A 57,671-nucleotide genomic window follows, 5' to 3' on the forward strand; every position below is an offset into this window, starting at 1 on the left:
ACAAACTATAGTAATGGCCCTTTAGAAGGAACTAATAATAAAATAAAGGTTATTAAACGAGTGGCTTATGGCTATCGAAACTTTGCAAATCTACGTGACCGCATCTATTTAGTTCAAGGCCTAATTTTTGAAGACGTTAAAGACAACAAAAAGAAGCTCCAGCTAAGCAAAGCTGCTTAACTGGAGACACTGTACTCTATTCAATTTGACCCTCACCAACACTATTTGACGAAGAGCCAAAGAATTCCAATCCCTAAATCAGCTTCTACTTTTACCTTAATCTTCATCCTCATCAAGAGCGTCATCATCTTCTAATGCTTCTTTACCAATGAACGCTTGCAGCATCCAAATGTTCTTGTCTAAGTCATTTTTAAAAGCAATCAATGTATCTTCTAAAGCATCGTCACCCTCGTCTTGAGCTAAACGAATCGCGCGAATAGTTAGGTCACGAGTGCTTCTGAAGTCCTCGATAATATTTTCAACCATGTCTTCTGCTTTAGCGTATTTATTAACTGCATCTTCCGAAAGCATCGAATATTTTTCAAATTCAACCGTTGTCGAAGCAGGTTTATGCCCAGAAGTAATTAGACGCTCCGCAAGTTTGTCGAACCATTTTTCATTTTCGTTATACAACTCTTCAAATTTTTCATGCAACGTAAAGAAATTGGCTCCTTTTACATACCAGTGATATTGGTGCAGTTTCACATGTAATGTATGCATGTTGCCTAAAAGATGATCCGCAATGGCCGCTGCATTAATTTTCGTATGATGAACATGTTCCTTGTGTTCTTGTTCTTCTTGCCATCTTTCTTGGGGTGTTCTTTCTTGAGTAGCTTTATTTTCAGTCATGATTTATTCCTCCTATAATTTTGGTTTGTTTAAAATAGCTTTCTTTGATTCCTCCTTTTTCTTTACTGAATTTAGTATAGGATAGATTTCCGTTAAAAAAATTGACGCTCATCAAGAAAAGTATTTCTTAATAGACGCCAGGCTTCTCTATTAAATTCAACTGAAATAATCAAAGGAATGAAGTCGTTCCCTCCAAACAAAAATTTCATTAAAGTAGGGCCTAAAAAAAGAATAGCAACTATACTTTGTCAAGAGACCTGACTGCTATTTTTTTGCTTGTTATTCTTCAATTACCAAATGTCTTGCCTTGCAGTATATTTAATGCTCTTTCTCACTAGTGTTGCATGCAACACTAGTGAGAAAGAGCATTAATAAGATTAACCTAGAAGAATAACTTTACTTTATTTATGTCATACCATAAATAAAAATTGAAAAGAATTTTTTTATTTATTTTTAGTAGATCGATTAATAGGAGTTTTAGCTTGGGAGCGTCAATAATTTTGTGTAAATGGTTCTTCCCTACTGTAGATTGTTTCTAATTCTCCATCGGTTGACTCAGCATTTGTTCGAGCTCGCCTTCAGCCTGTTGGAAACCTTTATGACTGCGACCTAGGAATTTTTGGTTGTGAGTATCAAAAGACGAGACTAAGAAACGTTCCATCGACTCTTCATTTTGGAACTGTTCCTTGCGGTGGCTGTATTTCTTGATTTGCTTATTAAAGGATTCAATCAAGTTCGTAGAGTAAATAGTCTTGCGTATGGCTAATGGGAAATCATAGAAAGTGAGCAGGTAATCGTTCGAAAGGATCGATTCCACCATTTTTGGATAGCTGGTTTTCCATTTTTCCGCAAAAGCACCACGTGCTTCCAATGCCGCCTTTTTAGATGACGCTTGATACACCATTTTAAAATCATCACAGACTTCCTTACGATCATCGACACGCACTTTGTGACTGATATTACGGGAAACGTGCACACAGCAATGTTGAAAACGGGCTTTGGGGTAGAACCGCTGCACGGCCCCTGCCATCCGTGATGAAAAGGAGGACGTTTTTCACGTCACGTTCCTGGAGGTCTATTAAAATCTCTTCCCAAATCGTGATAGATTCAGTTGGTGCAATCGCATAGCTCAACACTTCCTTTGAACCGTCCGGGCGAATGCCAACTGCGATATGAATGGCTTCCTTGGCGACGGTTTTCCGCTTTAAAGGGATATAGGTTGCGTCCATATAAATAGCGGCATAACGGTCATGAAGCTCACGTTCCTTAAATGAAGTGACTTCTTCCGTAAATGATTTAGTCATATTGGACATGGTTTGGGGCGTGTAGTGATGCCCATACATTTTCTCAATCAAGTCTGCGATTCCCGACATGGTAATACCTTTTCGGAAGAGGTGAATGACGGTCTCCTCTAACGTATCATTCGTCCGTCTATAAGCAGGAACAGTCTGTTGCTTGAACTCGCCGTTGCGGTCGCGCGGAATCTGGAGATGAAGTTCCCCGTACTCGGTCTTGACCGTACGGTCATAGGAGCCGTTACGAGAATTACCCGTGTTAAAACCAATGCGATCGTACTTTTCGTAATCGAGGAAAGCCGTTAACTCCGTTTTGAGAAGCGTATTGACAGCTTTTTCCAAATGGACACGGAATAATTCATTCAAATCGCCTTTGTTCGCTAGAGTCTTTAGAATTTCTGTAGTAAAATCGTTCATATGGAAGTCCTCTTTTCTGTGAATGTGTTGTGGTAACTCTATTCTACAGAAGGGACTTCCTTTTTTCTATTTACACAAAATATTTTACACTCTCTTCCGAAATAATATGCTATTTTTATTACCTTTCTTTTATTACCTTTTCTTTATTACTTTTATATTAATCTCTTATTGATGATGATGAATGCAATAAAAAAAAGCCTCTAGTGAGGGGAAGTGCAACTACTTTTTGATACAAAATAAAAAGAGCAACTCAATTTAATCTTGCTAGCGATGATTTTTTCGTATTTTCTATTAGAAAACATTTCATCCCGCTCAATTGAAGTCCTTGATGAACTAGACAACAGATTTATCTCATATTCAGACATTCTTGAGAATAAAAAAGTAGATAAAATAGTAGATACACGGACTCAGTCATCGAAAAAGAATTTTCCAAGCCCAGATTAACAATCTCTCGTCTTAATTCAAATAGAATTTCAAAATCTGAAATCGTCTCTTCGGGTTGTCTCTTAAAAAAAGGTTAATATCATCAAATCTTTTCGTTAAAGTATCCAAGGATAGAAAAAACACGTTCAACCCTCGAATGATTGGTTTGAACGTGTTTTAAAATTAACATATTCCTTTAAAAACTAATAATTTTCTTATACTTAATTATCGTCCTATTACTGTAAAGAACGATAATTTTTATTTAAATACACCCAAATTGAAAACTACTTGATCATCATTATCTAGTTTAGTTTCACCTGCACCTTTTTCACCCATTTTTCCATTGATAGTGAATGTCCAATATTTATTTTGGCTCTCATCTTGCGCATGACCATCAATTGAAGTAATAAAGCCGTCCTTTTCTTTTACTTCAAAGTTAGCCTTTAAAATTGCCAGTAATGATTCTCCTGATTTGTAAGTGACTTTTTTTTTAGTGATCTCTTTATCGCTATCAGTCAATTCTATCAGCACGCTTGATTTAGCAACCTCGCTTATTGCTTGAGTGGATGCTTTTGAAGAGGCTTGATCATTTTGATTTGATTGGCACCCTGTCATAATGAATAATCCGATAAAAACGGTTAATAATGTTGCTAATTTTTTCAAGTTTAAAATCCTCTCTTAATGGAATACCTTCCCTGCTCGTTCATAAAATGGTTCCTTGGTAGCATAAACATGATTTACATAACGTGCAAGTACAAAAAATAAATCTGATAAGCGATTCATAATTTTGTATGCATGTAAATTGATAGGTTCATCTGAAACAATCAATCGTGTGATTTCACGTTCTGCCCGACGAATAACTGTTCGTGTAATTTGCATATCGCATGCCACCGGGTGTCCTCCAGGTAAGATAAATTTTTCAATGACTGGAACTTTTGCTTGATAAAAATCAATCAGCGTTTCAATCTTAGTTACTTCTTCTTTCCCTACAATCATTTCTTTAATCCCAATGGGTGTAGCCAAGTCTGTTCCAATATCAAAAAGTAAAATTTGTAATGCGACTAGTTCTTTTTTCAACAGCTCAAACTTTTTATCATCCAACTCTGAAATAATTTTACCAACCCAAGAATTTACTTCATCCATGCTACCGTAAGCACAAACGCGAGCGTCAGATTTTTTTATTCTTTTTCCACCAATAATACTAGTGTTTCCTTTATCGCCGCTTTTAGTATAAATTTTCATCGAATAGCTCCTTTTACAAGCCACATTTTAGTTGTACTTTACAGTTAGTACACGTACTGCAACCACCAATTTCTTCAATTCTACCCTCATGGCAAATCGGACATATTTCTTCTGCTTCTGATGATTCTAATGAGTCAAGAGTAATTTGATTATTTACCACCCCTACTACAGGTTCTTCAAATACATTGTCATCTGCTTCAAGTGTCAACACTTGCGAATCTCGGCTACCATCCACATAGACGGTTCCACCTTTAGCCCCACCTTGATACAGATCTTCATAGATCGCGGCTACTTGTTTCACTTGATACCCCTTAGGTGCATTGACTGTTTTTGAGATAGAGCTGTCTACCCAACGTTGGATCGTACATTGAACACTCACATGAGCTTCTGGTGAAAGCTCCATGGCAGATACAAAGAATGGGGGTAGATTATCCGCAGCTGTTTCTGGATTTTTTTCTAAATATTCGCTAACTATTTCAGCATTAACTTCAATGAATTTTCCTAAACGACCACTTCTGAAATAAGAAAAAGAGAAATATGGTTCTAGTCCGGTTGAAACACCAGCCATAGTACCCGTTGACCCTGTTGGTGCGACTGTTAGTAAATGAGAATTACGAATGCCGTATTTTAGAATCGCTTGTCGGATTGATTCCGGCATCTTCTTCATATAGCCCGATTCAATAAAACGTTGACGAAGTGCTGTTGTTTCCTCGACTGTTTTGCCTATTAAAAATGGGAAGCTTCCTTTTTCTTTTGCTAGTTCGACGGACGTTTGATAAGCCGTAACAGCAATTTTTTCAAATACTTGATCTACTAAACGGTTTCCATCTTCAGATCCATAGACTTTTTCACAATAAATCAATAAATCTGCCAATCCCATGACCCCAAGTCCAACACGTCGTTCACCTTTAGCTTGCTGCTCATTTTTTTCAAAAAAGTAAGGCGTCGCATCAATTACATTGTCCTGAAAACGAACACTAGCTCGTACGACATCAGCTAATTTTTCAAAGTCGACAACTTTCGTTTCTTTATCAACCATATTGGCTAAATTAATTGCTGCTAGATTGCATACCGCATAAGGCGTCAACGGCTGTTCCCCACATGGATTGGTTGCAACTACCTTTTGTCCGTAGGCTTGAGCATTGGTCATCTCATTAGCATTATCGATAAAAAATATTCCCGGTTCTGCTGAATACGTTGCACAATAAGTAATCAAATCCCACAATTCGCGAGCCTTGATCGTTTGATGGATTTTTACTTTACGCCCTGTTTCAGCCCATTCTCTGACATCTCCAATTTCCATCCAATGTTGATCATAATCAGCCATTTCACTAGCGTCATAGTCTTCGATTGCTGGAAAGCGTAACTCATAAGTTTGGTCGGTTTCGACAGCTTCCATAAATTCTTTTGTTAAACAGACGGAGATATTGGCTCCGGTCAAGAAATCAGGGTCTTTCACACTGTACGTACCACCCGCTTTTAATTTCTGTTGAGCCGTTTTTAAAAATTTATCCTCCATATCATTCGTCGGATGATCGACCAAATACTCTAACCATTCCTTTTCATTTGCTATTAGTGGTTCAAAAGTCAGTTTTTCACTAGCTAATTGACGTACTATCGGACTTTGGCTAGTGTGGATCAAATTTTGTAAAATGGCCGGATTCTGAATCTTAGAGATAATGAATTCAAAAATATCTGGATGCCAATCATTCAACATGATCATTTGTGCTCCCCGACGACTCCCGCCTTGTTCAACTAAATTTGTCAAATTAGCTAAATCATTGAGCCACGAAACTGAACCTGATGATTTCCCATTCACCCCATGGACGATCGCTGATTTTGGCCGTAGCGTTGAACCGTTCGTTCCTACACCACCACCACGGCTCATAATCTCCATCACTTCTTGACGATGTTTTGCCAGGCCCCCACGAGAGTCATGGATGAATGGCATAACGTAGCAATTGAAGTATGTTACTTCTGAATTCGTTCCTGCACCATAAAGTACACGTCCAGCAGGAATGAGATTTTGTTCTGTCAAATGCTGATAAAACTCGGTAAAAAACTGAGCTTTTTTTTCTCCTTCAATATCAGAGATTCCTCTAGCAACACGAGCTGCAATTTGTTCAAAATAAAGTTCAAGCGGTTTCTCAACCTCATTTATATTTCGAATCACTCGTCCCGAAGCAATTTCTTCTGGATTAGTTAACGAGCTTTGAAATTCTTCCTCAATTCGAATTATCAACTGTTCCTTATTGATCTCTTCAATTTTTCCGATCCCTCTTGCTGGATATTGTGGATCAGCATGGGTTGTTAAAATAACCAAATCCCCGACTGTCAAAGTTTTTCCGCTCATATCTTTAAATGCATAGCGATCAAGCATGATTAATCTTGAAATCCCATCAAATGTTTGAGTCATTTCTGCAGTTATCTTAGCGACTTCTTTATAAGAAGAGATATCTTGATTTAGTTTTTCTATATATTTTTTAGGATAATTCATTAAATACTACCACCTTTATCATCAACAAACACAACATATTGTGCCCTCCAATGATTATCGCACTATATAAAGTGTAATTCAATCTTGTAATTAATTTTTATTCTGATACAATGAGAACTATTATCAATTAAAACAAGGGAGTTTTCCTAGTGTTACCAACCTCTAATTCACGCTTTCCAATCAGAAGGATTACCACCCTCGCTTTATTTAGTGCCGCCTGTATTGTTGGTAGAATCCTTTTTACTTGGATACCGAATGTACAACCAATGACAGCCATTCTACTTTTACTCGCTTTTTATGGAAGTTATACAGATGCTTTAATCGTTACTTTAGTAAGCTTATTAGGCACGAACCTTTATTTAGGAATGGGTAGTTGGACAATCAGCCAACTGATCGCCTTCAGTAGTATCGTTACGGTTTTTCATTTTTTATCTAACTGTGCCCTGATTAAGCATCACATCTCTATCCAAGCAATCATTGCATTTTTATGTGGCCTTCTTTACGGATTGATCGTATCGAGAGTTGAAGTCTTTATATATCAACTACCTTCTTTTTGGGCCTATTATTTTCAAGGATTATTTTTTGATATCCTCCATGGAACAGGTAATTTAATCTTTTATCTTGTATTAGTTCCTGTGTTTAAACGAATTTTATTACCTGCTATTAATAGTTCGAAAAATAAATTAAATAGTTAGATGAGTATCTAAATCACAATATCTCTTATTAAATTAAACCTATAATTCAAATAGGAAGCCTTGCGTATTATTTAAGATGGTTCTGTTGCAAAGTTAAAAAATTAATAAAGAGTTTCCAATTAATTTTTGATTTTATGCTTAGATACTTATTAATGTATTCATCTCATGAATCACTGAAAAGCCAAAGAGACTTTTGTCTCTTTGGCTAATTTTATATAAAGCGTGTATAGTTTCAATTCCTTTAATTGTTGAGGAAGCAGTCCTTATGGACTGATATAATTTGTGCCTTTTCTTGATGGATCGATGATCCTGTTCAATGATATTATTCAAGTATTTATTTGTTCGGTGTTCAGTCTTAGAAAATAATCCTTCAGAATGCAATTGATTAAACGCACTACTTAGTGAAGGGGCTTTATCAGTGACAAGAACTTTAGGTTCTCCAAATTGTTTGATCAATCGTTTAAAGAAAGCATAAGCTGCTTGTTTATCACGCTTTTTTCGTAACCAAATATCTAATGTTATCCCCGAAGAATCAATGGATCGATACAAATAGTGCCACTTTCCTTTTACCTTAATATAAGTTTCATCGGTTCTGTTGCAAAGTTTTAAATAAAGAATAAAATCCCTTACGGTATCTATGATTTAAGCTGGGATTCCCAATAATACCTTGATTTCAGTACAGACCGAAAACCCGAAGAGAGTGCCTTCTTTTCGGGTTTTCTTATATAATCCTCGAATGGCTTCCATGCCTTTAATCGTGGTAGAGGCAGTGCGTAAACTTCGATAGAATTTATTGCGTCTCTTTACTGGACGATGGTCTTGTTCAATCAAATTATTCAGGTATTTAATGGTACGATGTTCTGTCCCTTGATAAAAGCCGCCGTATTCTTTTAGTTTCTTAAAGGCACTTGTAATAGAGGGGGCTTTATCTGTGACTACAACCTTCGGTTCATCAAACTGCTTCACTAACCGCTTAAGAAAAGCATAGGCTGCTTGTGTGTCCCGTTTTTTACGTAACCAAATATCCAAGGTTAAACCATCTGCATCGATGGCTTGATACAAATAATGCCATTTTCCTTTAATTTTGATGTACGTTTCATCCATTTTCCATGAATAAAAGGATTTTTTATTTTTCTTTTTCCAAATTTGATAGAGTAGTTTGCCATATTCTTGCACCCAACGATAAATCGTCGTATGAGAAACGTTAATGCCACGATCATATAAGATTTCTTGAACTTCACGATAGCTAAGGTTATAACGAAGATAGTAGCCCACGGCTACAATAATCATATCCTGCTGAAATTGCTTTCCTTTAAAATGATTCATCGTCATTCCTCCTGCTATCTTTTTCTAATATTCTACCTTATTTGATAGTAGATTTAAAACTTTGCAACAGAACCGGATCAGTAATAAATAATGTACCTAATGCAATAACCGCACTTTCAAGCTTAAACTTTGTATTTTTGATAAATTTTTTCATTTTATACACCTCTTGTTTTTATTTTATCGCAAAGGAATATTCCTTTGTAATGATTGATTTTCTTTTGGTTTTGTTTGCTTAATCAATTTGTCTAGGTTTCGTTTTTTCTGTGGTTGGTTACCGCTCAACAAACGATTAATTGATTTTGCAAATTGGAACATTTTTACAGTCACTTCATTTTTTTTAGGTTCATTTTTTTCCAATTCTTGGGATTGATCTTTATTAGTATTTTCAATTTCCTTACTTAATTCTATTTTATCAGAATCAGGTAAATAAGCATTGCGATTAACGACCTTTTTCAGATTGTGTTTTGCTAATGGGCTTAGTTCATCAATATGTTTCATGCTATCTTGAACAAAAAATACACCTTGACAATCATTAGGAATTTTCACCGTCTGAATGTTAGTTAAGAAGCCTTTTGATTGTTCCAACATGGAATTAATTTCCTCACTGCTGAATCTAGCAACTCCTTCGACTTTAGAAAAATCAGTTGTTTTGTAATAGTCAGATTTTGCAAGTAACATTTCGCCTTCTATGACTGAATCTATCGAAACATTTTTATCAAATTTTCTTTCAACTTCTGATTGAACATATTCTATCAATCCTTGTTTTATTCCTATTAGTTTTTCTTTTTTAATTGATAAAATTTCTTTTCTTTCAGGGTTGTTTTCTTTTGTTATACTATCTTCAACTTGTTTAATTTTTGAATCAAGATAACGGCTAGTTTGAAATGGTTTTTCTTTAAAAATCTTTTTACTTTCTTCTTTTTCTACTACTCTTTCATTGTAAATGACCTCTGCTAACTGATCTTTATTCAATAACTGTTTTCTAAATATGGTTTCATTAACCATTGCTCTAACTTCGTGATTTGAAAATTTATCAATATTCAAACTTGGATAAGATTTTTTGAAGAATCTTTCTGCTTGTTTATCTAAAATTTCATTTGCCTTTGTAAGCATATCTCGTTCACTACTAATTTTACTTAACATCAAACGTTGTTTTTGAATTTCCATTTTGTTGTTAAATATGAATGAATTTTCCCACCTTTTTAACTCATTAATTCTTTTATCAATGTTTTCATCATTAATAAAAATTTTTAATTCTTGAGAAAGATTTTTTAGTTCTTTTTTCTCTAAAGGTGAAAAAGTTTTTTCAAATTTTAAAGTGAAGTTTTGGTCTTGTTTTAATACTTTCTCTTGACTTTCAAGTTTATCAAGTTCGGCTAGAATATCATTGTAACTTTGAATCTCTAAATTTTTTCTTTTTAACTCACTTATAACTCCTTTATCTTCTAATTTTTTTGAGTAAAACCCTTCGTGAATTGTTGGTAGTTCTTTTTTTCCAAGTTCCGCATGAGATTTTTCTGTTATTTGTTGATCGATATTTCTGTCTTTTAAATATTGATTAACTTTGTCTGCCCAATCTTTACGAATTTCAGAAACAAGAGATTTTCTATCCCAATCATTTGTTTTAATTGAAACGGTTACTCTTTGCCCCTTTTCATTAAAAATCTGATTGCCATTTTCATCTAGTTTAGGTATTCTATGACTTTTGTTTAAGATATTACCTTCACTATCTACTTCTCTCATTGTTAGCATAATGTGAGCATGAGGATTGTTTTCATCATCTCTATGAATGGCAACGTCTGCAATCATTCCTTCACTTACAAAATTATCTTTAACAAAATCTTCAATCAACATTCTTTGGTCTGAATTATTTAATTCAATTGGCAATGCTACATTTAACTCTCGACAAAGTTGAGCGTTTGGACTTTTTTCTGCTAATTCCATTTTGTTCCATAATGTCTGTCTATCTAAAAACTCATTAGGTACATAATCAGGTTTTGAAATAAAAGCTTCTGGTTTAACAGTTCTATGGTTGTATAGATTAGTTTTTTCATATAGTTCACTATATAATTTTTCACCGCTTCGATAAGAAGCCATTGCAATTAAACTTCTTTTTCCGCCTTCTCTTTTTGCTATTGTCATGGATAAATGGAAGATTGCCAATTGTATCACCTCTCTTTCTTTTCAAACATGAGCGTAGCGAATTTTAACAAACACGCTTGACGATAAAATTAACTAACAGTTAAGTTTTATAGCATAAATACGAAGTAACGAAGTTACTGCGTATAAGTGCTCCCTTAGTAAATCATCTAAGGGAATCCTTGATAAATTAATTTTACCACTTATCATTATAAAAGTAAATATGTTTAACCTGACATTTCCATTTATATTTATTGATTTTAGAAATATAATATAATATGATAGATATATACAAATTATCAGGAGGGATATTTTATGGAAAACCAAGATCAAAACATCAAGACAGAAAATGAGCAAATCATTCCAAAAACAAGACCAAAGAAGAGAAAGAAAAAAACTGTTTCTGATATTGAACTTCAAATTAAAGAATTACAAAAGAAAAAAGAAGAATTAATTCTAAAGTCTAAAGCAGATATTGGTGACTTTGTTCTTTCTACCCTTTCAAAAAATAATATTTCTATTGAATCAATTGAAGAAAACAAAGAATTATTCTATGACGAATTAGAAACTTTATTAAATGTGAATAGTCAAAATTTTTCTGAATTACTTAAATAGTTATGGTAAATAATGACTTAAATGATATCAATAAAAAAATTGAAAAGTTGAAAATTCAAAAAAATATTTTGCGAGCGAATAGCGAGCAAAATATTAATAGAAAACAACGAACAAAACGATTAATTGAAAAAGGCGCTTTATTAGAAAAATACTTTGAAATTGATTGTTTGACGGTTGAAGAAACAGAAGATTTTTTAAAAATTTTTTCTGAATATATTAAAGCAAATAAACCTAAAAAGTATCAAAAAAAGGAAAAATAATTTTCCTTTTTTTGATACTTTTTTAAATAAAATTGATTGTTCTTAATGTTTGTTCTTCCTTTTTTAATTGCTTTAATATTTCATTTACTGAGTCTATATCCAAATCGTACCAATCACCAAAAACGATAATATCACCTGATACTTTTTTTTCTATAAAATCAACTGTTAAAGTTATTTCTCTTGTTGACATTGGCGAACGTGCATCTATTTGATATAAATCAAAATCATATTTTTGATGATTATTTATTCCTCTCATTTCTGTTACTGTCGCTTTTATAACTTTTAAAATATTACCTTCAAAATTTATTTTTTTATTTTAATATCCACTTTAAAACTTCCTTTCTGATAAACTTACAAGCCTTAATTGGCTTGTAAGTATTTTTTTTCTTCTTTATCTTCCTTCACCTTTTGACTTCCATACATTCCCCTTATTGTGTCCATATCATAATTTTTTCGACTACGTTTTTTATAATCGCTTGGTGCTTTATACCAAGCATATTTTTTAGGTGAATATCGGAATTCTAGGGCTTTTATATCTTCTTTATATGGTTTTGTATTACCTGTTAGCCATATAAATGTTCCTACTACTTCGATTGCTACGCCGTCCATTTTTAGATTGAACAATTTATTAATAATATCCTTAAACTGTTCGGGTGTTTCTGTTGTTTCTTTGGTGTAAGTTTCACCTTCTTTATTCTTATGAGTGTTTTTAAGTTTGCTAAACAGTTCGTCATATTCATTGTTCAAAATTTTCATTTCTTCTTCATTCCCGCCACAATCGGGGTGTAACTTCAAAGCTAACTTTTTGTAGGCTTTTTTCAATTCTTCCAATGTTTCAACGTTTTTAATGTATTTCATTTTTATCATTCCTTTTCTTTTTTATTTTTGGCTTTTTGACAACCATTTTTGTTAGGCGTTTGAGGAAGTGAAGCTGTTTTCCTCGAATGGTAAAAGCTGTGAATGTTCTACATATCTTGTTCCTTTCTTTTTTCGTTTAGGTGGTTCATTTTCGCCAGTGTGTTCGTGTCGTTTGCTGTGACGAGTACGCAACATAGACACAAAGAAAACACAAGGGCGAGCTTGCTCGTTTATATACCCTTGTGTTTTCGACTGGATATGTTAAGGTAACAAACAGTAAATGGCACGTTACAGACTGCAAAATGTAGCAACTGAAAAAAGAAAGAATGCTGTTGTGTGCTTTATTTCTCGATCAGCTTTTAAAAAATGAGGAAAATTTTATAAAAAATAGGGCAGTTACCTTTTTGGTAACTGCCCTATTTTTCCTTTTTTTATTTATTTAACTCTTTTTTTATTAATCGTTTTTACAAATATGTGAACTATAAAAACACCTATTAAGTAAGACACAAATACAATTACATATCCAATTAACAAATGAGAAATTGAAGCACTAGAAAAAGTTATATCTCCACTAAGCAAATCTATCGAAAAACTAATTAATATATAAAAGAATGCAACGACTGCTGCTGTTGATATATTTTTCATGATCTAAGCCCCTTTCTTCTTTAATTTTTAAAGCCCTGGAAGTTTAGGTATTTTAGGTATTGGTGGTGTAGGTGGCTGCAAGCTTTCCATTTTTTGTTGAATTGCTTTAAATTCAGGGGTTTCTTGGTGTTGATTTTGAACCATTTTTTGCTCTATTCTCTCCAAAGTCGGTTGAATTTCTTTCCCTGATACTTTACGATTTAATTCTCTTTCTAAGGTCTCTTTCGGACTAATGGAAGGCGTTTCTAAGCTTGAATAGAGTTTCACTCCTTCTCTATTGTAAAGCCTTATATCGCTAAATAAGCCCGTTTTATGAAGGGTTTCTAAATTGGTCGGTAAGTTTTTGACAACAATATCATGCGCTTGTTTTGGTGTTGCCCTAGCTGTCATTGGATCATCTGCATACATGGTTTCATATCGTTCAATCGTTCCTAAGTATGATTCAATTTTGGGTACTGCCATGGCGTACATTTTTGTTTCATATCCTTTAGATTGAAGCATTGTGGCTGTTTGAATGGGAACGTCTGTTGTTCGTCCTGTGCCTTCAATCACTAAATTATAGCCTTGATCGCTTAAACGGCTAATAAGTGCTTCTGTCATACGATTAGAATAAGGTGTTGCATGTTTTACTACGTCTTTTTCATAGAGTTTCACTAATTCGTCAAAATTTGGGTGCTGTTGTTTGAACGTATCATTATCAATGATAACAACATTTCCTTGTGTCTCTTCGGAAATTGCCGATCGCAAACTAGTTTTCCCTGATCCTGGTTGCCCACCAAGTAAAAAAGCGGTTGGCGATTCAACCGCTAGTCTATTTTTAGTTAGTCGTTCAACATTCTTTTCTAAACGATCTTCAAATTGCTTTTCGGTGAAGTCAGTAATATTCGCCATATCTCTCAATCCCACCCTATACTTATTAATAAAACTAACTGGAAGCCATTGAATATTTTTTGTATTATTTAAAACTATCTTTTCCCCTTGACGTTCATAAATTGGAACAAAAATTTTCGTATTATCGTATAGCATAACATTATCACAAAGAGGGGCTATATATTCTAGATTCTTTAATGACTAACTATAACGCTTTTTTATGAGTTCATCAGGTATGCCATGACCGCCCTTTTCAACCCTTTGTTTGACACGTTGTATTGCCAAATCAGCATTGTCTATCCCAACATAAAATAAATTTACCTCATAACCCTGTACCTTGGCTTTTTCAATCCATTTTTTCTGTCCTTGTCCAGATAATGTGGTTTCTTGGTGAAAAGACCTTTTAGATTCAATTGCTTGATTCATTTGTTTTACAACTTCACGCATAGCCTTCATATTATCTGAGTTTTTTCGCCAGTCACCACCATTTTTATTTAGAATTTCATCAGCATTAATTCGTTGTGTATCTTGAAAGAGTTGCGGTACTGTTTGATAAAGTGTTGATTTCCCTGCTCCATTGACGCCCGCAACAATAATATATTGTGGTCTATCCTTCATATTAAATCACAAAATCTTTCTGCTTGATAATTAGTTTTTGCTTTTGTTGCAATTGATAAGTAAATAATTCCTTATAAAACTCAAATTCTTCTTGTGTTTCAGCCAACTCATACGCTTTTTTTAGTTCCATAATGTCCATTTTTGACACAGTGTGATAGATTTCTTTTAATTCCTCTTGAGTTGTCATATTAGATCACTCCTTTTAAAGAAGGTGACATTTCAACAATTTGTTTTGAATATTGATTCATTGACCGCCAATACTCATGAATAGCTTGTAATTCTTCAAATGGTTGTTCAAATAAATCAACTTCTTGTGCCACTTCTAATTGATTTAAAAGATTCACTTCTAGTAAACGAGTATTTTTAGTATCTAGTTCATGATTCAAAACATAATTTAATACCCGATTATAAACACTTGCCGATAACTCATTAATGATTTCAATTTCAAATGTTTTTTCATACGTAACTGCCATTTCATGTTCACTCCTTTCAAAGTTTGTCAGGTAAATATTTCCGTATATATTCTTCTAAGGCTTGATCCATAACTTCTTTTACGTTTCCGCCATTCTTTGCTGTTTCGATTTTTATGATATGGTGCAAGTCAGCACGAACACGAACCGTCTTATCCCCCATTATATCTTTTTTTGCGCTGATTGGCGTATCATTTCGTTTTGCTTTCTGTGCGCCTAAGTTTCCCACAATCACTCACTTCTTTCTATTTCTTCTTATTCTTATTTTATCATCAAAAATCACAAATCACAAGTGATTTGTGATTAATCACTTGTGATTTGTGATTAATCACTTGTGATTTGTGATTCTATTATTTTTCATTTTCTAACTGAATGATTCGCTCAACCATTTCAAAAAATACATTCTCATACATAGATAAAACTTTTTTGTCATAGCCTTTATGTTCTGTAATGCCGTTCTTAGACCAGGTACTTACTTTATTACTTCGCTTGATAATATTTTGGAAAACCAAATTATCTTCTTCATGTTCTTTGTACAGTTCTTCCAGGTTTGATTTTATCGTTGCGCTGTCCGTATCAACTAAATAAGGAACAAAACCGATCATATCTAGTCCAGGGTTAAACTGTTCTTGTAAATCAATCAAATAGGAAATATAGTTTTGAATGTTGTTTGTACTTTCTTCTTCTGCTTGTAAAGGGATCATGACGTAATCACTTGCCACGATTGCATTATTTGTATAAACGCTTGGCGTTGGTACAGTATCAATAATAATGAGATCATAGTCACTTTTTAAAGGTGCTAAAAGAGTAGCAAGCAATCTACTTTCGTTTTCAAACGTCCATGAGCGAGTTAATTTTTGTAATAACATCAAATCAAACGTGCCAGGAATCAAGTCTAAATTATCAGTCAAATGAATAATAGAAGAAGTCAAGTTTCCATTTTTCAAGCCTTCATAAAAATTGACACGTGGCAATTCTACCTTAAATGTTTTTGCTAAGTCTTTTGTCAATGTTGCTTGTAAGTCCTTATCGATCATTAAAACTTTTAAATTCAATTTGTCTGTCAAATAAGCAAACATAGTCGATAATTTAGACTTTCCAACACCGCCTTTAAAATAATTGTTTAAGATAACAATTGCTTCATTTTTACTGTTTCGAATATGTCTTAAATCTTCTAATATTTTGAATTCTTCTTTCGTCATAACAACGCCCCAGTCTCTTTTGTTTTGATATGTCTATTGTATCGCTAAGAATCACAAGTGATTAATCACTTGTGATTTGTGATAAGTGATAAGTGATTTGTGATTAATATATAAAAGCCCTGTTTAAAGGGCTTTTATGCTTATTTTGAAAAAGAGATAAAATCAATATATCCCTTTTCTCCAATTTTTACAACGGCATTGTAGGGCTTTTTCTCTTTGTTTTTGATTCCTTTTATCAGGGTTTCTTTTCCCTCTAGTAATTCTTTTACATTTGTTTTGGTGAGTTTTTTCTTTCTAAAATGTTCAGCTAAAGTAAACTTACATTCAGGATAATTTGAACAACCATAAAACGATTTTTTTAATACAATATTGTTGCCACACTTAGGACATTTTCCTACAATACTTTTTTCTGCTTCTTTTTCTTTCTGTTCCTGGTAATCAGAAAAATTTAGTTTTTCTATATCGTTAGGTACAGCTTCCAGTAAATGAACAATAAATTTTTTGATATTCGTAATAAAGTTCTCTTGATTGCCTTCTCTTTTACCGATTTTTTTTAAATACGTTTCCCATTTAGCCGTCATTTCAGCACTCGTTAAAAGGTGCTGACTTTCAACTGCCTGGCACAATAATTTTCCTTTTTCAGTTACAACAAGCTTATTCTTAATCACTTGGATATATTCTTTTTGTTTTAACGCTTCAATAATACTTGCTCTTGTTGCTTCTGTTCCAATCCCCTCAACTTCTTGTAAAATTTTTATTGCTTCTTCATCATCAACCGTTTTATTCGCCGTTTTCATAGCGGTTAAAAGTGTACCCTCTGTAAAAGCTTTTGGCGGTTGCGTTTCTTTTTCAACACTCTTAACATCAACTTCGGCACGTTCGCCAATGATAACGAGTGGTAACGTTTGAACGTCCTCTTTTTCTTCTTTGGTTTGTTGTTTGAAAAGAATTTTCCAACCTTCTTGTTTTGGTGTCTTTCCGATCGATTGAAACAGCAAATCAGCTACTTTCGTTTGTATCTTGGTTTCTTCATACAAGTAATCAGGTAAAAACATGGCAACGGTCGTTTTAACGACTAAAGCATAAATTTTTCGTTGTAAATCGTCCATTTTCGCTAATACAGATTCGGTAGGTACTTGTTTTGTTGGGATAATGGCGTGGTGTTCCTGTACCTTACTACCGTCCACATAACGCTTTCTAGGCTCTGTTTGAACCATTTCAAGATCAAGTCCTAAAAAACCGCTATATTTGCCAAAATTCGCTTTTAAATAAGCAAATTCGTTCTCTGTAATAAATGGTGTATCTGTTCTTGGATAACTCAATAATTTTGCTTCATACAGTCCTTGCATAGCTTTTAAAGTTTGGCTCGCTGTCGCTTTATAAAGCTGATTGACTTTTGATTGCAAACTACTTAAAGAAAACAAACTCGGACTATTCGTTTTCTTCTCTTTGGTTTGAACATCAGCAATTATCCCCTCTTGATTGCCTATTTTAGCTTGTTTAGAAGAAACAAAAGCTAAAAGCTCCTCTTGGGTTTTAAAACGCTGTGTGGGGCTTATAACGCCCTTAAATGACCCTTGGTTTACTTTTATACTAGCTTCCACCTCGAAAAAAGGTTCTTTTTTAAAATTCTCTATGGCTTCCTGGCGCTGAAAAATAAGGTATAAGGTGGGCGTTTGAACACGTCCTAGTGAAAATGTACCTGGTACGCCCTTCTGTTGTAAATTTAACGTATACAAAGGGCTTGCGTTCATGCCAATCAACCAATCGGCAATTTGGCGTGTTTGCGCTTCTTGATAAAAGGGATAGTAATTCATTCCTGGTTGCAAATTTTGAAAACCGCTTCGGATCACATCTTTTTCTAAGCTATTGATCCATAGTCTTTTAAATGTTTTATCTTTTGAAAAGGCATTTGCTTTATGGATAATCGACCAGGCGAATATCGATAGGTAAACTTTTGAAATAATCTCCAGTTTTTCCCCCGATCCACACCGTGCATGCGATTTTCACCGCACACGGCGTTCTATCAACAAATTAAACCTTTTTTTTTTTTTTGTTTTCCTAAGTCTCGCAACCAAATTAATAATGTAGTGAAGTGTTTCTAACTAGCAACCTTAATCTATTTAGCTTTTTGATTTGTTCATCATTAAGATTTAACAAGGTCATATATCGCTGAATAGTATCTCCCTTGGTAGCATGTATTAGAATGTGAACTTCAGATTTAACAATAGTCAAGTTACTATACTTGTCATCATAAGATACATGATAAGGTATCTTATGATGACAATGCATATCTAGAACATTTAGTTCTTCACCCGTTACCGAACACTTACCCGACTGAGCTATAAACAATGAGATACGATTATCGTTAAATTCCACTGTTGCTCTATCGCTGACTACAGGATTGCTCCTGATCCAACGAAGTGCTATTTCAGATACGGCTGATTGATTACGATGAATGAGTTTACGCCCCTCAGGAGTATATTTATTAATTTTAACTTTAAGGTACATTGGGTTCCTATGTTGTACAAAACTAACTGGTATAATTGGGCGTCCTGTCAGGTATCTAATATTCTTTGACTGGACGTAGTTCAATATCCCTTTATCTTTACCAGTATATTTACCCGTTTTTGTCAATCCATCAATAGACAATCGATTTCTCATTGTCAGAAGAACTGAGTAATGCATCTTTTTAAAGTCTCTATTAACGTGAGTTGCTATTCGATAGTAACCGTGCATGCCAATAACTTTACTATTATAATTTCCTATAGCTCTGATAGTATTAATGCTATTAGGTGATTTTTTGATTTCCTTGATTTGCTCTTTTAGTTCTATTCTCATACGGTTAATTGCTTTATCTGAAACATGAGAATGCATTACATATCTATTTTTCCCTTTTCTTTCTAGTTTCAAGTTGAAACCTAGAAACTCACTAGTTTCCTTACGAAGGTTCGTGATTTTGGATTTTTCAATAGATACGGGTAAATGCAATCGTTGTTCCAACCATTGTATCGAAGCATGATAAAGTTGTTCAGCCGTTTTTCGGTCATGGCAAAATAATTTAAAATCATCTGCATAACGAACTATATAGAACTCTTTTAGTTTTGTATGTGAGCGCATTTTCCTATGGTGATTTCCCATATGCTCGGTTCCATTAGCATTGTATTGTGTCTTAATTTCAGACATATGCCTTGTTTCCCATTGTTCCGATACCCACCAATCAAATTCACTAAGATTAATATTGGCTAATAATGGGGATAAAATCCCACCTTGTGGTGTCCCCTTTTCGGGAAATTGAATAGTACCATTAGGCAATACAACTGGAGCTTTTAGCATTTTGCGGATAATAGTGAGAAGTTCCTTATCCCGTATACCCATAGTCCACATTTGTCGCATTAATTTTGAGTGCCAAACTTCATCGAAGAAACCTTGAATATCTATATCAACACAATATCCCATTTTTATAATATTCATCTTCTTGGCACAATCAGCAATTGCATGTTCGGCAGACCGATTAGGTCTAAAACCGTGACTATGTGGATTAAATTTCGCTTCACATATTGGTTCTAATACTTGCAAGATACATTGTTGAGCTACCCTATCCCAAATAGAAGGAATTCCTAATGGTCTAGTTTTTCCATTTGGTTTGGGAATTTCAGTTCGCTTAACTTTTCTTGGTTTGTAAAATTTGAACCGTTTCTTAACTATATCAAGGTATCTTTCAGTTGTTAGTTTTTCAATATCTTTAATGGTTTTACCGTCAATACCTGCCGTAAGACTTCCTGAGTTGCGCTTTATATTACGATACGCAAGCAAGATATTGTCATCGGATATGATAATTTTCATTAATGACTTGAAATTTTGATTTTCTACACTACGTTGATACAAGTTATCATAAGCTTCTTGCATTCCATAATACTCAGAATATCGAAGCTTATTATTTTTCTTGTTTTGGTGGTTGTTCATAGTTCGTCACCCCCTAGTTATTGGTTGTGACCTTTTGGTCTTACAGGAATCTATGGTTTGACTTAGGTTACTTAATAAATTGATTTAAATTTGTTGACTTGTGGCTATTCCTCCAGTTCCATTACAGAACCTTCACCGGTCATGCCACTACTTTCACCAAGATAAATATAAGTTATATACTAATACTTTCCTTATATCCGCTTCATTGCGTGTGTGCGCTCCACGTTCTTGGCTTCCCACGTTCCTTCAGTTTTATCAATGTAATAGCTTAGGTGCTGGCTTTTGCCCTGTATCACTTCAAGTGCCTATAACACTTCACGGAGTTTCATAAAAACAATTCTTACTCCACCGCATGATACCGTAGAGTGACATGATTTCTTCAATCATGTTCTACCCGACACATTTCTGTGCCTTAGGCGTTTAGGACAGTACATTCGCCAGTTCGTCAGTGCTTTTACACACATTCTCACCATACTATACTTTTTGCGACCTCCGGCATATTAGATACAGTTCCTACCTCTAGGAAATTTTCGTGCAGACCAATGTTTATCATTTCTGCTTACGGTATCCTTCTGCCGACTTCACCGAGCTTCATACCATTTCTTTTAACACGTAAGAAATAGCATGTCGGAGTATTAAGGGAGGCGTTTCAAGGCGTTACCCTATCATTCCACCTCTCAAACTGAAAGTTCTCCACTAACGTCTGTTAAGCCGTTAGTGTGCCTAGTCTTTTCAACTAGAAACATGTCGCACTATTTTCACCTTCTCTGTCGCTATCTGTTGCAACAATAATTGTATTTGCCTTTTTGAGAAGTTCTGCAACAATTTTAAACTGCTTTCCCTTATCTTTTGCGACTTCAAAATCGTATCGATCAGGAAAAATCGGCAAAGATTCAAGTTTCCAATTTTGCCACTTTTCGTTATAATGACCTGGTTCTGCTAATTCGACTAAATGCCCAAAACCAAAGGTGATAAACGTTTCATCTGTAAATAGTGGGTCTTTGATCTCAAAATAACCGTCTTTTTCTGTGCTTTGTTTTAAAGCACTTGCGTAGGCTAATGCCTGGCTTGGTTTTTCAGCTAAAATAACCGTACTCATTCATTCTCTCCTTTTTTCCTAATTTTAGATAGCTTTAGTTATTGTTGCTTCGTGTCACCTGAATAATCGCCATAGTAATTTTTCAGTCCTTGCCTAATACCAATGACAAAAACTACGATTCCTAAAATAATCATTGGAACAACCTTGATTAAATCTCTTATGATTTCAGGTTTGTCCATATAAAGGGCTTTGCTTGGAACAATCCAGTAAGCAATATCTTGCCATAAACTAGCAAAATTCAATACAAAAACAATAAACGCAATTAAAGACAGCAATAACCAAAACACAACGATAAAATTTGTTTTTTTCATTCCTCACACACTCTTTTCTATTTTTGTTTAAATTTCCTTTTTTAAGATATTTTTCTAAATCTAAGTAGTTCCTAGAAGTTGATCCCAAAAAACATTGTAAAAAAGAAACCATACAGACTTGCGATAATGCCAACTATTCCTAATAAAAGCAAAAATAAAGCCGTTCCCCTACTTTGTTTCCTTATTTTAAAACTACCAATGATAAACACCACACAGACAATCAAAACCAACAAAAATATAACCAAAAGAACCTTTCGATCTTGAATAGCTTTGAATACCTCCACTTGGAACATCTCCTTAAAAAACTACTTTCTCATTTCAAATTCTTTTCCAAACTGTTTAACATACATTTTTTCTAGAGTGTCCTCCAGTAAGTATAATTTTTTTTGAGAAATATACGCTTTATCCCAGTTCCAATCACTTAAATCATATCTACCAATGTCGGCAATTTCCCTTACTTCTTTAATGGATAGGTTTAACACTTTTCTTAGTTCATCTATTTTTTTATACTGTTTTTTTCTTCGTAAAATCGTTGGTAAGTTGAAGCATGCTATAACAAACACTCCGATAAAAGAATTAACCCATTCAGAGTGAAAATGAAGCAACTTACTGATAAGTAGAAAAATAATCCAAATTAAAACTAAAATAATTGAATATAAAAGGTCTATCTTCTCATTTGCAAACAATTTCTTCATAATGTCTATCCCTCATTTCTATTACTTTCTTGTTTTCTCTTTTATGTTATCTTCACCACGTTCATATTAATCTAAATGTCTATCAGCTACTGAAATGCCACACCGCTGTCGGTATCTTCTAAACGTTCGCCGATTGATTCCAGTTTGTTCTTCAACTTCTTTATCGGATAAACCGTTCAAAAACAAATCGAAAGCGTGTTGTAAACGTGGATCATTTTCTTTAAATTTATGCTGACGACCTTTGAATTTTCCTTTTGACTTAGCTATTTCAATCCCTTGGGCTTGTCGTTCTTTAATACGTTTACGTTCAGATTCAGCTTGATACTTATATAATTCAATCACTAAATTATTAATCAAACGCCTTAAATTTTCATCTTCAATACCATTCATTGAGGGTAAATTTAAGACTTCCAGGGTTGCACCTTTCATTTGAATTTGGTTCATCAATTCTGTTAGTTCTTTATTGTTTCTTCCTAATCGATCTAATTCAGTAACAATAACAATATCCCCTTCACGAATATAGTTAAGCATAGCTTGTAATTGTGGGCGTTCGACCGATTGACCGCTTAATTTGTCTGAAAAGACCTTAGAAACGCCCTGTAACGCTTGTAATTGCCGATCTAAGTTCTGTTCTTTGCTACTGACACGTGCATACCCTACTTTAGTCATGTTAAAAAACACCTCCCTTGTTAAGAAAAAAATAAATTGGATATGAATTCTATTTAATCACTTTGACTAGCAAATACTAACAACAAGACACACACACCTAAAATCAAAAATTCACTACTTTTAGTTAAAAACCACGTAACCACAAGAACTAATCCAATCCATGTAATCGGGTTCTTCAAATATTTCTCCAAGATTTTCCTCCTCTAATATGCTCAACTTAAATGACCTATTCAATAAATCTAGTATACTGCTAAATAGTTTATAGGACAAATAAGTATACTCTATTGACCTAACAAAGATAGAAATTCAAAAAAACAAGTGTTTGCTACGCTCTCACTGCCCCTCGACGTTTTAGTAGCCTTTCCCTCACTTCGTTCAGTCCAAGCCAACTAAAAATTTTCGGGCTCCTCTCTCCTTTACCCTAAAAAATAAATCGAGTTGTGTGTCTGTTTTCGGCCATTTTGATATCTTATTTAAACTTTCTTGAATAAATGTACGCTCTAAACGAGGTCACTGGAACATCCGTTTCAAGCCTTTCGTGTAAGAATGATGAAAAAGCTGCAATTAAAAGGGCTCAAAAATGAAGCACAGAAACTGAAAGTAAATTGGCGTTTCTTAACTAAAAACAGACGGAATATTAAAAAACTTGGTGTAGTTTCCGTGCACCTAAATTCCCACTTCTTACAGAAAGTTTAGACGAAGAATTTAGAAAAAACTACAAAATTTACTCAAATATAACGAAGGTATACGAAGTGCATTGATTTATCCCCCTACCAATGACAAAATAGAAGCTAAGAATACCCATATTAAACAATGAAACGTGTATCTTATGGATTTAAATCATTTGATAACATGAGCATTTTTTATTTGACTTCCAGCATTCATAAGACTCATCAGTTGCACTTTTTTTCATTCTCCTACAAATTCCACTAAACAATGACCACTTATAATCATCAAGAATGGCAGTACCTACTCCCCCTAATCCTAAGAAAAACAGTAAAAGTAAATACAAAAATAGCATCATATTCGTCCATAACGATAAAAGAGTCAACAAAAGAGAAACTAAGCCTACTGTAACAAATGAAAAGAACAGAATACCATAATAAATTTTCAAAAGAACAGACCATTCTTTGATTCTATTAAGAACAGATAACTCCTCCTCAATCATTCATCAATCCACCTGCTCTTTCTTCTTCTTGGGATCAATACTCTTTAAAAACCTCTCCTCCAACACCAATAAATGACGATAAACATCATCCATTGACCAGCCTGAAGAAAGGCTTAGACAATACAAAAAATCACAAGGCAACGTCTTTACGGTACGGTTTCTTGTTACCCAACTTGCTACTGTACTCTGCTTATATCCATGCAACTCACAAAATTGTTCTACTGTCATACCTAACCGCGAAATAATAAATACATTGATCGGGTAGGGATATACAAAGGTATTGATACTCATAGTCAGAAAGACCTCTCCCCATATTATTACGTTTGCGATAATAATACTACTCTTTCTTAAGCCAGCAAGCAAAGCGGAGAAAAGAAGGAACGTATCATAGATATAATGTAATAGGCAATTTGCACCTTTTAATTTCAGCCTGTATCGATCATGAACAGATCTGTTTGCACGCCGATCTTATTGGGATCTATCAAGCGTTTCAGTGCTGTCTGGATAAACGTGTATTCTTTTCCAAAAGCTTCTGAGATCGCAGCGAAATAAGCCCCCCGGCTTTCTTTTTTTAGCCGGATAACGAAGCGCATCAATCCATGTATCGAAGCTAACATAATACCCCCATTACGACCAGCACGAACACGAAAATGAAGTTTGTTCTCTTCTCTTAACTGCTTCAGTACTTTGTCCAGGGAACGTTTTGGGATCTTTAAACGTTCAGTTAACTCTTTTTTTGTAGAAATAATGTATGGTTGTTCTTCATAGGATTGCTCATTCAAATAGGACAGTAGATCTTCTGCCCATTCATGACTATGTGAATACTTGCGAACAGCTCTTTCTTTCTTGAATTTCCACCAACCCCGTTTTTTGTTGAATAGTTGCTCTTCAGAAAGATTGGCATCGACCCACTCTTGGCATAATAGGACAATTTTTTCTCTGTGCGCTGCTTGATATTTTCCGGAGTAAGCGGAACGAATGATTCTGGTTAATTCTCGATCAGATAAAGGGTTAGCCAAGCGGTCATTGAATTCTAACATCGTCAATTCACATGCTTCTACTTCGTATCCTGACGAAAAGTATGCCAAAGACAAGGTGAATATGACATTATTTCGACCATATACGCCCTTTTCACCTTGTATTTTTTGACTTTTTAGCAACAGCTGGAACCAGGGTTCATCGACTTGACGAAATTCTTGAGTAGATGGTAATACAAAAACGTTCTTGATCTCCGCTTTTTTGTCCGCATCTTCTCTCATTGACCAGTCGATCCATTCTTCGAAACTATAACGATACTGTGGTTCAAAGAATAAAACATTCTCTTCAGAAGGCATTCGTGTGATCCCAAAATGATTGGCATTTACATCAACTGGAAACCGATAATCATTTGAAAATTTGTTTCTTAGATTTTTTGAGATCATTTTGGCCACATTGATCACTTTAAAATTTGATTTCTTCGTCACGTATGCAGGCTTGTCTAGTACATAGAAAGCTTGAAATCCATGCGGTGTACGTAGAATCATTGTCGGCATAAAGCCGATCTCGTGACTGGCCAAGATAATTTCTCCATAGTCAAAGTTTGGATCCAATGTGTCAAAATCAACAAAGAAAGTATTGATTTGACGCAAATTGTCCTCGGAATGACCTTTTGTAAACATTCTGGCTTCATCAGCATACGTTCCATAGCGAAATACATTTGGTGTCCAATGAGTGAATCGATTATTGTTTTCGATCACCCCTTCTTCTGAAGTGATCACTAGTCCAATCCCCTCGATCATGTGTTCCTTTGAACGGTACGCAAAAATAGCCCCCTTCCCCGACTGATCACTAAAAGAGACCGGTTTTAGGTGGCTGTTTTTATATTTGAATTTACGGATACCATTTTGTAATACCGTCGAATATACGACATCCAAAGAAGCTGCCATGACTTTATTCCTTCCCAAACTAAAAGAGAACACAAATAATCTTAAAGATTTGTGTTCTCCCAATAGCTTAGAAGTCTTAAATGAATGACAAAATAAGCGTGTATATATTGAGTTGCTCGTCAAAAAATGGTAGAATAAGTCTGTAAGTTCGGATTGTCAGTCCGAAAGACTTATCAAAATTACATAAGTGGTTGTCAGCCACTTACATAACTTCTGAGACGAGCGAGAACACATAGTTGTTGTATGTGATTCAGATGAAAGAGTGACCCAATTCACTTTTTTATCCGTCTCTTTTTTTATTTTTATTTTTTTCAGTTCTATAAATACAAACATAGCATATCTTACTTTTTCCATCTTGTAAACTCTTATTTTTTATAATTTAATATAGTTATTGTCGCACAAACCTATTAATATCAACAATTACCTTAGGCATTAAAACACTTAAGTACTTAAGTGTTTTGATGCTTTTTTTCAGTACTTAAGTACTATGACGTTTTAAAGTTGCATTTAATTGCTGTTAAATCACATTCTAAACATAGCCGAATTAAAAGTACTTAAATACTAAAGTTTCTATTGACTCGTAACTTTCTAGGTGGTATTATTATATTGCATACAAGTATTTTAACACTTTAGTACTTAACTTAAGGAGGTAGGAAAATGAAAAAAAATCGATCGAATTCAGCAGAAATTATTTCGCTAGTTAAACAAATAAAAGATCTCGTTGGTGAAAAAGGTGGTCCCATTGTAATTTCTGTTGCAAATCAAAAAGGTGGCGTTGGAAAAAGTGCTACCGTAGATAATCTAGCTGAACTGTTTGCTAGTTTCGATCTTATAACAGATATCGTAGACATAGACGCACAGTCAAGTATAACTAACCTAAAAACTGATCTTAGAAATATCATCGATGAAAATCTACCAGAAATGACTCAGGTAATGCTAGAGGAAGAAACGTTAGAGAACATTACTTATCAGATTAAGAATAATCTATTTATTTCCCCAACAACCTTGCGTCTATCAGATGCCGAACTTAACCTAGTTAACGCTACATTAAGAGAACTGATTCTGAAGAAGAACATAGAGAGCCTTGAGACAAAATTTGATATTATTTTGATTGATTGCCCTCCTTCAAGAGGACTGCTTACTGTAAATGCTCTTAGTGCATCAGATTACATCTTAATTCCTGTTCAGTCCGAGTACCAAGCTCTAGTAAGTATAGAGTTGCTTTTTTCTACAATCAATAAAGTTAAAAATTCAATTAATCCTAATCTAAAGGAACTTGGCTATGTAGTCACTATGGCAACTAATACAAACCACAGTGACGAAATTATTGAGGAAGTTAAATCTGACGATAAAGCGGAAGTTATTTCTATCATCGATAGAAGCATCGTAGTATCCGACGCTGGCGTTGCTAACATGTCAGCTTACGAATTTGATTCAAATAATAAAGCTGGCATTGCATACTATAATCTTGCAGTGACAGTTCTACAGAAAATAGTATCAGAAGGAGTTGTATAAAATGGCTAAACGTGTATCTATTAAAGACAAAAATATAGCTAAAACAAATGATATCGACACACTATTTCCTACTTCAAAACCACAAACTTCCGATCAAAATGGAACTAAAAAGAAAATTAATATTCTTAGAAAAATTGAAGATATAATTTCATATTACAAAAATTTTAAAGGCGGTAAGCAAGTTTCGATATACTTGCCTGAAGAGATTCATCGAATGGTTAAAATGAAAGCCGCACAAGACGATCGAAATATGAAAGACGTAATGAAAGATTTAATTCTCGATAACTATCTAACTGAGTCAGAAATTAAAGAAGCCTACCGTTCATACGTTGATAAATTAGAAGAAGATAGCAAATAGACATGAGACACTTTAGTACTAAAACATTTTTATTGTTTAGTGCTAAAGTGTCTTTTTCATACCATCATCATAACACGAACTTTTTAGTATTAAAGTACTTAACCATTTAAGTGCTTAACCATTAAAACGTTTTGCTACTGACTTCTTTCGACGAAGGCAATCGAAACTTCGTAATCTTTATTTTTTTGATTAATTTTACAGGGACTCCGCAGTTTATTATTGTATTCAGACTCTTTAATATTTAAGGGTTTAAGTACTTTATAACTAAAACACTTAAGACCTTTGGGACTTACGGAGTATATTGTTTTAATTATCCAAACTGTGGACGTCCATCTATTTAAACACTTTGACACTTTGGTATTTTGACACTTAACCATTAAAACCGCAATGATAGAATTTTGATCTGTTCTCTTGACTTAATTAGCGAACATATGTTCTAATACGGTATATAAAATGTATCTTTTTTTTAGAAAAGGTGATTTATCATGGTTATGCAATTTGGCGTAAACCCAAGGTTTGACTATACTAAAGAACCCTCACGAGATATTCTCTGTATCGACTGTAAGTCATTTTATGGTGCGAAACGTTCCTAACTGAAAAGGTTAGGCACACAAGATTTTCTTGTGTAGAACTAATGATTTGAGGAGTGAAATGACGGTGTAACGACCTGAAGCGCTCCCTCTGATACTCCGATTGGCAATACCTTAAGTTAGAATAGGAATTGTCAAAAGCTCGGTAAAGTCGGCTGAGAGTTACCGCAGTTGCATTATGCAATCGAAAGCTGTTCAGCGGTGAATGGTGTAACCTATAGGCCGGGAGTCCAGAAATTACTCATGGTGAGAATGTGCAGCTGCACTGACGAACTCGCGAATGTATGAATCTATAAGCTTGGGGTACAGAAATGTATCTTACCCGCACAAATATTACTGTGACAAAGGGTGTAGCTTGCGGTTAAGTAAGAATCGTAGATATGAACAACCGTGCAATGTAGTAGGCATTGGAAAGTTACAGGTTCAGAGTGAGCGCCTAAAAGTAAATGCAGGGATAAAATCATTGGAACGTTGAAAGCTAGTGTCGTGGAGGACTAACTTCCTTTGAAACGGTTGAGACGAAGAATAATAAGCTCATTTACACTAGTGAGAGTAGTGGCACAGTACCTATGAAGCAGTGATAATAAGCTGTGGAGGGATAGCCACAAGTCAATTTGCTTTACTAACAGTTATGATACAATCCATAGAATCGAGTATGACAAAATAAACGCCGACGTCCGAAAGGAGGCGGTGCTATGGAAAACGTATCAGCATCACATTCAATTCGCCATATGGAATATTATGGTCTTATTGATAGCTTTGATTCTCTTTACAAAGAGAGTAGCGAGAACAAAATTTTCAGTAACCTTATGGAAATTGTCACTTCTCCTAATAACATTCTATTGGCATTTCGGAATGTTAAAGGAAATTCTGGTAGTACTTCCCCAGGCGTCGACAAAAAGAATATTGATGATTTAACAGCAATACCGAATATCGAGTTTATAAAAACTGTACAAACAAAATTTTCAGAATACAAACCGCAACCAGTTAAACGAGTAGATATTCCTAAGCCAAATGGGAAAACTAGACCACTAGGCATACCAACAATATGGGATAGAATCATACAACAGTGTCTACTACAAGTTTTAGAACCGATCATGGAAGCAAAGTTTCATGATAAGAACTATGGTTTCCGACCTAATCGGTCGGCACATCATGCATTCGCTCAAGCAGTACGAATGGCGCAACTTTCAAAACTAACTTTTGTAGTAGACATAGACATAGAAGGATTCTTTGATAACGTAAACCATTCGAAACTTATTAAACAGTTTTGGACATTAGGGGTACGTGATAAATGGCTTCTAGGTGTTATCCGAGCAATGCTTAAAGCACCTATTATTCATAGGGATGGACGCATTGAACATCCAAAGAAAGGAACCCCGCAAGGCGGTGTTCTCTCTCCACTTCTTGCCAATGTTGTTTTGAATGAACTGGACTGGTGGATATCTTCTCAATGGGAAACACACCCGACTAGGAAAAACTACGATTGTTATCATCAAACAAGAAAGCAATGGATTAAGAGCAACAAATATCGAGCACTGCGTGCTTCGAAACTAAAAGAGATTTATATTGTTAGATACGCAGATGACTTCAAAATCTTCTGTAGAAAACGAAGTGACGCAGACAAAATCTTTCTAGCCACTAAATTATGGTTAAAAGACCGACTGAAACTTGATATAAGTGCTGAAAAATCAAAGGTAGTGAATCTCAAGAAACAGAAATCTGATTTTCTCGGATTCACAATGAAACTGGTACGCAAAAGAAAAAGTTTTGTGATTGAAACGCACATGTGCGCCAAAGCCATGAGTGCAGCATCTAATAAGTTAGCAAAACAAATTAAGGTGATTCAACATTCACCTACCCAAGATGTACTTCAAAAACAATTAAGTATTTATAACTCAATGGTAGTAGGTATCCATCAATATTATAAAAAGGCAACCCACATCAGTGTGGACTGCCCAAGAATAAATCAACGCCTAATGATTATCATCAAAAATCGACTAGATATTAAGAGAAAGGGTCCTCCACCGAGTGATTTTATTAAAAAAAATTACGCTCGGTCAAAGCAGTTGAGGTGGCTTAATGGTGTTCCTATGCTTCCTTTTGGATTCATAAAACATAGCCACACCTCCTTGCCCAAGATAGGTACCTGTAAATACACGCCCGAAGGTCGTGTGCTGATACACAGGTATCTTACTTTCCCAATCGATATTATCAACCAACTCATGAACATGTCTAATCCTAATGAAAGCATTGAGTTTAGAGACAATCGTGTATCCAAGTACTCTTCCCAAGTCGGCCGTTGCCGAGTAACGAAAGAAGTCTTAGAGCTGGCAGACATATATTGCCACCGTATTGTACCTAAAAATCTAGGTGGGAAAGACAATTATCAAAATCTAGTCATTGTCCACCGGAACATTCACTCACTTATTCATGAAGAGGATAAAACAAGAGCATCACTTCTCATACAAAACATGAGAGTTACAAGTGCTCAACTTGAGATAATCAACCAGTTTCGCAAAAAAGCTAAGAATCGTGAATTGTCGCTGAATCTATAACTGTATGATACTGTTAGTAAACTTTGATGGAACGCCGTATGCGGTGAAAGTCGCACGTACGGTGTGGAGCGGGGGAAAATCTGGAGCTTGTATCAAAAGATTACCTATCGCTATCATCCGTAGAATGCGTAGAAAGAGGACTAAATCCTTTAAAGGCAAAGTTAGTTGTCATGTCCTATCCTTCGGACGATCCTTCTCAGCGAGGAAGTGGGCTAATCCTGGCATCGAGTCCGGCCGCAAAAAAAGCCTATGGAATTTCTAATGTCAGTCGATCACGAGATCTTCCTTTTCCGTATCCGGAAGACCTCGTGATTGCACCACCGAGGATGGCACTATATATGAGAAAGAATATGGAGATTAACAATATTTACAAGAAGTATGCTGACGAGCAAAATCATTCCGTATACAGCATCGATGAGAGCTTCGTGGACGTCACAGACTCATTAAAGCTGTTCGGTGCAAAGGACGCAAGAGAGCTGGCGAGAATGATTCAAACAGACGTTTATCGACAAACTGGAATCTTCACAACGATCGGGATTGGTGACAATCCGCTCTTGGCCAAGTTCGCACTAGACCTCGAAAGTAAAAAAAATTCAGATATGAAAGCAGAATGGCGTTATGAAGACGTACAGCAAAAGCTTTGGTCTGTAGAAAACATTACAGAGGTGTGGGGTATCGGACGTCGGACAGCAATCAGGCTAAACCGAATGGGCATATTTACTATGCATGACCTGGCACACGCAAATTACTATCAGCTGAAGCAAAATTTTGGTGTCTTAGGTACTCAACTATATGCACACAGCTGGGGCATCGATCGATCATTCTTAGGTCAGAAATACAAAGTAAAATCTAAGTCGATAGGGAACAGTCAGGTCTTAAATCGGGACTATACACGTCGAAAAGAAATAGAAATTGTAATCAAAGAAATGGCCGATCAAGTAGCAACTAGGCTACGCCGTACAGGAGCTAAAGCTGAAGTCATATCTTTGTGGATCGGATTTTCAATGGGCTATGTGGATCGATCAGGGAGTAGAGGGTTTCACCAGCAAATGAAGGTGCCAGCAACTAATAGCAGCAAACAAATTGCAAACTACTTACTGCAGATATTTGATCGTCATTACAAATACCAGGACATTCGAAATGTGGGAGTAAACTGTTCAAAGCTCGTTTATTCTAATGCTCTACAGCTTGATCTCTTTGAAGATCCGAACGAGCAAGTAAAAGACTTAAAAATCGATTATGTTGTAGATACCATACGCAAAAAATTCGGATTTAAGTCAATCGTCCATGCAAATAGCATTATGGAAGGCGGACGTGCGATTGCTCGCAGCAGCCTTGTCGGAGGGCATGCAGGTGGTATGTCTGGACTTGAAGGTGCTGAAGGTCATGGTAAAACGTACTAAGAAAACTTTTACGGACTATAATCAATACAGAGATCGACCATTCGGATTGAAGTGGGCAACGGCTTACGCCATGGATGATCTTATGAAAGGTGTCTTAGAAAACGAAGCCTGGGCTACAAAAGAAGTTGTTGGTTTGGATTTAATAAACCGTGAGGAAATCGACGCAATTCTATCGGAATCGTTCCTTTATCACAAGCCTATATCGCTGCAATTAAACACTAAAGACGAATTTGGGCGATTTTTGGATCCTGTCGAAGGACAATTTCTTGGTGAAGCATATGAAGATTATTTTGTACTCAATGAACAAGCGATCAATTGGACAGATGTCCGACATGTATCCATAAAAAAAGAGGAAAAATGGTTTAAAGTTGATTATTTTCAGGACAGAGAGTCTTCTCGCAACAAACAAAAGAAAAAAGCGAGTAAAATAGAAAAAGAGATTGAGCTAATCAAAAATGAGTATTATCAGGACTTTGCAGACGACGTTTGAAGATCATTGTCCATCATTTGACTTTGAAATTTCCTTAGAATGGCTCTCTGACACACGTTTTTTAAACAGATCAGAAAAGGAGAGGAAGAATATGTGTGGAAGATATTTTTTTGATTTATCTTCAGATGAACTAAAAAGCTACTATGATCACGTTGTTTTAAATGCTACAGGTAAACATATTCGTGTTGGTTTTAATGAAATTTTTCCAACTAATTATATAGTAACACTAGGACTTAATCAGGATTCAAGGGTAGTACCAGGAATCACTCAGTGGGGGTTCCAAGGATTTAAGCCCGGTCAACTTATGATCAACGCACGTTCAGAAACAGTAGAAGAAAAGAAGACTTTTTATTAAAAAGGTTTAAAGAATTGAAATTCTTATAGAATTAAATTTTTTGTCATGATACTTTTGTTTAAAAGGAGAAAGAGACTTATGCTCTCATACACAATTTATTTTTTTGCAGTTTGGTTTATACCCTTAGCCATAATTATTTATGGAATTTATAAAAAATCAAAGAAGTTTTGGCTTACAGGAATTTGCTTAATTCCAATCTTCCTTATCGTTATGCCGGTAATAGCTATGTTTTTTGGTGGAGATAATATGTAAATTATTTTAGATGAGTCAAAAAAATTGACTCTTCGTAAAATTTTTCATGTTAGTTTTTCCATTCTTGCTATTCTATAGGCTGATTATTTAGCTTATTAACGATAGACTCAATTGGTTTATTGAAACATACCCTACCTAAAAAATAATTAATCGTCAAATGATTTTTGAATATAGGAACAACAAAAAAAGTTGAAGCGAAAGAAATTGGATCAGACGTTCAAAAAGACGGAACAGTTACAGTTAAAGGTTTAGACGGAAAAATGAAAGTTTTACCAAAAACAGGTGAAACAGCAAATATTGCATTGTCTGTCCTAGGTTCATTAATGGTATTAGGATCAGGAATCATTTTTAAAAAGAGAATTTAAGTAAATTTAAAAGCATGGTCGCAAGTTTCACTAGCAGCCATGCTTTTATTGAATCATTGTAGGACATTTTAAAGATAATTGCCCACTTTAAAATTAAACATGTGCTTAGAATCGTTCTAGGCAACACCAATAACAACCGTAGAATCAGCAACTTGGAATCATTTTACAATCATGTTATAACGTTGGTAATTATGCTAAAATCTTTTTTACGAACATAGTAGGAGAATTATATTAATTAATATAAATATTATTATCAAATTCTATGATTGATAAAGATACGGAAAACTAGAGGGCAAGAATGATCTTATTAAAGTAATCAAAAGAATAGCTTTTGGATTCCGGACTTTCCGTCACCTTCGGATGCGAGTCCTAATCCAACAAAGTATCTGTGAAATCATTTAATAACAAAAAAAGGAAATGCCGAAGCATTTCCTGAAGTGTGATTTGATCAAAACAACACCATTTGACAAGGAGCCTCAATAATCTCAACTCTCCAAAATCCTCAAAATACCGCTATATCAAGCCATTTCCAGCCTCTACTTATCCACCCTTGTTATCAATCCCACCAACTCGATGTGGCTTGAGAGGACAGAATGAATGTCATTTGAGTATGTTCGTTCTCGGAAACATATCCACTGCGTTTTTAGCACTATCGGTAGACGGGAACATATCCATTCATGATAAAAAATAACGTGTCTAATTGCATAATCATGATTGAGTAGAGTTGTCAAAAGAATAAACATAACGTATTTCAGTAAGTTTTTTTCCTGTAATTTCAATAATGCATTCATCGTCTTCATTGCATCGCCACTTATTCTTCCGGCTGAATCAATACTACCCCCTGCTCTGAGATGACAATAATGATATCACCTGAAGCTGGTATCCCCTTGTTGGAAGTATATCTTTCAAAAAATTTGACAAAACTTATCATCTAGTACAATTTCCATGCCTAAAACCACAATATTAATATCCCTCGACTACTATAACTTCACCTTCTTCATCAGTTGGGGGTTGAAAATGATCATAATAAGTGGAAGCTGTTTGCTCCGTCAATATGATATCATTTTGATGATTTCCGTTTCTTTTTCGAATACGTTCCATAACAACTTCCTTAGGTGTCTTTATATAATAGATTTTGGGTTCTATGTCGTATTTCTTTAATAATGAAATATATGGTTCTGTTGCAAAGTTTTAAATAAAGAATAAAATCCCTTACGGTATCTATGATTTAAGCTGGGATTCCCAATAATACCTTGATTTCAGTACAGACCGAAAATCCGAAGAGCGTTCCATTTCTTCGGTTCTTTTTATATATTCCTCGAATGGTCTCCATGCCCTTAATCGTGGAAGAGGCTGTACGGAGACTTTGATAAAATTTATTCCGTCGTTTAATAGGTCGATGGTCTTGTTCTATTAAATTGTTAAGATACTTCACAGTTCTGTGCTCTGTCTTAGTATATAAACCCACACTCTGTAACTTTCTAAAGGCGGAGCTAAGAGAAGGTGCTTTATCGGTCACAATTGCTTTCGGCTCACCAAACTGTTTATGGAGTCGTTTTAAGAAAGCATAGGCTGCTTGCGTATCCCGTTTCTTTCGTAACCAGATATCTAAGGTTAAGCCGTCCGCATCAATTGCACGATAAAGATAATGCCAACGTCCCTTAATTTTGATATAGGTTTCGTCCATTTTCCATGAATAGAAGGATTGTCTATTTTTCTTCTTCCAAAGATAATAGAGGACTTTGCTGTACTCTTGCACCCAACGATAAATCGTCGTATGAGAAACGTTAATGCCACGATCATATAAGATTTCTTGAACTTCACGATAGCTAAGGTTATAACGAAGATAGTAGCCCACGGCTACAATAATCACATCCTGCTGAAATTGCTTTCCTTTAAAATGATTCATCGTCATTCCTCCTGCTATCTTTTTCTATTATTCTACCTTATTTGATAGTAGATTTAAAACTTTGCAACAGAACCGTTTTGGCTATGCCGCCAATCTACAAAATGCAACTTGAACTAAATGCTTTACCGCCAGAATTATTACTACTTATCGGTCAAATGGGCTGCTTAATCAACATTGGGAGTGTCGCAATTACGATTCCTGCTATGTTGATGGCGGAAGAAAAAGAAAAATATACATTACGTACATTGATGGTTTCGAGTATTCGCCCGATGGAATACCTTGTGAGTAGTTTGTTACCAGCAATTATCAGTTCATTTGTTATTCAGATTATCTTTATCCCAATCTTGGTCACGAAGATAAATGCTGTTTCGCTGATTCTCTACTTAGCCGTTTCACTTGTGGCGATTATCATCAGTAGCCTCTTGGGTATGTTATTTGGTCTATTTGCTAAAAATCAAATGACGGCATCACTTATCCCAATGCCACTAACTGTGGTCATGATGGCAATCCCGATGTTAGCCGGCAGAATCGAAATTTTCGGAACAATTAACAAATATTTCTACCTATCTAAGGTTAGCTATGCCATGGATCAATTAATCCTAAACAAGCCAGTCAACCTTACAATCAGTGATTTAATCGCTTTCGTCGTGACGCTCGCTGTCAGCTTCCTATTATTTGCTTGGTTATATAAACGCAATGGCTTTGAGAACGACTAGGCTGGAAAAAGACAATCGGGAAAATCTAAAGAGTAGCTGAAAAGGTACAAGGCTATTTTACAAAATTATTAAGAAGCATATCAAAAAGGCGCAAACTGATTTCTGAAAAGAAGTCGGTTTACGTCTTTTTTTGAATGATTTACTTGCTTAAAAGAACAAAAACTTATTAAAAAAACGATCATTTTAATAAATGAAATTGTTGCCAAATCCCTTTCGTATTTTTTGTATTTGTCGTCAGAAAAACTAGTGCACTTGTTATTTTTTGCTGCATATATCTAGAGCAAGTGTCGAGTAAAACTGCTTAACAAATCCCTATTTATAACGATTCTAATTAACGAACGCCTGATTTTTTTACTTTATTCTAGTCTTTTTTTATAAAATAGAGAAGATTATTGACAATTCTGCTATAATCAAATTAATTACATAGTCGATCCTTAAACGAAGGATAGAAAACGTTCAGGAGGATTTAATTAAATAAGAATAAATAACAGGTAGTTAGGTTAATCAGTCACATGATATGACGCGTCAATTTTTCTAAAAAATAGGAGGTGCTTGCTTAGTCGTTTGGAAGGTCTGAGATGGAGTAAAAGTGAGCTATTCTCGACCGCCTAAAATTTGGATAAGAGGTGAACTACGTGGTGGAACGTGAACGTAAAAAAGTACAGTTTTTTTCGGAGATTTCAGAGCATCAAATTTCTGCTCAAGAGTTTTTTAGTACCGTCCTTTTAGATTCTATCAGCAAAAATTTTGGCTGGGACAAGGTTTTGATTGCTTATTATGATACGAACGGTAATTTTCTGTCATGGACGAGTTGGAAAGGGATTTCGATGGATTCAGCAGACCATGTCTACCGCGGATTCAAAGGGAATGATGTGGTGAGACACATCGTCTATGAAGAAGCGGTTCGGGATCATTTAACCTATTTTGATGTGGAACCTAGATTATATAAGTCAACTGATATAATCAGCGAACCCTATTATGATCAGTCGATTTATGTCAAATTTATCGAAGAAAATTTCCAACAACATTACAGTGTTACTCTGGCTTTTGGTATTAATGCGTATATCCAAGTAATCTTTTTTAAAGAGCAGCAGTTAGGCGATTTTACGCCACAAGAATTGCAAGAATTGGAAGAGATTTATGTCTACTTGGCCAATGCCTATAAGAATTTTAAGAAGTATGAACAGTCCAAAATCATTCAAAATATTCAGAATGAGATTATTGCTTCTGGAGAGAAAAGTTACCTGGTGACGGATGATTTTATGCATGTAATGTCGTATAGTAACAAGGCTATTGGTTATTTAAGAGATATTTTAGGCACAGAGATCGATGAGCAGCTGAGTAGTGCGAGTCCTTGTAGCTGGCTTCCGTTTCTGTTGGGTGGTGAAGCTTACGAACTCTCAGAAGACCGCGTTCAAACAAAGGTTATTCGTGATTATATTTTTAAAATATATACATATGATCAGTGTTATTCCAATGGAATTGTCGATCGTTATCACTGGATCACTATAAAAAATAAGAATCAGTCTGAGAAAAAGCCGCTCACAGAGACGAATAATTTGCCTTTGACCCCTGCTGAACAGAAGGTTGCAGTCTTAATGTACGAAGGGTTGACCTATAGAGCGATTGCTGATGAATTGGTGGTCAGTTACCACACGGTGAAGAAACATGTCCAAAATATTTATTCAAAATGCAGCATTAATAGTCGTTTTGAGTTATACAAATGGATGGAAAATCGCGCGTTCACAAGTGAATCTCATCTCAGACAAACGTAATCGATTCATGCTTAAGATATGAAATCAAATTAGATAAATTTATCACAAAATGACTGTCTATGCACAAAATGAAACCGGTTTTTATAGAATGTACAACGTGAAGAAAACAGATAAAAACGGATGGTTTCACGACTCAATTAGAAAAGATAGAAAAAAGGATGATAATTCAAAATTACACGCATGTAAATAGCTAAGACCCTCAGTATGACTACTGAAGGTCTTTTTTTCGTGGGGAAATAAATTTATCAGTAAAAATTATAAAGCGCTTACAAATATAGGGAACATTCCCTATATGGAATAGTGAGGTTACCTAATTCTTTTTCATATTTTTGTTTGTTAAACTTTTAACAAGAAAGAGAAATTGTGAATTATTGAGAGGAGGGAGTCAATTGCCACAACAAGGTGTGGTCTTCGATATCCAGCGTTTCACCCTGCATGACGGTCCTGGATTACGAACCGAGATTTTCTTAAAAGGTTGTCCATTGCGCTGTCGCTGGTGCGGAAATCCAGAAAGTTGGTTACCTAATGCTGAGTTAGGCGTCTACAAGTCCAAATGTATTTCCAAGAAAAAATGTGGGCTTTGTCTGGATACCTGTGCTTCTGAAGATGCGTTGACTTTTTATCGAGGCAAACTGACGAAGATTAACAGTCGCGAGGTAGATGATTTGGCGCAGGTAGCAGAGTCTTGCCCAGCAGATGCGATTAAACAGTGGGGCACCAACATGACGGTTGCTGAATGTATGGACATTATTCGGACGGACAAAGGATATTATGATCGCTCTGGAGGTGGAGTCACAGTTTCTGGTGGTGAGGCGTTACTTCAGGCATCTTTTGTCGCAGAGTTATTTGCAGCGTGTAAAGAGGAAGGGATTCAGACCTGTTTTGAAACAACTTTTCACGGACGATGGAAAGAGGTTGAGAAATTACTTCCGGTGACGGATATCTGGATTTCTGATATCAAACACATGGACTCAGCGATTCATAAAGAATACACCGGTGTCCATAATCAAAAAATTTTAGAAAACCTCAAGAAATTGTCTGAATTGGACCGTGAATTGATCTTGCGAATCCCGGTGATTCCTGGGGTCAATGACACAATGGAAAATATGGTTGCCACAGCAGATTTTATTCTAAATGAAATGAATGGGCAGGTTGCCACCTTACAATTGTTGAGTTTTATGCGGCTTGGTGAAGAAAAATACCAAGCTTTAGGAATCCCCTATGGAATGGAAGGGCTTAAATTTAACCGCCGTTCTTTACAAAAGAAAATTCGTGGCTTTAGCGAATACTTTAATCAACGGGGCATTCATTGTTTAGTCGGAACAAAAGAAGAACAATAAATTTTCAAACATAAAAGGAGAGAGTAAAAATGAGTATCAAACGAACACTAGCCCGTGGAACAGAACCTTATGATCAGACCTATAGTTTAGGTTACGAAGTAAATCATGATGATTGGTCACCATTTCCACGCGTCAATGCATTGCGTCAAGCCTTCTTAGACCGTCCTTATGATGTCGATGTAGAAAGATTGCGCCTAGTAACTGAATCGTACAAAAAACATCAGACCGGTTCTCGCAAATTAAAATGTGCTTACGCTTTTGAAAACATTCTCTTGAATACGACTTTATATGTCTATGAGGATGACTTGATTTTAGGCGAGATTGCTTCCCCAGCCAAGGCTTCACCTATCTATCCAGAGTTTTCAGTGAACTGGATCTTAGATGAAATTATTAACTCCCCCTTTGAAGAGCGTCCAAATGATCAGTTCTATATTCGTAATGAGGAAGAGCGTCAAGAAATTCTTGAATTATGTGCCTGGTGGAAAGGCCAAACGATTGATGACTTAGTAAACGAAAAATTAGATTACGATCAAACAAAAGGCTCTGAAGTTGGTGAACGAATTTTCCAAACCAACCTCTATCATTATGCGGGTGCGGGTCACTTAGCAATTGACTATGCTAAATTAATGCGTGTCGGCTATGTTGGCTTGATTGAAGAAGCAAAACAGCGTCTAGCAAACTTAAGTAAGCGTGATCCTGAATATGGTGAAAAGCGTGATTTCTATGAAGCTATGATCATCATGCACGAAGCAGCTCGGACGTATATCAAACGCTATGCAAAATTAGCGGCAGAAACGGCAGCGACTGAAGAAGATCCTCAGCGTAAACAAGAGTTGACAGCTATGGCAGAAAACTGTGCGCACATTGCTGATAAAGCACCTGAAACTTTCTGGCAAGCTTTGCAGTTGTTCAATATTGCGACAGCTCTGATCCAAGTGGAAAGTAATGGTCATTCGATTTCATATGGTCGGATGGACCAATGGTTGAAACCTTATTATGAAGCGGATATTCAAAAAGGCACGATTTCAAAAGAGTTCGTTTTAGAATTACTAGAAGTGCTCTACGTTAAATTAAATAACCCAACTAAATTAAAAGATAAAGGCAGTATGGCTTTACGAAACGGTCGTGGATTCGGTGGCGAAAGCTTGACCATCGGCGGGGTTGACAGTCAAGGAAATGATGCAACAAATGACTTGACGATGTTAATGCTAGAAGCTTCTGCCCACACACGGATGATGAATCCTTGGGTTTGCGTACGGATGCATAAAGACACACCATTGGAATTACGTACAAAAGCAGTTGAATGCATTCGTGCTGGTTATGGACATCCGAAATTATTTAATGACGCACCAACGATTAAAGGTATGATGCGTAAAGGCATGAGTTTAGAAGAGGCAAGAGAATATTGCGTGGTTGGTTGTGTCGAAATCAGTTTACCTGGAAAAGAATATGGTTGGCATGATGCAGCGTATGTGAATACACCGAAAATGATGGAAATGGTGGTTAATGGCGGTCGTAGCTTGAATACGGGTGACCAATTAGGACCTGATACAGGTAGTTTGGACACCTATCAATCCTTTGATGAAGTCATGGATAGTGTCGATCAACAATTCGAATATTGGACAGATCAAATGTGTTCGAGCTTGAACATTATCGATTCTATCCATCGTGAATTGAAACCTTTACCTTACGTTTCAGCCTTTTTCGAAGATTGTTTAGAATCAGGAAAAGATTTGACTGAAGGTGGCGCAAAATATAACGGAACTGGCCCACAAGCGAGTGGTATGGCGACTTGTGCAGACCAATTAGCGACGATTAAACAACTTGTATTTGATGAAAAACGTGTGACGGGTGCTGAGTTATTACAAGCAGTCAAAGACAACTGGGAAGGACACGAAGTCTTATATCGCCTAGTCAATAGTTCGAAAGTCCATCATTATGGGAATGACGATGATTACGCAGATGATTTATTTGTCTTCATGTTCGAAACTTATTGTAAACACATCAGCGGACGGAAAAATGTTCGTGGTGGCGAATTTAGCCCAGGTGTTTACTCAGTAAATGCCAACGTAGCAATGGGAATGAATACCAACGCGTCTGTTGACGGACGGAAGAAAGGTGAAGCAATCTCTGATAACATGGGGCCAGTCCATACAGATGCTGGCTCACATGACATCAAAGGGCCAACAGCTTTAGTTAATTCTTTAGCAAAAGTCGATCACAGCTTAGCTACAAACGGTACGTTGATGAATCTACGTTTCCCTCAAGAAGCGGTGGCTGGCGTTGAAGGTCGCGATATCTTGATCAGCTTTATCGATGAATATATGAGTAAAGATCCAATGCACGTGCAGTTCAATATTATGAGTTCTGAGACAATGCGTGCGGCTCAAAAGAACCCTGAAGACTACAAAGATATGTTAGTACGGGTAGCTGGCTACAGTGCTTACTTTGTCGAACTAGGCAAACCATTACAAAAAGACCTTATCCAACGAACAGAATTGAACTTTGGATAAAGCTGACCTGAGAGGATGAATGTATTATGACTTTTGAACTTAGTTTTTTACTTGTCGCCCTGATGCAAGTCGTTGGATTTTTTGTTCAAGGCTGTACGGGTTTTGGTTGTACGGTGATCGCAGCAGCGGTCACCAATGGCTTGTTGGGAACGGAAGCAGGGGTGCCTTATGGTACCCTGATTACCCTTCCTTTCCTTTATTATCTAGGTATTAAAGAATTCCGCAATGTCTCATGGAAAGACTTAGCAAAAATTATCGGACTGTGTTTACCAGGAATCTTAGTGGGCAATTATTTGTTCTATGCAATCAGTCCAGACATTGCAAAAATTGGTATCGGAGCGATTGTTACACTGATTGCTTTAATGAATATTTATAAAACTATTGTTAAACCACTGGTACTGAAAAAAGTGGAAGACGTTGATGTGCCAGATACTGCCTTTAAAAAGGCCTTTCGTTATGGCTGTTTAATCCTTGGTGGAATCGTCCATGGGGCTTTCAACATTGGTGGCCCATTAATTACCGTTTATACAATTGAAGCGGTGCAAGAAAAAGAGAAATTCCGGAATACCATGAACATGGTTTGGGTAATTCTGAACACATGGAATGCCTTTAATCAGTTCCGCAATGGCGCTTTTACGCCGTATATGTTAAGCGCGTTATTAGTCGGCTTGCCAATGGCAGCGATTGGTTTCTTTATTGGCATGGGTTTCTTAAAGAGAATCAACCGCGAACAATTCTTACGGATCGTTTACATGGTGCTATTATTTGTCGGTGCGAATATGTTAATCACTAGTATCATGGCAGTTATTTAATTTATTGGAGGATGATTTTTTATGAAAGATTTTACGTTTAAAATTCCACAAACCATCGAATTTGGTATCGATAGTTTGCAAAAATTACCACAATTATTAAAAGCGAATGGCTCTGATCATGTCTTCCTAATTTCTGATAAAGGCTTAGATGGCTTGGGAGTCGTTCAAAAAATCAAAGAGATTATTGAAGCAGATGATATTACATGCACGACTTATTTAGGTACAGTCCCTAATCCTACGGTTGATATTGTGAATGAATCCACAAAATTATATAAGGAAAGTGGTGCAACGAGTATCGTCGCTTTAGGCGGCGGAAGTTCGATGGACGTTGCCAAAGCAACAGGTGTTTTAGCTAAATTTGGCGGTCAAATTACTGATTATGAAGGGTTACATAAAGTGCCCGGGCCGATTGTTCCTATTATTGCGATTCCAACAACAGCCGGTTCTGGCAGTGAAGTAACTGCTTCAGCTGTAATCACGGATGAAGCGCGCAATTATAAAATGTCCGTCATCAGTTATGAAATGTTACCTAAATATGCCATTCTAGATCCTAAAATGATTATGACGGTTCCAGCTTCTGTAGCCGCAGCTTGTGGCATCGATGCTTTAATTCATGCAATGGAAGCCTATGTTTCGCTGAATGCCTCACCGTTTACAGATGCTATGGCTGAAAAAGCAATGGGCTTAATTGGCAGCAATTTACGTCAGTTTGTAGCGAACCGTCAAGATGAAGAAGCGGCTTGTGCCATGATGGCCGGCTCAACCTTCGCTGGATTAGCTTTTGCTTGGGCTCGTTTAGGTAATGTTCACGCCATGTCTCACCCGGTTAGTGCTTATTTCCATGTAGCCCATGGAGTAGCAAATGCTATCCTTTTACCAACTGTTGTCGAATTTAATGCGCTAGCTGATCGTGGCCGTTATGAAAAAATTTATAACTATATCAGCACCTCGAAAGAATTAGTGACTGATTTCACGCCAGATATGTTAGTCGAAGAATTGAAACAATTAAATGCCGACTTAGGAATTCCGGCCTCTCTCTCTGAAGCTGGGGTCACAGCCGATAAAATTCAAGAAATGGCAGAAGATGCTATGAAGAGTCCTAACGTAGCAGTCAATCCACGTGCAACAAACATCAAGGACATTATTGCACTATATGAAAAAGCACTATAAGCTCCTCAAGGTTAAATAGGGTTGGAGGTTGGAATTTAAGATGGATAAAAATAAGATTATTGGTTGGCTCATTAGCTTGTGTGTACCGCTTGGCGTGAGCTTCATTCCCACATCAGACGCGTTTACACCGAGTTTGAGATTATTTTTAGTAATCACCTTGTTTGTTATCTTAATCATTGCTTTAGAACTTTTACCACGTCTAATTTCAGCAGTATTGTTGCCCTCACTCTACATGATTAGCGGGTTGGTTTCCGGTGAGGTGGCTTTTCAATCATGGACTAGTACGACGGTTTGGATGGTCCTCGGTGGCCTGATTTTCAGTAATATTCTGGATGAAACAGGTTTGTTGAAACGTATCGCTTATTTTGTCATTCTAAAATGCGGTGGCACCTATGCGGGCGCTGTATTCGGCTGTTTCTTCATCGGGATTATCCTAAATTTAATCACGTTTTGTAACGGCTGGTTAGTCGCAGCTGCTTTAGTGTATGGCGTATGTAAGGCCATGGATTTGAAGCCCTCAAAAGAATCGTCACTCCTGTGTTTTGCAGGAACGCTAGGGGCAACGGGTTGTACAGTCTGTCTGTATTACCCGGGCTATTACTCCATGCTCGAAGTCGCTGTCCGTGAATTTGTGCCGGATTATCGCATGAATATGTTTACTTCTTTTGCTTACAATGGCTACTTCATGATTTGGTGTGTCCTTTCTATCCTCATTTTGATGAAAGTCTACAAAACAAAAGACTTGAAAATTAATGTCAGTAAAAAATTATTTACTGAAAAGTACCAACAATTAGGAAAAATGAGCACCAAAGAAAAGATTGCTGTAGGCATGATTGTCTTGCTATTAATGTACCTCTTTGCTTCTAGCTTGTTAGGTTTACCAGCAGCATATGGCTTTATGATCATCCCGTTCTTGATGTTCTTACCAGGCATCGGGATTGGCAAGCCAAAAACACTAGAAAGTCTCAATTATCCGATGGTCTTCTTTGTTGCTTCTTGTTTAGGCATCGGAATTGTCGGCGCGCATGTTGGCTTTGGGGACTTCTTAACAGGAATCGCCGTGCCTTTACTTGCCGGGCAAAGTACCTTAGTTGTTCTCGTAGCCTTTATTTTGATGGGGATGGTGGCGAATTTCTTCATGACCCCTTACGCTATGCTAGGTGGGTTAGCCATTCCATTTGCCCAAATTGCTGTACAGTTAGGGATCAATCCACTTGTTGCCTGCATGTGTCTACTTTATTCCTGCGAAGTGCTATTTTTACCTTATGAATCAGCGGGCAATTTGATTATGTATGGCTATGGCATGATGCCAATGAAAGACTTTATCAAACAAATGACCTTAAAAGCTGTGATTATGTTAGTCGGCTTTGTTGTCGTGATGTATCCGATGTGGCATTTAACCGGATTAATGTAAAGAAAGGAATTTCAATATGACGCCTCAAACAATGGAAAATTTTCGTGAATTCAGCGGCTCTAAAAGTTTGAATAAAACGCTGGCCATTCTTTCGTCTTTTGATGACCAGACACCCATTCAACGAACATCTGATATCGCAGCTCGGCTAGATATGAATATGAGTACGGTTTCTCGTCATTTAAACACCTTATTAGATTGGGGATTCTTAGATCGAGATGAAGATACGGGGTATTATTATCCTGGCGTCGCGATTGTCGCCTTAGCAGGACGGGCCTTACAAAATAATGATGTCTATCGTCATGCTTTTCCAGAGGTACAACGACTCTCATACCGACACAACGTCCATGGTCATATGGGCGTTGCTCAAAAAGATAAAATTGTTCATTTGATTAGTAGCTGTCACGAAAGCTCGATGGATTTACTTATTCCGATGGGCTATAAGCATCCCATGCATTGTTCAGCAATGGGACGGGTCTTTTTAGCCTATTTATCGCCGATTGAGGCACAACAGATTTTGAAATCTAATACTTTACTTAAATATGCCCATCATACAAAAGTCGATATTTGTGACATCAATCAAGAACTTATTCGAACACGGCAACAAGGGTATTGCCTGTTGGTCAATGAATTAGCTGAAGGAATCGGTTCTATTGCAGCCCCTGTATTCAATCGGAATCGGGAAGTTGTCGCTGCAATTAGTGTCTCTGCCAGTGCGCGTTCATTAGCTGATCCGGCGCGAGAACAAGTCTTAGCCCAAGCAGTTAAAGCGGCCGCTAGTCGTGTATCCAGCAAATTAGGCTTTTACCCAAGATAAAACAGTGAGCGCAGACAGGTTAAAGCCAACTTGTCTGCGCTTTTTATTTTCTGAATAAAGCAGATGTAGTGACTTTCTTCCTCTTTCAGAACACAGAAAATCAGCACGAGTCTCTAATCCTTCTAATTCTCCTAAAAATTTACAAGAACTATTTTCCTTAACGTAGTTGCACCCTGTGCAAGTCAGTTTCTTAGTATGCAACGGACTTACTTGTGATAAGAACTCTTCTCTCTAAACGAAAGAAACCCCAGATTCTATTGTTATTTTCGCCAGTCAAGGTAAACTAAAGCTACAAAAGAAAGCGCTTTCTAAATTTATTTTTTTCACACGAACTTATTCGATTATAGAAAGGATGTTATTTTTCATCATGAAAGCAAAAAAGCGATTTTTGTATCTGTTGTTAGGGCCGACAATTTTAGTCCTCTGTGATTTATTTCTTTCAGACATACTCACAAATCCTGGAGCACGTGCCGTGGGTGTTCTTCTATGGATGGTCTTCTGGTGGGTAACTCGTCCGGTCCATATGACTGTTACTGCGTTATTGCCGATTCTGGTAAACGCGTTACTCAATATTGTGCCGATGGGCTCCATCACTGCCCAATATTTTTCTGACAGTATTATTTTGATTTTTGGTTCAGGTTTACTGACGATGCCTTGGGCGTCAACGGGCCTAGATAAGCGGGTGGCTATCAAAATTCTCTCAGTGATTGGGCCTTCCATGCGTTCCCAAATTATCGTCTGGCTATTTGCCAGTATGCTAGTCTCCAGTATTTTACCTAACGTCGCGGTCTGTGCCTTGTTCACCCCGATTGCGATTGCTATGTTAGCTGCCGCAGGGATTACCGATATCAAAAGTAGTTCCCATGCTACACCGATTCTCTTAGCGATTGGCTGGGGGGTTGGCTTAGGTGGGGTCGGTACTCCGCTGGGTGGTGCCATGAACATTGCCGCAATCTCATTTATTGAAGAATATACTGGGCATGAATTCATGTATGTTGACTGGGTGGTCAGAATCGCCCCTTACTTCGTTTTACTAGGAATTATCAGTTTAGTTCTAATGCTTGTGATGTACGGCAAACACAGTCCATTAGATGGGACTAAAGAATACTTCCATGATGCCTATGCAAAATTAGGCAAAATGAAACGAGACGAAAAAATCTGTGGCACCTTGTTCGTAATTGCGCTATTAGGCGCTTTCACACGTCCGTTATACTCAAATTTATTACCTGGCTTAGCACCAGCCTACATATTTCTGATCTTTGGCTGCTTATCCTTTATCATCACAAATGCCAAAAAATTGCCTTTCTTAACTTGGGAAAATGCCCAAGAAAAAACAATGTGGGGCATGATGATGTTATTTGGTGGGGGACTTGCTTTAGGACGTATGATCAATGACTCTGGCGCCGGCAATGCGATTGCTGAGATTGTGTCACAAATGAATATGGATGGCGGTTTGACCACCATTATTATTTTCACCGTCTTTGCTCGCGTGATCTCTGAGTTAACCAATTCGACCGTGGCAGCGGCAGTCAGTATTCCGATTGTTATAGGCTTTGCAGTTAAAATGGGCCTCAATCCAATTCCGTATTGGTTCATTACCGTGATGGCTTACAACGCTGAATTCCTTTTACCAATCAGTGTTCGAGCAATTCCCGTCGCCTATGGATTGGATACTACCAAGATGCTTAAAGGCGGGATTCCTATGACGATTGTCACCACAATTCTGGTCGTCATTTTCGGTTATGTCGTGATGCAAATTTGGCCAGGCTTCGGCGAATTATCTTATATGTAGCACCAAATTTTATCGAAAAGAGGTTCTTATTAGAGAAGCTTATGTTAAAAAGGGCCTACTAAAAGAAACAACTAAATAGATGGCACCTAAAGATTAATGCCAGGTGCGTCGGCCAGAACAGTTTAAAAAGTATTTATTCAGTGAATGCGTTCCTTAATTTGTAAGATTAAAAAATATTTAATGAATAGAGGAGAGAATTAAAATGAGTGAACACACAACAGGTTCGGTAGAAGAGTTAGTCGCACGTTCGAAAGCTGCTCAGGCACAATTTGCTTTTGTTACACAGGAACAGGCTGACCAGGCGGCGAAAGCCATCTGTAAAGTAGTCTATGATAACGCTGAAATGCTAGGGAAAATGGCCGCTGAAGAAACTCGAATGGGTAGCGTCACAGACAAAATTCAAAAGTGCCGTATGAAATCTTCCTTGATCTGGGAAAGTATTAAAAATGTGAAAACAGTCGGGGTAATTAACCGTTTGGAAGATCGACGAATGTTAGAAATTGCCAAACCTTTAGGTGCTGTCGCGTGTATTATTCCTTCAACGAATCCAGTGGTTACGCCGATGTGTAATACTGCTTTTGCTTTAAAGACACGGAACTCTATTATTTTTGCTCCTCATCCAAGAGCAGTGGAATGTACGCATTTGCTAGTCAAAATGTTTCGGTCTGAGTTAGCCAAATTTGGCTTCCCGGAAGACTTAGTCTTAGGCTTAGAAAAAGTCTCCATCGACGATAGTAAAGAATTGATGAGTTTAGTCGATGAAGTGGTCGCTACGGGCGGACCGGATATGGTCAAATCAGCCTATTCTAGCGGTAAACCATCACTAGGTGTCGGACAAGGGAATGTTCAATGTATCGTTGATCGCGGCGTCGATTTAGCGGCTGCTGCAGAAAAAATTCTTCTCGGTCGGACATTTGATAATGGCCTGATCTGCTTAGGTGAACAGATGGTCTTTGTTCCAGAAGAAGAGTTTGAGACTTTTGTGACAGAATTAAATAAACATGGAGGCTATTCGATCGATGCGCCTAGTGATGTTCAAAAAGTTCGAGAAGGAGTTTTCCCAGATGGCGGACCGATTAATCGCGACCTAGTTGGCGTGACCGCACAAAAAGTCGGTGAATTTCTAGGCTTTACAGTTCCAGAAGAAACCAAAGCCATCGTCGTAAAAGCTGATGGAATTGGCCGTGCAGATGTGCTCTGTCGTGAAAAACTTTGTCCAGTTTTGACTGTCTATCCTTACTCGACTTTTGAAGAAGGTGTCAGCATGATGGTTGAAAACTTAGAGTATGAAGGCAAAGGACATAGTATTGCCATTCATTCAGATGATGAAACACATATCGAATACGCAGCCATTCAATGTGCTGTTTCGCGGGTTATCGTCAATCAGCCAGCTGGAACAACTGGCGGAGGATCACCTACGAACGGCTTTACACCAACTACGACTCTCGGTTGTGGATCATGGGGCAATAACAGCTTCAGTGGCAATCTCAGCCACACCCATTTCATGAATATCACGCGTGTCGGTTTCCCGTACGAGGAATCTTATCTACCCGACCCAGAATTAGCTTGGAAATAACGGGGCAACAAGTACCTGAAAATAGGAAAAATTAATGAATCGAGGTTGTGACAGAAGCTATTTCTGGAACACCGTTTATTAGGAAAAACAGAGGTGATGACAAGATTTTATTGTCACACCTCTGTGTATGAAAGGAAGAATCTTGATGGATTATTTGGAAATTGAAGGAAAAGAACAATTAGCACGTTTTGGCATTCCAATCAACGAAAGTATCTTATTAGATGGGGAAACAATTCCCGAAGAGATTCCATTCCCCTGCGTTTTAAAAGGCCAGATTCTTTCTGGGAAGCGTGGAAAAGCAGGCGCCGTTAAAGTAATCCACACGAGGGAAGAACTTCTTCCGACAATGAAAGAAATAATGGCTATCACTATCAATGGACAAGTCATGGAAGGCATTATTGCTTGTGGATTCTTACCCATCGAAGAAGAGTATTATCTAGGGATGACTCTGGATGTCACTAATCGGGCCATGGTCATGCTATTTACGCCTTATGGTGGGATGGACATTGAAGAGTTGGCTGAAGCTGAGCCGGAAAAACTACTCCGCTTTGACTGTACTGGTGGCTTCGTGGAAGAAGAATTTCTTGCTGCGGTTGCCCGTTTTGATTTAGCAGAAGAACGTGTTGCACAATTAACCCGAATCGCTGAAAAATTAGCGACTGCTTGTTTCGACTTGGATGCGACGACGATTGAGATTAACCCATTAGCTGTCTTAAAAGATGGCACGTTGATGGCGATTGATGCCAAACTGTCCATCGATGATAATAGCTTATATCGTCAAGGTGATTACCTTATTTTACCTCGGACAGCGCAGGTAAAATCGGCCCAAGAAATCGAAGCTGAAAAACATGATTTAACTTACATCGAGGTGGATCCAGAAGGGGACATTGGCACCATGGCTGGCGGTGCTGGCATTGGTATGGCAACAATGGATACCATTTTTCATTATGGTGGGCGCGTCAATAACTTTTTAGATTTAGGTGGCGGTGTCACGGCAGAGAAAACCTATCAAGCCATGCGGATTTTATTAGAAAATGAGCAGACAAATTATATTCTAGTCAATGTTTTTGGCGGTATTAATAATTGTGCCGATATGGCTGAAGGAATTGCGCGAGCTTATAAAGAGCTAGGGATTTCTAAAGCAGTCGTCATCAAGAGCCGTGGATTTAACCAAGAGGAAGGCTGGAAAATCTATCAAGATTTAGGCTTCCCACAAACCAAATACGGCACCACTGATGAAGCCGTTCAGACATTAATGAAATTAAAAGAGGTGCAGTAGAATGAGTATTTTAATCGATAATAACACACCTATGTTAATCATCGGGATCACGGGAAAACAAGGGCGCGTCCATGCCAAACGGACGCTCGAAAGTGGCACAAAATTATTAGCAGGGGTCTCCCCCGGAAAAGGGGGCCAAGAGGTCGAAGGGGTCCCTGTCTACGATTCAGTCGCAGAGGCTCGTGCTCAATTTCCTGAGATACGTTCAGCTATGCTACTCGTTCCTCGACAATTTGTCCGCGAAGCTGCCTTAAATGCTTTAGCAGAAGGCATCGAATTGCTCGTTGTGATTACCGAGTTTGTCCCTGTGATGGATGCATTAGCGATTGTCCATACCGCTAAATCAAGCGGGGCAACGGTTATTGGTCCGAATACGATTGGGATCATTTCCCCAGGAAAAGCTAAAATAGGGATTATGCCGGATGATATTTATGGCAAAGGACACATCGGCATCATCTCTCGTAGCGGGACACTAACCCATGAAACAGCCTCAAACTTAACCTTTAAAGGCTATGGCTTATCCAGCTGTGTCGGGATTGGTGGGGATCCAATCGTAGGTATGAATCATGCAGATGTCTTAGAATTATTTGCCGAAGACGAAGAAACGGACGCGATTGTCTTGATTGGAGAAATTGGTGGAACCAGTGAAGAATTAGCAGCGGCTAAGATTCGCGAGTTAGGAATTAAAAAACCAATTTGTGCCTATATCGCAGGCATGCATGCGCCAGAAAATAAAAAAATGGGGCATGCCGGTGCCATCGTCAGCGGCAATATGGGCACCGTCACATCAAAAGTCACTGCACTAGAAGCAGCTGGCGTAACCGTCTGCCCAACACTAGGGAAAATAGTTGAGTTCATGGAGCAGCATGATAATGGCCGACTTAAATCTCTTACAGCGCGTGTTGACGGCTGAATTAGTTGCACGGAACAAATTAATATATTTTAATAGAAGAAACAGGGGGAAATTGATTTGTCTAACCAGATAGTTCCCTCTGTTTTTTTGTGTATTTTCCTCACAAAAAACGTTCATTTTATAAATCCTCAGCAAAGTGACAACCAGACAATCTATAGAATTTGTAATAAAATTCTTTTACTTTACTCACAAGCATTGACAGATAGCCCTATCCTACGGTAACATGGGAAAAGCGTACGTTATTAAATTTACTTGCTCTTGAGATTACTCAAGTTATTTTATTTTGATAAATAGTTTAAAATAGGGTACGTTTATTACTCAACAAAATTACTAGAAACGAAAAACTATAGAGGAGTGATTGTTTTATGATTACTGTAATTGGCTTGGGCTATGTTGGTCTGGCCAGTGCTTTGTTCTTTTCAGCCACTCATAAAATTATGGGCATTGATACTGACGCACAGCGGGTCGCTCAACTTAACCTGCGACAAAGCCCTATTAAAGAGCAACAGATGCAAGAACGATTATCTCAATTATCAAAAGATGACATACAATTCTTCACAAATTACCAAGAAGAAATGCAGGCCAGTGATTACGTCTTTTTCTCATTACCCACGAATTTTGACGAACAGACCCAATCCTTTGATACGCAGGCCCTGACGGAGAGTCTTAAATCTTTTGACAAGCGTCTCAAAAAAGAAGCAATTTTTGTTATTAAATCCACGATTCCTTTGGGCTACACTGAGAGGATTCAGCAACAATTAACCCATCAAGTCCTCTTTGTTCCAGAATTTTTACGAGAAGGCACCGCTTTAAACGATTCTTACTTTCCCAGTCGACTGATTATTGGCAATCCGACGTCTAACGAGCAGACTGCACAAAAGGTTGCGCATTTATATAGTGACATAATTAAAAAAACACCGGCTATCCTACATATGAGCGCTAAAGAAGCAGAGGCGGTCAAACTTTTTTCTAATAATTATTTAGCTATGCGCGTGGCGTTTTTCAATGAGCTGGACAGCCTATGTGAAGTTTCGAACATTGATAGTCAATTGGTCATTCAAGGTCTTTCTGAAGATCCGCGAATCGGCAAAGGCTACAACAATCCTTCCTTCGGTTTTGGCGGTTATTGCTTACCAAAAGATAATCAAGCACTGATTAGTGAATTTTCTAATGTAGGAATAGAAAGTCCATTAATAAATGGCATTCAGGAGGCCAATCAGCAGCGTATCGATTATATAGCTGAGCAGCTGAAGGACTACAAAACAATTGGTTTTTATCGCCTTTCGATGAAAATGAATTCAGATAATTACCGGGTTTCGGCTACTTACGCCTTGTATCAACGGTTAAAAGAAGCGAATTATTCGGTGAAAATATATGATTCAATGTACGAAGGTCCGGATAAAGAAGCCGACCTCGAAACATTCGCCACTCAGTCAGAAGTTATTGTTACTAATCGATGGTATGAGGAGTTACGTCCGTATGAAGAGAAAGTCTACACGCGCGATCTCTACCATGAAAACTAGTCACTTATACAGCAAATTGTTTGTACAACTTATCACTTGTCGTATGTAAATGCTGGCCCCGCCAGTAAGCAATGCAATCAATTATAAAGGAGAAATACATGGATACTTCATTTTTATCAGGACTTTACCCATTCCTTGTCACTGTCGGTCTTTTTATATTCGTTTTCCTTATTCGAATGTTCTTTCATAGAGACGTTATCATTCCAAAATATGAGAGAAAAAGCCGCTTCAATCTTATGAACAAAGATCAAATTCGTTATTCTTTAAAGGTCGCTAAAGAACGAAAAGAGGTTTCTCAAGCGAGTTATCGCTCCCTCTTTTTAGTATTTTTCATATTGAGCATCCTTTTTGTCGCTCTTTGGATTATTTGGACCGCTTATGCGATCAGCATCGGGGATTTAATGGCGTTTCGCCCTTATTTTGCGATTATTGGTTCAATCAGTGCCTCACAATATGTTTTCTCGTTATTTGATGTGCCATTTCACGTTGAAGAGTTGCCAAAAAAGTCTTTGGCTGTGGTGATTCCTGTCTACAATGAGAATCCTGAAACCTTGCACCTCGTTATTGCGGCCCTTTTTGAGCAAACGGTGCTCCCTGCAGATATTCACATAATCAATGACGGCTCTAGTCCTGATCTCGATTACAGTGAAGCCAAAACGTGTCTTATCGAAGGCGCTAAGCGGACAAATGTTCATTGTACCTGGACGGATCAAGAAAATGGCGGTAAACGTGCAGCGCAAACAGTCGGCTTCAAAAAAATCCGTAACACTCAGGACTGTGTGGTCGTGACGGTGGATTCAGATGCCGTTTTAGCTAGAAATGCCTTAGAAGAAGGGTTGAAGCCTTTCGCTGATGAAGAGGTTAAATCCGTTGCGGGCTTAATCGTTTCACGAAATGTCCACGCAAGTTTATTGGCCCGTTTTACAGAAACCATCTTCGTTGCCAATCAACAATTAGTCGAGCGCGCATGCCTTTCACTATTTGGAACAGTCGCTGTTAACAGTGGAAACCTGGCGTTTTATACGTACGATGTCATCGAATCTGCGCTAGCCCATGATTACAATAATGAGAAATTCGGCAAGGCAGAAGTTAAGTTTTCCGATGATTCATTTTTAACGCTATTTGCAGTTTTAAAAGGGAAAACGGTCGACCAATTGACGTCAGTTGCCTTTGCGGACATGCCATCAAAATTAAGTCACCATATTCGCCAACAAATTCGTTGGTCACGTGGTTCCTTTATCCGTGGTTTCTGGCGCATCCGCTATACACCCGTCTTTTCGATGATTTTTATGCGCCAATTTTTCGGTTGGTTCACTTTCTTCATCAATACCTGTATCTTTATCCAAATCGTACTCAGCGCGCTATCTAGAGGGGTCTTCCCGGCACTGCCTTTCATATTGATTCCGATGTTATTCGGTTACATTCAATCGACACGTTACATGATTATCCGCCGAGAAGATTTCTCATGGAAAGATCATCTAATTATCTGGTTATTGACGCCATTATCGACCCTCTGGAGCTTCCTTGTCCTACGTTTTGTCAAACTGTACTCTATGGCTACATGTAAAAAAACAGGTTGGGGAACCCGTAATGTCGTTGAAGTTATCGTTGACGAACCAGAGCAAGATGCTGAAGATTTGCCTCTTGAATTCGGTATCGAATCAATCGAACAAGCGGACGAACCTCAAGAAGTCATCGATCTTAGCTTACCAGCTGAAGATTAAATCAGGTCTTTAAGGAAACAAATCAGGCAGACTCATACACCAAAACTGTACATTGAAAATGTCTAACAAACGAGTTGGCTAGACATGCGAAACAGAATACCTTAAGCAATAAAGGGCCATCCTACGGTAGGTAGGGTGGTCTTTTCGCTTAAATTACTCTAAAATAGACGTATTAGAGGATTGCGGTAAATAGCACAGCTAGCTGCGAAATGTTTTTGAGAAGGAGATACCTACATGGACTATGGCGAAACGTTTAAAATGATTCGAAAAAATAAAGGCCTGACGTTAAAAGAAGCTGCTGGAGAAGCCCTTTCTACCGCGCAATTGTCGCGCTTTGAGAATGGCAAAACAATGCTGACACTGGATCAATTTTTCATCTGCCTAGAACAGATGAATACTACCATCGAAGAGTTCCAGTTTATTCAAAAAAATACCTGGCGTGACCAGTACGCAGCGATTTTAGATGAAGTTGAACAGCTGAATCTAGCCAAAGATACCCAAGGCTTATATACCCGGGCGAACGTCTACTTCAATGAAAGTCAGCGGCAATATGATTGGTATTATTTTTTTGGTTGTTTCTTTGAAAACCTAGCGATTTCAAACGAAACGGAAGCCATTTCCGAGCTAAAATACATAGATGAAATGAAGCATTTCTTCCTGAAGTGTGATCTATGGGGGGATAGAGAGCTGCGTGTCTTAGGGATGTTTGTATTCCTTTTCGACGTTGATACTCTCCAAATGCTGGTACGTATCGCCATCAAACGAGGGAAAATTTATCGCTCAGTTCGTGGCGATAACCGGTTATTTTATTTTTTACTCATCAACTGTTTTTCGACATTTATCTACCATGGTCGGATTTCTGAGGCGAGAGATATCCTGGCTCATCTCGAGAACGAAATAAAAGACAACATTGATTTACTCTTTCCGCAAATCAGCCTGTTATTTAACAAAGGCATCTTAAAATTTATCGAAAATGATCCAGAAGCCGGCGTCAAATACTGCAGCCAAGCAATCTCCGTCTGCACCATTTTCAAGCAAGAAGCACGGGCCCAGCGCTTAACCAAACGTTTGGACGAATGGCGCAATGCTGAAGACCCCGCAGAATACAAAGAATTAGTCATCGAGTTAGGGTATTTGACTGATTAAGGATGCGCTAGTTATTATGAAACGACCAGAGCTTATAATATAACGAACATCCGACTTTTCGCGGTCGGATGTTTTTTACTGAAGTCACAAAGATTGCTGGCGGATTCTTTGAAAAATCGACCTCCATAATGACTATTTAACCACTTATAGCTAATTTTTTACCGCTTATGGAATAGTTGTTACAAACGCCTATGATTCCCGTATAATTAGGGTTGTTAGGAGGTGTAGCAGTGAACATTAAAGTTATTATTGATAAAAAGCTGGCTGATATCAGCGTGCTGATCAACTCCCCGTCGAACGAATTAGCTGACGAGATTTGTGCCCAGCTAACTGAAACTAAAATCGACAAGACATTTACGGTGAAAAGCAGTCAAGGGATCGAAGTCATCCAGATTGATGAAATTACCTTAATCGAAGTCTTTGCAGATGAGATTGTTCTTTCACTGATTGACGGAAGCGAGGTTACTTTCCGCGGACGTCTCTATAAAATAAAAGAGAAACTTGATGAGCAGCAATTTGTTCAAATTTCCAAATCAGCGATTGTTAACTTGAGACAAATTCAAAAACTCGAGCACTCATTTTCAGGAAATATGCTCGCTATCTTAAAGACGGGTAAGAAACAATCGATCTCACGGCGTTATTTACCAGAGCTGAAAAAAATCTTAGCACAACTCAATTAGGAGGCGTATTCAATGAAAAATATCATTAAAAATTGTGTATTGGCGGTGGGCATGAGCAGCACATTGTACTTGCTCAGCGGTAGTATCTTCGCTGACAGCGAGGTCCGAAAAAATAGCTTGTTAGTCTTAGGATTAGGCGTTCTGATTGGCTTATTTTCATCCGTTTATGAGAACAACAAACTTTCACTTCTAGCAAAAACTGGTATTCAGCTAAGTGGCGGCTACGCGAGCTTTTTACTCTTAGCCTACATCGGCACCTGGTTTCCTTTTCAAATAGGCATAATTATCACCGCTTCACTCTTATTCATCATCATCTTTTTAGCTATATGGACTGTCTTTTATTTCATCGAAAAGAAAGAGTTAGAAAAGCTCAATCAAAAACTCGATAAAATGTAAAAAAACTGGCTACATTACGCTGCACTCGATAGTTCTCTA

General features: G+C 37.1%; 54 protein-coding genes and 6 pseudogenes. 30 read left to right on the top strand and 30 right to left on the bottom strand.

Annotation, left to right across the window (positions count from 1 at the left end):
- The coding region (locus tag BAU15_RS12285; RefSeq protein WP_161843045.1) for a transposase at positions 1-180 on the top strand (180 nt) is incomplete at its 5' end.
- Between the two features lie 96 nt (positions 181-276).
- Here the strand turns inward: BAU15_RS12285 and BAU15_RS12290 are convergent.
- The 5 genes and pseudogenes from BAU15_RS12290 to BAU15_RS12310 form a co-directional block, all read right to left on the bottom strand.
- Positions 277-849: a Dps family protein gene (locus BAU15_RS12290; RefSeq protein WP_161843046.1), complete on the bottom strand. Its 573-nt coding sequence runs from the start codon at positions 847-849 to the stop codon at positions 277-279.
- Positions 850-1,384: 535 nt separating this feature from the next.
- Positions 1,385-2,561: pseudogene (locus tag BAU15_RS12295) on the bottom strand (IS256 family transposase).
- 681 nt (positions 2,562-3,242) lie between these two features.
- Positions 3,243-3,647 (bottom strand): DUF4430 domain-containing protein, encoded by a 405-nt coding sequence (locus BAU15_RS12300; RefSeq protein WP_002320159.1) that lies wholly within the window; start codon positions 3,645-3,647, stop codon positions 3,243-3,245.
- 15 nt (positions 3,648-3,662) lie between these two features.
- Complete coding sequence (locus tag BAU15_RS12305; RefSeq protein WP_003106673.1) at positions 3,663-4,226, bottom strand: cob(I)yrinic acid a,c-diamide adenosyltransferase; 564 nt, start codon at positions 4,224-4,226, stop codon at positions 3,663-3,665.
- A 13-nt stretch (positions 4,227-4,239) separates the two neighbouring features.
- Complete coding sequence (locus BAU15_RS12310) at positions 4,240-6,723, bottom strand: vitamin B12-dependent ribonucleotide reductase (RefSeq protein ID WP_161843047.1); 2,484 nt, start codon at positions 6,721-6,723, stop codon at positions 4,240-4,242.
- 149 nt (positions 6,724-6,872) lie between these two features.
- Between BAU15_RS12310 and BAU15_RS12315 the strand changes: the two genes are divergently transcribed.
- A complete protein-coding gene (locus BAU15_RS12315; protein ID WP_002319344.1) occupies positions 6,873-7,418 on the top strand; it encodes a hypothetical protein in 546 nt (181 codons plus the stop codon).
- A gap of 138 nt (positions 7,419-7,556) precedes the next feature.
- Here BAU15_RS12315 and BAU15_RS12320 read toward each other — a convergent pair.
- From BAU15_RS12320 to mobQ, 3 genes and pseudogenes are all read right to left on the bottom strand, one after another.
- Positions 7,557-8,012, bottom strand: a pseudogene (locus BAU15_RS12320) (IS6 family transposase); the annotation flags it as partial.
- Between the two features lie 48 nt (positions 8,013-8,060).
- The gene (locus BAU15_RS12325; protein ID WP_161843048.1) at positions 8,061-8,744 is read right to left on the bottom strand and encodes an IS6-like element IS1216 family transposase; all 684 of its coding nucleotides are present in this window, start codon (positions 8,742-8,744) and stop codon (positions 8,061-8,063) included.
- A 177-nt stretch (positions 8,745-8,921) separates the two neighbouring features.
- A complete protein-coding gene (mobQ, locus tag BAU15_RS12330; protein WP_161843049.1) occupies positions 8,922-10,907 on the bottom strand; it encodes a MobQ family relaxase in 1,986 nt (661 codons plus the stop codon).
- 291 nt (positions 10,908-11,198) lie between these two features.
- Here mobQ and BAU15_RS12335 point away from each other — a divergent pair, with 291 nt between their 5' ends.
- Together BAU15_RS12335 and BAU15_RS12340 are read left to right on the top strand one after the other, a co-directional pair.
- Positions 11,199-11,498, top strand: coding sequence for a hypothetical protein (locus BAU15_RS12335; RefSeq protein ID WP_161843050.1), 300 nt, complete (start codon positions 11,199-11,201; stop codon positions 11,496-11,498).
- 47 nt (positions 11,499-11,545) lie between these two features.
- Positions 11,546-11,758 (top strand): hypothetical protein, encoded by a 213-nt coding sequence (locus BAU15_RS12340; protein ID WP_474117452.1) that lies wholly within the window; start codon positions 11,546-11,548, stop codon positions 11,756-11,758.
- 22 nt (positions 11,759-11,780) lie between these two features.
- On the opposite strand, the gene BAU15_RS12345 is transcribed toward BAU15_RS12340, so the two are convergent.
- From BAU15_RS12345 to BAU15_RS15610, 17 genes are all read right to left on the bottom strand, one after another.
- The gene (locus BAU15_RS12345) at positions 11,781-12,014 is read right to left on the bottom strand and encodes a hypothetical protein (protein ID WP_237580194.1); all 234 of its coding nucleotides are present in this window, start codon (positions 12,012-12,014) and stop codon (positions 11,781-11,783) included.
- Positions 12,015-12,118: 104 nt separating this feature from the next.
- Positions 12,119-12,616, bottom strand: a complete 498-nt coding sequence (locus tag BAU15_RS12350) for a DnaJ domain-containing protein (RefSeq protein ID WP_161843052.1) — start codon at positions 12,614-12,616, stop codon at positions 12,119-12,121.
- Between the two features lie 435 nt (positions 12,617-13,051).
- A complete protein-coding gene (locus BAU15_RS12355) occupies positions 13,052-13,261 on the bottom strand; it encodes a hypothetical protein (RefSeq protein ID WP_161843053.1) in 210 nt (69 codons plus the stop codon).
- Between the two features lie 27 nt (positions 13,262-13,288).
- The gene (locus tag BAU15_RS12360; protein ID WP_161843088.1) at positions 13,289-14,152 is read right to left on the bottom strand and encodes a zeta toxin family protein; all 864 of its coding nucleotides are present in this window, start codon (positions 14,150-14,152) and stop codon (positions 13,289-13,291) included.
- Between the two features lie 180 nt (positions 14,153-14,332).
- Positions 14,333-14,749 (bottom strand): ATPase, encoded by a 417-nt coding sequence (locus tag BAU15_RS12365; RefSeq protein ID WP_161843054.1) that lies wholly within the window; start codon positions 14,747-14,749, stop codon positions 14,333-14,335.
- Between the two features lies 1 nt (position 14,750).
- On the bottom strand, positions 14,751-14,936 hold the full coding sequence (locus BAU15_RS12370) for a hypothetical protein (RefSeq protein ID WP_007209310.1): 186 nt from the start codon (positions 14,934-14,936) through the stop codon (positions 14,751-14,753).
- Position 14,937: 1 nt separating this feature from the next.
- On the bottom strand, positions 14,938-15,222 hold the full coding sequence (locus BAU15_RS12375; protein WP_104661859.1) for an antitoxin: 285 nt from the start codon (positions 15,220-15,222) through the stop codon (positions 14,938-14,940).
- Positions 15,223-15,238: 16 nt separating this feature from the next.
- Entirely contained in the window at positions 15,239-15,454 is a 216-nt protein-coding gene (locus BAU15_RS12380) for a peptide-binding protein (RefSeq protein WP_001835296.1), read from the bottom strand.
- Positions 15,455-15,569: 115 nt separating this feature from the next.
- The gene (locus BAU15_RS12385; protein WP_161843055.1) at positions 15,570-16,421 is read right to left on the bottom strand and encodes a ParA family protein; all 852 of its coding nucleotides are present in this window, start codon (positions 16,419-16,421) and stop codon (positions 15,570-15,572) included.
- Positions 16,422-16,561: 140 nt separating this feature from the next.
- Complete coding sequence (locus BAU15_RS12390; RefSeq protein ID WP_161843056.1) at positions 16,562-18,238, bottom strand: DNA topoisomerase; 1,677 nt, start codon at positions 18,236-18,238, stop codon at positions 16,562-16,564.
- 262 nt (positions 18,239-18,500) lie between these two features.
- A complete protein-coding gene (gene ltrA, locus BAU15_RS12395) occupies positions 18,501-20,387 on the bottom strand; it encodes a group II intron reverse transcriptase/maturase (protein ID WP_161843057.1) in 1,887 nt (628 codons plus the stop codon).
- A 736-nt stretch (positions 20,388-21,123) separates the two neighbouring features.
- Positions 21,124-21,486 carry a toprim domain-containing protein gene (locus tag BAU15_RS12400; protein WP_161843058.1) on the bottom strand — a complete coding sequence of 121 codons (363 nt, stop codon included), beginning with the start codon at positions 21,484-21,486 and terminating at the stop codon, positions 21,124-21,126.
- Between the two features lie 38 nt (positions 21,487-21,524).
- A complete protein-coding gene (locus BAU15_RS12405; RefSeq protein WP_161843059.1) occupies positions 21,525-21,797 on the bottom strand; it encodes a hypothetical protein in 273 nt (90 codons plus the stop codon).
- 71 nt (positions 21,798-21,868) lie between these two features.
- The gene (locus BAU15_RS12410) at positions 21,869-22,081 is read right to left on the bottom strand and encodes a hypothetical protein (protein WP_029485743.1); all 213 of its coding nucleotides are present in this window, start codon (positions 22,079-22,081) and stop codon (positions 21,869-21,871) included.
- A gap of 21 nt (positions 22,082-22,102) precedes the next feature.
- Entirely contained in the window at positions 22,103-22,492 is a 390-nt protein-coding gene (locus BAU15_RS12415; RefSeq protein WP_029485742.1) for a hypothetical protein, read from the bottom strand.
- A 66-nt stretch (positions 22,493-22,558) separates the two neighbouring features.
- On the bottom strand, positions 22,559-23,161 hold the full coding sequence (locus tag BAU15_RS12420; RefSeq protein WP_029485741.1) for a recombinase family protein: 603 nt from the start codon (positions 23,159-23,161) through the stop codon (positions 22,559-22,561).
- A gap of 53 nt (positions 23,162-23,214) precedes the next feature.
- Positions 23,215-23,352 (bottom strand): hypothetical protein, encoded by a 138-nt coding sequence (locus tag BAU15_RS15610; protein ID WP_202622739.1) that lies wholly within the window; start codon positions 23,350-23,352, stop codon positions 23,215-23,217.
- Positions 23,353-23,668: 316 nt separating this feature from the next.
- On the opposite strand from BAU15_RS15610, the pseudogene BAU15_RS15800 reads away from it, so the two are divergent.
- Positions 23,669-24,094: pseudogene (locus BAU15_RS15800) on the top strand (transposase); the annotation flags it as partial.
- Here BAU15_RS15800 and BAU15_RS12425 read toward each other — a convergent pair.
- The 3 genes from BAU15_RS12425 to BAU15_RS12435 all read right to left on the bottom strand — a co-directional run bounded on the left by BAU15_RS12425 (position 23,997) and on the right by BAU15_RS12435 (position 26,254).
- Positions 23,997-24,329: a hypothetical protein gene (locus BAU15_RS12425; RefSeq protein ID WP_161843060.1), complete on the bottom strand. Its 333-nt coding sequence runs from the start codon at positions 24,327-24,329 to the stop codon at positions 23,997-23,999. The pseudogene BAU15_RS15800 and the gene BAU15_RS12425 sit on opposite strands and share 98 nt — an antisense overlap.
- A 3-nt stretch (positions 24,330-24,332) precedes the next feature.
- Entirely contained in the window at positions 24,333-24,620 is a 288-nt protein-coding gene (locus BAU15_RS12430) for a PrgN protein (RefSeq protein WP_012481689.1), read from the bottom strand.
- Positions 24,621-24,754: 134 nt separating this feature from the next.
- Complete coding sequence (locus tag BAU15_RS12435; protein ID WP_161843061.1) at positions 24,755-26,254, bottom strand: primase C-terminal domain-containing protein; 1,500 nt, start codon at positions 26,252-26,254, stop codon at positions 24,755-24,757.
- A 657-nt stretch (positions 26,255-26,911) separates the two neighbouring features.
- Between BAU15_RS12435 and BAU15_RS12440 the strand changes: the two genes are divergently transcribed.
- The 8 genes and pseudogenes from BAU15_RS12440 to BAU15_RS12475 form a co-directional block, all read left to right on the top strand.
- Positions 26,912-27,769 (top strand): ParA family protein, encoded by an 858-nt coding sequence (locus BAU15_RS12440; protein ID WP_161843062.1) that lies wholly within the window; start codon positions 26,912-26,914, stop codon positions 27,767-27,769.
- Between the two features lies 1 nt (position 27,770).
- Positions 27,771-28,127 carry a hypothetical protein gene (locus BAU15_RS12445; RefSeq protein WP_005230882.1) on the top strand — a complete coding sequence of 119 codons (357 nt, stop codon included), beginning with the start codon at positions 27,771-27,773 and terminating at the stop codon, positions 28,125-28,127.
- A gap of 1,285 nt (positions 28,128-29,412) precedes the next feature.
- The gene (gene ltrA / locus BAU15_RS12450) at positions 29,413-31,275 is read left to right on the top strand and encodes a group II intron reverse transcriptase/maturase (RefSeq protein WP_161843063.1); all 1,863 of its coding nucleotides are present in this window, start codon (positions 29,413-29,415) and stop codon (positions 31,273-31,275) included.
- 113 nt (positions 31,276-31,388) lie between these two features.
- Positions 31,389-32,678, top strand: a pseudogene (locus tag BAU15_RS12455) (Y-family DNA polymerase); the annotation flags it as partial.
- Positions 32,662-33,168: a hypothetical protein gene (locus BAU15_RS12460; protein WP_161843064.1), complete on the top strand. Its 507-nt coding sequence runs from the start codon at positions 32,662-32,664 to the stop codon at positions 33,166-33,168. The pseudogene BAU15_RS12455 and the gene BAU15_RS12460, both read left to right, overlap by 17 nt.
- Before the next feature lie 91 nt (positions 33,169-33,259).
- Positions 33,260-33,517, top strand: a pseudogene (locus BAU15_RS12465) (SOS response-associated peptidase family protein); the annotation flags it as partial.
- A gap of 422 nt (positions 33,518-33,939) precedes the next feature.
- Positions 33,940-34,140, top strand: coding sequence for an LPXTG cell wall anchor domain-containing protein (locus BAU15_RS12470; RefSeq protein ID WP_161843065.1), 201 nt, complete (start codon positions 33,940-33,942; stop codon positions 34,138-34,140).
- 282 nt (positions 34,141-34,422) lie between these two features.
- Positions 34,423-34,542 (top strand): annotated as a pseudogene (locus BAU15_RS12475) (transposase); the annotation flags it as partial.
- A gap of 561 nt (positions 34,543-35,103) precedes the next feature.
- Here BAU15_RS12475 and BAU15_RS12480 read toward each other — a convergent pair.
- Both BAU15_RS12480 and BAU15_RS12485 read right to left on the bottom strand, forming a co-directional pair.
- Positions 35,104-35,241 (bottom strand): hypothetical protein, encoded by a 138-nt coding sequence (locus BAU15_RS12480; protein ID WP_237580196.1) that lies wholly within the window; start codon positions 35,239-35,241, stop codon positions 35,104-35,106.
- Between the two features lie 127 nt (positions 35,242-35,368).
- Positions 35,369-36,049, bottom strand: coding sequence for an IS6 family transposase (locus BAU15_RS12485; RefSeq protein WP_161843066.1), 681 nt, complete (start codon positions 36,047-36,049; stop codon positions 35,369-35,371).
- Positions 36,050-36,150: 101 nt separating this feature from the next.
- Here BAU15_RS12485 and BAU15_RS12490 point away from each other — a divergent pair, with 101 nt between their 5' ends.
- The 17 genes from BAU15_RS12490 to BAU15_RS12570 all read left to right on the top strand — a co-directional run bounded on the left by BAU15_RS12490 (position 36,151) and on the right by BAU15_RS12570 (position 57,632).
- Positions 36,151-36,765, top strand: coding sequence for an ABC transporter permease (locus BAU15_RS12490; RefSeq protein WP_161843067.1), 615 nt, complete (start codon positions 36,151-36,153; stop codon positions 36,763-36,765).
- Positions 36,766-37,400: 635 nt separating this feature from the next.
- On the top strand, positions 37,401-38,540 hold the full coding sequence (locus BAU15_RS12495; protein WP_161843068.1) for a response regulator transcription factor: 1,140 nt from the start codon (positions 37,401-37,403) through the stop codon (positions 38,538-38,540).
- 389 nt (positions 38,541-38,929) lie between these two features.
- A complete protein-coding gene (gene hpfH / locus BAU15_RS12500; RefSeq protein ID WP_161843069.1) occupies positions 38,930-39,880 on the top strand; it encodes a (2S)-3-sulfopropanediol dehydratase activating enzyme in 951 nt (316 codons plus the stop codon).
- Between the two features lie 29 nt (positions 39,881-39,909).
- Positions 39,910-42,393, top strand: a complete 2,484-nt coding sequence (gene hpfG, locus BAU15_RS12505; RefSeq protein WP_161843070.1) for a (2S)-3-sulfopropanediol dehydratase — start codon at positions 39,910-39,912, stop codon at positions 42,391-42,393.
- Positions 42,394-42,419: 26 nt separating this feature from the next.
- Positions 42,420-43,205, top strand: a complete 786-nt coding sequence (locus BAU15_RS12510; RefSeq protein ID WP_161843071.1) for a sulfite exporter TauE/SafE family protein — start codon at positions 42,420-42,422, stop codon at positions 43,203-43,205.
- Between the two features lie 21 nt (positions 43,206-43,226).
- Positions 43,227-44,375 carry an iron-containing alcohol dehydrogenase gene (locus tag BAU15_RS12515; RefSeq protein ID WP_161843072.1) on the top strand — a complete coding sequence of 383 codons (1,149 nt, stop codon included), beginning with the start codon at positions 43,227-43,229 and terminating at the stop codon, positions 44,373-44,375.
- 40 nt (positions 44,376-44,415) lie between these two features.
- Positions 44,416-45,789: an SLC13 family permease gene (locus BAU15_RS12520; protein WP_161843073.1), complete on the top strand. Its 1,374-nt coding sequence runs from the start codon at positions 44,416-44,418 to the stop codon at positions 45,787-45,789.
- A gap of 31 nt (positions 45,790-45,820) precedes the next feature.
- Positions 45,821-46,603 (top strand): IclR family transcriptional regulator, encoded by a 783-nt coding sequence (locus tag BAU15_RS12525; RefSeq protein WP_237580197.1) that lies wholly within the window; start codon positions 45,821-45,823, stop codon positions 46,601-46,603.
- Between the two features lie 367 nt (positions 46,604-46,970).
- The gene (locus tag BAU15_RS12530; RefSeq protein WP_161843075.1) at positions 46,971-48,395 is read left to right on the top strand and encodes an SLC13 family permease; all 1,425 of its coding nucleotides are present in this window, start codon (positions 46,971-46,973) and stop codon (positions 48,393-48,395) included.
- Between the two features lie 202 nt (positions 48,396-48,597).
- Positions 48,598-49,971 (top strand): aldehyde dehydrogenase family protein, encoded by a 1,374-nt coding sequence (locus tag BAU15_RS12535; protein WP_161843076.1) that lies wholly within the window; start codon positions 48,598-48,600, stop codon positions 49,969-49,971.
- A 145-nt stretch (positions 49,972-50,116) separates the two neighbouring features.
- On the top strand, positions 50,117-51,250 hold the full coding sequence (locus tag BAU15_RS12540; protein ID WP_161843077.1) for an ATP-grasp domain-containing protein: 1,134 nt from the start codon (positions 50,117-50,119) through the stop codon (positions 51,248-51,250).
- A 1-nt stretch (position 51,251) separates the two neighbouring features.
- Positions 51,252-52,163 (top strand): succinate--CoA ligase subunit alpha, encoded by a 912-nt coding sequence (gene sucD / locus BAU15_RS12545; protein WP_161843078.1) that lies wholly within the window; start codon positions 51,252-51,254, stop codon positions 52,161-52,163.
- A 365-nt stretch (positions 52,164-52,528) separates the two neighbouring features.
- On the top strand, positions 52,529-53,686 hold the full coding sequence (locus BAU15_RS12550; protein WP_161843079.1) for a nucleotide sugar dehydrogenase: 1,158 nt from the start codon (positions 52,529-52,531) through the stop codon (positions 53,684-53,686).
- A gap of 236 nt (positions 53,687-53,922) precedes the next feature.
- Positions 53,923-55,410 carry a glycosyltransferase gene (locus tag BAU15_RS12555; protein WP_161843080.1) on the top strand — a complete coding sequence of 496 codons (1,488 nt, stop codon included), beginning with the start codon at positions 53,923-53,925 and terminating at the stop codon, positions 55,408-55,410.
- Positions 55,411-55,644: 234 nt separating this feature from the next.
- Positions 55,645-56,556, top strand: coding sequence for an Rgg/GadR/MutR family transcriptional regulator (locus tag BAU15_RS12560; protein ID WP_161843081.1), 912 nt, complete (start codon positions 55,645-55,647; stop codon positions 56,554-56,556).
- A gap of 230 nt (positions 56,557-56,786) precedes the next feature.
- Positions 56,787-57,236 carry a LytTR family DNA-binding domain-containing protein gene (locus BAU15_RS12565; protein ID WP_161843082.1) on the top strand — a complete coding sequence of 150 codons (450 nt, stop codon included), beginning with the start codon at positions 56,787-56,789 and terminating at the stop codon, positions 57,234-57,236.
- Between the two features lie 12 nt (positions 57,237-57,248).
- Positions 57,249-57,632 (top strand): DUF3021 domain-containing protein, encoded by a 384-nt coding sequence (locus BAU15_RS12570; protein WP_161843083.1) that lies wholly within the window; start codon positions 57,249-57,251, stop codon positions 57,630-57,632.
- Positions 57,633-57,671 lie beyond the last annotated feature (39 nt).

The sequence above is a fragment of the Candidatus Enterococcus huntleyi genome (assembly GCF_009933175.1).
GTDB classification, from domain to species: domain Bacteria; phylum Bacillota; class Bacilli; order Lactobacillales; family Enterococcaceae; genus Enterococcus_K; species Enterococcus_K huntleyi.

Excerpts from the sequence above, each read along its gene's own strand:
- BAU15_RS12490 (WP_161843067.1), top strand. The coding sequence starts at position 36,151 with ATGCAACTTGAACTAAATGCTTTACCGCCAGAATTATTACTACTTATC.
- BAU15_RS12420 (WP_029485741.1), bottom strand. The coding sequence starts at position 23,161 with ATGACTAAAGTAGGGTATGCACGTGTCAGTAGCAAAGAACAGAACTTA.
- BAU15_RS12415 (WP_029485742.1), bottom strand. The coding sequence starts at position 22,492 with ATGAAGAAATTGTTTGCAAATGAGAAGATAGACCTTTTATATTCAATT.
- BAU15_RS12290 (WP_161843046.1), bottom strand. The coding sequence starts at position 849 with ATGACTGAAAATAAAGCTACTCAAGAAAGAACACCCCAAGAAAGATGG.
- BAU15_RS12540 (WP_161843077.1), top strand. The coding sequence starts at position 50,117 with ATGGATTATTTGGAAATTGAAGGAAAAGAACAATTAGCACGTTTTGGC.
- BAU15_RS12335 (WP_161843050.1), top strand. The coding sequence starts at position 11,199 with ATGGAAAACCAAGATCAAAACATCAAGACAGAAAATGAGCAAATCATT.
- BAU15_RS12430 (WP_012481689.1), bottom strand. The coding sequence starts at position 24,620 with ATGAGTATCAATACCTTTGTATATCCCTACCCGATCAATGTATTTATT.
- BAU15_RS12550 (WP_161843079.1), top strand. The coding sequence starts at position 52,529 with ATGATTACTGTAATTGGCTTGGGCTATGTTGGTCTGGCCAGTGCTTTG.
- BAU15_RS12350 (WP_161843052.1), bottom strand. The coding sequence starts at position 12,616 with ATGAAATACATTAAAAACGTTGAAACATTGGAAGAATTGAAAAAAGCC.
- BAU15_RS12485 (WP_161843066.1), bottom strand. The coding sequence starts at position 36,049 with ATGAATCATTTTAAAGGAAAGCAATTTCAGCAGGATGTGATTATTGTA.
- BAU15_RS12305 (WP_003106673.1), bottom strand. The coding sequence starts at position 4,226 with ATGAAAATTTATACTAAAAGCGGCGATAAAGGAAACACTAGTATTATT.
- BAU15_RS12375 (WP_104661859.1), bottom strand. The coding sequence starts at position 15,222 with ATGGCAGTTACGTATGAAAAAACATTTGAAATTGAAATCATTAATGAG.
- BAU15_RS12440 (WP_161843062.1), top strand. The coding sequence starts at position 26,912 with ATGAAAAAAAATCGATCGAATTCAGCAGAAATTATTTCGCTAGTTAAA.
- BAU15_RS12555 (WP_161843080.1), top strand. The coding sequence starts at position 53,923 with ATGAACAAAGATCAAATTCGTTATTCTTTAAAGGTCGCTAAAGAACGA.
- BAU15_RS12530 (WP_161843075.1), top strand. The coding sequence starts at position 46,971 with ATGAAAGCAAAAAAGCGATTTTTGTATCTGTTGTTAGGGCCGACAATT.
- BAU15_RS12460 (WP_161843064.1), top strand. The coding sequence starts at position 32,662 with ATGGTAAAACGTACTAAGAAAACTTTTACGGACTATAATCAATACAGA.
- BAU15_RS12385 (WP_161843055.1), bottom strand. The coding sequence starts at position 16,421 with ATGACGAAAGAAGAATTCAAAATATTAGAAGATTTAAGACATATTCGA.
- ltrA (WP_161843063.1), top strand. The coding sequence starts at position 29,413 with ATGGAAAACGTATCAGCATCACATTCAATTCGCCATATGGAATATTAT.
- BAU15_RS12525 (WP_237580197.1), top strand. The coding sequence starts at position 45,821 with ATGGAAAATTTTCGTGAATTCAGCGGCTCTAAAAGTTTGAATAAAACG.
- BAU15_RS12370 (WP_007209310.1), bottom strand. The coding sequence starts at position 14,936 with ATGACAACTCAAGAGGAATTAAAAGAAATCTATCACACTGTGTCAAAA.
- BAU15_RS12400 (WP_161843058.1), bottom strand. The coding sequence starts at position 21,486 with ATGAGTACGGTTATTTTAGCTGAAAAACCAAGCCAGGCATTAGCCTAC.
- sucD (WP_161843078.1), top strand. The coding sequence starts at position 51,252 with ATGAGTATTTTAATCGATAATAACACACCTATGTTAATCATCGGGATC.
- BAU15_RS12425 (WP_161843060.1), bottom strand. The coding sequence starts at position 24,329 with ATGATTGAGGAGGAGTTATCTGTTCTTAATAGAATCAAAGAATGGTCT.
- BAU15_RS12570 (WP_161843083.1), top strand. The coding sequence starts at position 57,249 with ATGAAAAATATCATTAAAAATTGTGTATTGGCGGTGGGCATGAGCAGC.
- BAU15_RS12405 (WP_161843059.1), bottom strand. The coding sequence starts at position 21,797 with ATGAAAAAAACAAATTTTATCGTTGTGTTTTGGTTATTGCTGTCTTTA.
- BAU15_RS12520 (WP_161843073.1), top strand. The coding sequence starts at position 44,416 with ATGGATAAAAATAAGATTATTGGTTGGCTCATTAGCTTGTGTGTACCG.
- ltrA (WP_161843057.1), bottom strand. The coding sequence starts at position 20,387 with ATGAACAACCACCAAAACAAGAAAAATAATAAGCTTCGATATTCTGAG.
- BAU15_RS12560 (WP_161843081.1), top strand. The coding sequence starts at position 55,645 with ATGGACTATGGCGAAACGTTTAAAATGATTCGAAAAAATAAAGGCCTG.
- BAU15_RS12310 (WP_161843047.1), bottom strand. The coding sequence starts at position 6,723 with ATGAATTATCCTAAAAAATATATAGAAAAACTAAATCAAGATATCTCT.
- BAU15_RS12360 (WP_161843088.1), bottom strand. The coding sequence starts at position 14,152 with ATGGCGAATATTACTGACTTCACCGAAAAGCAATTTGAAGATCGTTTA.
- BAU15_RS12535 (WP_161843076.1), top strand. The coding sequence starts at position 48,598 with ATGAGTGAACACACAACAGGTTCGGTAGAAGAGTTAGTCGCACGTTCG.
- BAU15_RS12355 (WP_161843053.1), bottom strand. The coding sequence starts at position 13,261 with ATGAAAAATATATCAACAGCAGCAGTCGTTGCATTCTTTTATATATTA.
- BAU15_RS12480 (WP_237580196.1), bottom strand. The coding sequence starts at position 35,241 with ATGGAACGTATTCGAAAAAGAAACGGAAATCATCAAAATGATATCATA.
- BAU15_RS12365 (WP_161843054.1), bottom strand. The coding sequence starts at position 14,749 with ATGAAGGATAGACCACAATATATTATTGTTGCGGGCGTCAATGGAGCA.
- BAU15_RS12325 (WP_161843048.1), bottom strand. The coding sequence starts at position 8,744 with ATGAATCATTTTAAAGGAAAGCAATTTCAGCAGGATATGATTATTGTA.
- BAU15_RS12510 (WP_161843071.1), top strand. The coding sequence starts at position 42,420 with ATGACTTTTGAACTTAGTTTTTTACTTGTCGCCCTGATGCAAGTCGTT.
- BAU15_RS12390 (WP_161843056.1), bottom strand. The coding sequence starts at position 18,238 with ATGAATTACTATCCCTTTTATCAAGAAGCGCAAACACGCCAAATTGCC.
- BAU15_RS12435 (WP_161843061.1), bottom strand. The coding sequence starts at position 26,254 with ATGGCAGCTTCTTTGGATGTCGTATATTCGACGGTATTACAAAATGGT.
- BAU15_RS12515 (WP_161843072.1), top strand. The coding sequence starts at position 43,227 with ATGAAAGATTTTACGTTTAAAATTCCACAAACCATCGAATTTGGTATC.
- hpfG (WP_161843070.1), top strand. The coding sequence starts at position 39,910 with ATGAGTATCAAACGAACACTAGCCCGTGGAACAGAACCTTATGATCAG.
- BAU15_RS12445 (WP_005230882.1), top strand. The coding sequence starts at position 27,771 with ATGGCTAAACGTGTATCTATTAAAGACAAAAATATAGCTAAAACAAAT.
- BAU15_RS12345 (WP_237580194.1), bottom strand. The coding sequence starts at position 12,014 with ATGAGAGGAATAAATAATCATCAAAAATATGATTTTGATTTATATCAA.